The following is a 55,071-nucleotide window of genomic DNA, read 5'->3' on the forward strand; positions in this document are numbered from 1 at the left end:
GTTGGTTAAGATCTCGACTATTTACAGCTTGGCAACGCAAGGTACAATTAAAATCGTACTTGGAGCCGTTCAACTGATCGAGACTTGATCAACTTGTGCAGAGAATGATCATGCGTCGGCCCTGGCCAATCTCGCAGTCTCTGTTTCGAGGCCCTGCGTCAGGCTCGTGCTGGCCAGTTCAGCGAAGCGGATGCCTTGCTGCTCCAGGCCACCGACGCGGGGAAGGCTGCCCATGCCGTACAAACCAAACTGATTGAAGCCGATGAGGGCGAAGGCAAGACCAAGATGACACTGGTCATGGTACATGCCCAGGATCACCTGATGACCTCCATTCTGTGCCGCGAACTGGCCACCGAACTGGTCGAGATCTATCGCCGCCAAGCCAGCTGATTTTAACTCATCGGATCGGGAGTCCGTGCTTTTGCCACCGTTATATACGGTGGCTTTTTTTATTCTGGTTATACCAGCCAGCCGTCATGTCTTTCATACCTTTTTCAGGCAATTTCAAAAGTATGAAACTGTCATGACGCGATACCAGTATAAGTTTCAATATCTGTTTATGGCTATTCTGATGCTGCTTGTAGTCATCAATAAAACACTCATTAATAAACACACAGGAATGTGGATAATATGCGTAAACTTGGACTGATGTCAGTATTGCTGATGGCGGGAGGATTATATTCCACTCAGGCATCGGCATGGTGGTGGAGCAATCAGGATTGGCAGGTCTCTGATGGTTGGCGCAATGGCGGGTCAGAATTCGACTGTACCTGGCGTGCCGCCAACGTCTGGATGGAGTCCGGCACGGCCATCCTCCATGCGAAATCCGACAAAGGAAACAAGAGCTGCGCTGAGCTGCGAACCTACAACTACACCCGTAAGGGTCGTTATGAGGTGCAGATGCAGGCAGGATCGGTGCCCGGCACCATCAGCTCCTTCTTTACCTATACCGGAGATGCAGGCACCAGCTCTCACTATGAAGTCGACATCGAGCTGATGGGCGGCACCAACCTGCTCCATACCAACGTCTGGATCCAGGGGCGTCAGTATCCCCAGGACATCGACCTGGGCAAGTACGGTATCTCCATCTGGAACATGGAGCGCTACGCCTTCAACATCGACGAGGCGGGAGTCACCTGGCAGGTCTTCAGCCGCACCCAGAACAAATGGGTGAGCGTGCGCCGCGAGAGCCGCCCCATCACCAGTTGGATGCAGACGTTTGTGAATAACTGGATCAGCGCCAACCCGAGCTTCCCGCCCAGCTCCTACAACGGCCAGCCCGTCTACGCCAAATACAAGTACGCCAATGTGACGCCCTGGGAGTGATCGCGATGGTCAACTAAATCCGGGCACACGGCGGCATACCCAAAACCGAAGACACAAAAAAGCCCAACTGAATAAATCAGTTGGGCTATATAGATGGCGGAGGAGGTGGGATTTGAACCCACGGATGGTCGCCCATCGCCGGTTTTCAAGACCGGTGCATTCAGCCGCTCTGCCACCCCTCCGCAGCAGTGCGACGCATATTACCCATGCCCCCAGCCCTTGTAAATCCCTACTCCGTTTGTTTGCCCATTTATTGGGCTATCTGGCGCACAAAACCGGCAAAACCGCTGCAAACCGTGCTTTTTCAAGCGGATGGCTTGACTTGAAAACAGACTCACCCACTATAGGGGCCACTACCACATCCCCAGCAAGATGGACTTATGAGAATCAAACATGCCCTGTTCGCCGCCCTGACCGGCGCGACCCTGCTTGCGGCGCCCGTGCAGGCGAGCGAGCTGACCAAGAGCGATGTCGAGCAGATCGTGCGCGACTATCTGGTCAAGAATCCGGAGATCCTGGTCGAGATGTCCAACGCCCTGCGTGCCAAGCAGGAGAGCCAGCAGGCCGAGAACGACAAGACGCTGATAGAAGCCCATGCCAAGCAGCTCTTCGCCAACCAGGATCCCGAGAGCGGCAATCCCAAGGGCAGCCTGACGGTGGTGGAGTTCTTCGACTACAACTGCGGCTACTGCAAGCGCGCTCATCCCCTCATTCAGCAACTGCTCTCTGAGGACAAGGAGATCCGCTACATCTACAAGCAGTTCCCCATCCTGAGCGAAACCTCCTACTACGCCGCCCGCGCTGCGCTGGCGGTGAAGCTCGGCCAGCCCGACAAATACCAGGCCTTCCACGACAAGCTGTACGCCCATCAGGGACCCCTCTCCGATGAAGCCCAGGTGAAAGACGTCGCCAGGGCCGCCGGCGTGGACTGGAGCAAGGTAGAGGCGAAGATCAAGGACGGCAGCATCGATCAGAATCTGGGTACCAACCGGGCGCTGGCCGAAGCCATGGCCATTTCCGGCACCCCGGCCTTCATCATCGGCGATCAGATCCTGCGCGGCGCACCGCGGGATCTGGCCAGCCTCAAGGCCATCATCAAGGATGTCCGCGCCGGCAAGAGCATTCAGTAACCCACGCGTTGTTCATGAAAAAACGCCCCGGCATGCCGGGGCGTTTTGCTATTCAGGCTGCAAACCATCAGGCCTGATGGGTCGTCGCGAGAAGCTGTCAGCAAGGCGAAGAGCAGTGCAGAGACCCGAGTCTATATGAATAAATGAGGTTCCCGAGCAGCCCATGACCAGTGATCACGGCTTCGCAGCAGGGCCATAACCGTTCGGGTTCTGGCTTTGCCAGCGCCAAGTATCGATCATCATCTGCTCCAGACCCCGCTCAGCCTGCCAGCCCAGCTCGTCACGGGCCAGAGCCGGTTCAGCCCAGCACTCGGCGATGTCACCGGGACGACGGGGCTTGATCTGGTAGGGAATGGCACGGCCACTGGCTGCCTCGAACGCCTTGACCATCTCCAGCACGGAATAGCCCTGACCGGTGCCGAGGTTATAGGTGAAGACGCCGGTATCACTCTTGATGCGGGCCAACGCTTTGAGGTGACCGATGGCGAGATCCACCACGTGGATATAGTCTCGCACCCCGGTGCCGTCCGGGGTCGGATAGTCGTTGCCAAAGACCCCCAGCTCCTTGAGCTTGCCCACGCCGACCTGACTGATGTAAGGCAGCAGGTTGTTGGGGATGCCGTTGGGATCTTCACCGATGAGGCCGCTCTCGTGAGCCCCCACCGGGTTGAAGTAGCGCAGCAGCACGATGGCCCAGCGGGGATCGGATTTGGAGAGGTCACGCAGGATCTCTTCGACCATCAGCTTGGAGCGGCCATAGGGGTTGGTGGCGCTGGTGGGAAAATCTTCCCGCAGGGGTACCGAGGCCGGATCCCCATAGACGGTGGCCGAGGAGCTGAACACCAGCCGAAACACGCCGGCCCTGGCCATCTCTTCGCACAGCACCAGGGTGCCGGTCACGTTGTTCTGATAGTAGGTGAGCGGGATCTGGCCGGATTCCCCCACCGCCTTGAGGCCGGCGAAGTGGATCACGGATGCTATCCTGTGCTCGGCAAACAGCCGCTGCAGGCAGGCTCTGTCCAGAATATCCCCTTCCACGAAGGTGACCGGCTTGCCGGTGATCCGCTCGACCCGCTTGAGCGATTCGGGGGAAGCGTTGGAGAGGTTGTCCAGTACTACGACCTGCTGCCCGGTACCAAGCAGCTCGACCAGGGTGTGGGAACCGATGTAACCGGCTCCCCCCGTCACCAGAATTGTCATTTTTTATCCCGTACTTTGCTGAAACTGGGGTTGAGTCTACCCGCACGACCCGCCCGGGAAAAGCTCGGGATACCAATGACGCCCGTCAGTACTCCAGGCTCACATCCCCTCTGGCGGTGCAGGAACAGGCCAGCGCCACCCCGTTCTCGAGGTCCTGCGCGCTCAGGGTCATCACGCTCTGGCGCTCGATTTCGCCTTCCGTGGTGCAGCGACAGGCGCCGCACACCCCGGCGCGGCAAGCGGCCATCATGGTCTCCCCCGCCCCCTCCAGTGCCGCCAGCAGGGTCTGGCCAGGCAGTATCTTCACTTTCTTGCCGCTCTTTTTGAGGGTCAGCCAGAAGTGGTCGCTATCGGCCGCAACTGGCGCCGCACTCGATGTTCCAGCAGGCAGGCCGAACGACTCCTGGTGCAACTGCTCGGGGGGCAGCCCGAGCCCGGCCAGCATCTCGCTCACCACCGCCATATAGGGGGCTGGCCCGCACAGATAGACATGGCGGCTCAAGAGATCCGGCGCCAATTCCTTGAGCATCCCCGGTGTGAGCCGGCCAACCCAGGGATGAGCCGTTGGCGCCTCTTCCCCAACTTTCTCCAGCACTAAAGCATGGCGCACACCGGCATGAGCCTCGGCCAGTGAAGCCAGTTCCCTTGCGAAGATCACATCCCCGGGGGTTCTGGCGCTGTGAATAAAGCGGATATCGGCGTCCGGTCGCTTGGCGAGCTCGTCCCGCAGCATGGCCCACATGGGGGTGATGCCGGAGCCGGCGCTGAGCAGCAGCGGCCGCTCGCAGGGGAGCGCGGTCAGGTGGAAATCGCCGAAGGGGCCGTCTACCCGGATCTCGTCCCCCACTTGCAGGCTCTGGTGCAGATGGTGAGAGACCAGCCCCACATCCTTGATGGTGACCTGCCAGAAAGGATCCTGCGGGCTGGAGGAGAGGGTGTAGGCGCGGCAGTGGGGCTGGCCGTCAATCATCGTGTGCAGGGTGACGCACTGGCCAGCCAGCACGGAGGGCAGGTCGCCAGCCAGGGGTTCAAATTGCCAGCTCGCCACGTCGTGGGTCTCTGCCCGGCGGGCTATACAGCGCAGGCTCAAAGAGGTGGAGGTCATCGCAAGGCTCCTCTTGCTCGGAAATAGCGTTGAAAAAAGGCGAGCCATCAGGCTCGCCAAAGGCTTACAACATGCTGAGCGTGTAAGGCTGTATCTTTGCTCAGGCCGCCAGGATCTCGGCGAGATCCGCGTCTGCCGTGGTGGTTCCTTTCAGGCCGAACTGCTCCTCCAGCACCTTGAGCAGGGCCGGGGTGAGGAAGGCCGGGGCGGTCGGGCCGGTGCGGATGTCCTTCACACCGAGCGCCAGCAGGGTGAGCAAAATGACGATGGCTTTTTGCTCGAACCAGGAGAGCACCAGGGTCAGGGGCAGATCGTTGACGCCGCACTCGAACGCGTCGGCGAGCGCCAGGGCCAGCTGGATGGCGGAGTAGGCATCATTGCACTGACCCACGTCCAGCAGGCGCGGAATACCGCCGATGTCGCCGAAATCGAGCTTGTTGAACTTGTACTTGCCGCAGCCCAGGGTCAGCAGCAGGCTGTCCTGCGGGATCGCCTTGGCAAACTCGGTGTAGTAGGCGCGCTCGGCACGGTCACCGTCACATCCCCCCACCAGGAAGAAGTGGCTGATTTCGCCAGCCTTGACCTTGTCGATCACTGCGGGAGCGGCCTGCATCAGGGCGTTGCGGGCAAAACCGATGGTGATGAAGTGCTCGAGCTCAACGTGCTTGAAGCCTTCCAGCGCTTGTGCCTTGGCGATAACGGCAGAGAAATCTTCCCCTTCCAGATGAGTCACGCCCGGCCAGCCGACGATGGAGCGAGTGAAGATGCGATCCGAGTAGTTGCCCACGTTCGGGTCGATGATGCAGTTGGAGGTCATCACCACGGCGCCCGGGAAGTTGGCAAACTCCTTCTGCTGGTTCTGCCAGGCAGAGCCGTAGTTGCCCACCAGGTGCGGGTACTGCTTGAAGAAGGGGTAGGCCAGCGCCGGCAGCATCTCGCCATGGGTGTAGACATTGATGCCGGTGCCCCTGGTCTGCTCCAGGATGAGCTTGAGATCCACCATGTCGTGACCGGAGACCAGAATGCACTTGCCCGGTACCGGAGTGACGCGTACCTGGGTCGGCTCGGGGTGGCCGAAGGCGGTGGTTTCACCGAGATCCAGCATCTCCATGATCTTGAAGTTCAGCAGGCCAATATCCATGGCGCACTTGAACAGGGGATCCAGATCGCAGGGATCCGTGCCGAGCCAACTCATGATGCGATGGAATTCGGCGGCGACCCCGGCATCCTGCTGATCCAGCACCCGGGCGTGTTCCATGTAGGCGGCGGCCCCCTTGAGGCCGTAGAGGCAGAGCAGGCGCAGCCCCATGATGTCTTCGTTGACGTCGTTCTTGCCCCGGTTGACCGCGGTCTGCGGCGCCTGGGCAAGCTGGGCCAGCAGATCGGCACCCGGCTCGAAGCTGGCCGCGGCGGGCAGTGTGTCGGCCTGCACCGCCAGCGGTGCCAGCTTGGCGGCCAGTTGCTGGCGATAGGCCAGCGCCTGGTTGACGTAGGCGACGATGCGAGCGGAGTCGAAGTTGACGTTGGTGAGGGTGGCAAAGAACGCCTTGGGCACGAAAGCGTCTATTTCGCTGTCGACGATGCCGTGCTCGCGGGCCGCCAGGGCCCAGGCGCTGAGCCCTTGCAGGGTATAGATCAGCACATCCTGCAGATCAGAAGTTTCAGCCGTCTTGCCGCACATGCCTTGTGCATAGGCGCAGCCGTTGCCTGCCGGGGTACGAATAGTCTGTTCACATTGCACACAAAACATCATGTCTCTCCTAATTGGACATTTCAGTTATCTGTTTTGTGGCGATTCTATTCCCCTCCTGGAAAACTTAATAGGCATTCAATTTACCAATTAACATTTCATTGATGCAGATCAAATAGAAAAAAGCCGCCCAAATCGGGCGGCAAGCGGGTGGGAAATCAAGGAGAGACAACTCGGGTTTGCAACAACAGGGGCAATGATACGGGCCGGAGCATGGGCAGCCGGCCCCAGGTTCATCAGGCCAGATAGGCGCGCAGCATCCAGACCAGTTTCTCCTGCTGCTGCACATAGTCGGAGAGGATGGACGCAGTCCCTTCATCACCGGCATCGGCGGCCTGACCCAGGATGCGGCGCTGGGCAACCAGCAGTTCGCGGAAGCTCGCCAGCAGGGATTCCACGCAGGCACGACCGTCATGCAACCCCTTCTGCTCGGGGATGGCGGACACCTGGATGTAGTCGCTGAAGCTGTGCAGGGGCACCCCATCCAGGGTCAGAATGCGTTCGGCCAGGGCATCGACTTTCAGCAGCAGGTCGTTGTAGATCTCTTCGAATTTCAGGTGCAGCTCGAAGAACTGGTTGCCGCGGATGTTCCAGTGGAAGCCACGGACGTTCATGTAGAGGATCTGGTAGCTGGCCAGCAGCTTGTTGAGCTCGGCGGCCAGGGCTTGTGATTGAACGGTATCAAGACCAATGGGGCTCTTCATGATTCACCTCCAGGTGGTAAGCATTATCGGGAACGGAGTCAGCTTATCCAGAAGCAGACTCAAAGGACAATCGTCCGTGCCTTGCCGATCCATAGCCAATGGCTATCGTCGGCAAAAAAATGCACCGGCTTTCATTGCTCAAGCCGTTCGATATAGAGGATCACCTCGCCGAGATGAATGCCGAACTTGCTGATCTTCGCGCGGTTGATCAGGCGGTCGTCGTCCAGCAGATACATCCAGTCATCAAAGCTCACCCTCACCACGCTCTCATCCGGCAGAGCCAGATCGAGTTGATAACGCCAGTTGAGGGCAAAGCCCTCTGTCTTGCCTACCGCCTCCCCCACCACGTCTGAAGCCGTGCCGCGCCAGTGGCCATCCGCCCCCTTGCTCAAAAACCAGGTGCGGGTCTGCCGACGGCCATCATCGAAGTAGAACTGCTCGAACAGCTCCCCCTTGCCCTCTCGCCAGTGCCCCTGCATCTCGACCCGAAAGCGACTGGTCACTTCGCCGCTGCGGTCCGTCACCAGGCCGTGGGCCACCAGCTTGCCATTGAAGAAACGGGCGAGATCCCAACCCGGCCGGGAGCCGCGATAATCGTCAAGACCCGCGCCGCAACCAGAGAGCCACAGCAGGGGCAGCAACCAGGCAAGACGCCACCAGGAAGAGAACTTCATGGAATACTCCATCAGGATTGGCCGCGCAGGCGGCGGGTCAGAGCGGGATCCCGGCTGTCGTCAGTCAGCCAGATGGCAAGAAACGCGGGGGCGAAGGCGGGATCATCAAGAGAGCCAAGGAGGCGATCTCGCAACCAGAAGTGGCCCGTGCCTTGCTCGTCCACATAAAAAACCAGCTTGTCGCCGGGGACGACATCCGGCCAGAGCGTGGCCAGTCGAGCCAGCCAGCGTTGGCGCTCACTCTCGCTGCCAAGGCCGAGTCGATGCCACTCGGCGGCGGTCGCCTCCAGCAGATCCTGGCGCTCGATGGCCCTCGCGTAGGTAATGCTGAGGGCCTGCGGGTAGCGCCCCGGCTGATAGCGACCGCTCTCGCTGTAGAGGGTGGCGTCATAGAGCTTGAACCAGAGCCAGCGCATCTCCCCCTGTCCCACGGTGCGCAGCCCCTGCCAGGGGGCGGCAACACTCTGGGCGGTCGCAAACAGTGGCAGGCTCAAGGCCGCCAGCAGCAGGCTAGTTCCACCCCATGTGCCAACGGGCGGGATCCTCCAGTTCATGCCAGTCCATCTCCTGTTCCTGCAGGGTGTTGATATCCTGCATCACCACGCTCGCCAGATGCCCCTGGGCATCGCGCTGGCAGGCCACCACCAGGTAGAAACGCTCGGCCAGCTCGCACTGGCCATCCCTGGTCCACTTGGAAAACAACAAGGTGTCGGTCGAAAAGGTGTTCATCTCGTCTCACCCTCCAGCTTGACCGTTACCCACAGGAGTACGGGTAACCACCACATCCAGATCACCGCCAGCAGCACTGCGCTTGTCCAGATGCCCCAGGGTAAGTTTACTGCCCCCATGGCGGCCCCCGCCATATAGGAGGAGGCGCCCCCTACCATGCCGAACAGCCCCTGTTGCCAGCGCGGCAAGGGGCGAAGCCAGCGAAGGCCGTGGGAGAGGGTCAGGGCGAAACCGCACCAGAGCAGCAACAGCCAGAGCGGAAAACCGGACGGAAAGTGAAACAGGCCGAGGCGCCAGAGCAGGATGTCGAGCAGGCAGCCTGCCAGGGCGACCGGGATGAGGCGCCAGTCATGCCCACGGCGGGGGGAGAAGATGAAATGGAGCAGCAGCATCCCGAGCAGCGGGCCCGGTTGCTGCCATGTCACCGCCAGCAACCAGTAGAGGTTGAATCCCAGCAGGTGGGCCCACTGCCACATGATCAGCGACCGTGTGCCGGCAAGTCCCCGGACCAGCCATGGGGCCCCGGCTTGGCGGCCTCCAGTTGCACCAGGCTGATGGCCCGCTCCCAGAATCCCCCTTCACAGTAGGCGAAATAGAAGTGCCAGAGCCGGATGAAATCCTGGCTGTAACCGAGCTTGGGCAGCTCCGGGGCCAGCGCCAGGAAGCGTTCGCACCAGTGGGCCAGGGTACGGGCATAGTGGTGGCCGTGATCGTGCAGCCGTACCAGCTGCATGTCGGTCTCCCGCGCCAGCAGACCCGCCATCTGGGAGACGCAGGGCAGGCAGCCTCCCGGGAAAATGTAGCGCTGGATGAAGTCCACCCCGCGCAGATACTGGGCGTGGCGCTGATCGGCGATGGTGATGGCCTGGATCAGCAGGCGTCCGCCGGGCTTGAGCAGGCGCGACAACTGGCGGAAATAGTCGGGCAGGAAGGCGTGCCCCACCGCCTCGATCATCTCGATGGAGACCAGCTTGTCATAGCGTCCCTCCAGCTTGCGGTAATCCTCCAGCAGCAAGGTGATGCGATCCCCCAGCCCCTCCCGCTCGATCCACGCCTTGGCATAGTCGTGCTGGGCCCGGGAGATGGTAGTGGTGGTGACCCGGCAGCCGTAGTGACGGGCCGCATAGACGGCGAGACCGCCCCAGCCGGTGCCTATCTCCAGCAGGTGGTCGTCCGGCCCAAGCTCAAGCCGCTCACAGATGGTGCGCAGCTTGGCCTGCTGCCCCTCCTCCAGGGTGGCATCCGGGTGGGGATAGATGGCGCTCGAATACTGCATGTGATCGTCGAGAAAGCCCTGATAGAGGGTGTTGCCAAGGTCATAGTGGGCGGCGATGTTGGCGCGCGAACCGGTCAGGGTATTGCGATTGAACCAGTGGCGCACCTTGTTGAACGGGAAGCTGAGCCAGCCGAGGCGCCGTTCCAGGGCGTCGAGCAGCGGCAGATTGCGGGCCAGCAGGCGCACCAGTGCCACCGGCTCCGGGCTGGTCCAGAGACCCTCCACCCAGGTCTCTCCTGCGGCGATGCTGCCCCCCAGCAGCAGGCGGCGATAAAACGCCGGATCCTGCACCACCAGCTCGGCATGCAGGTCGCTGCCCGCCTTGCCGAAGCGGTGGCACTCGCTGCCGTCGTGAAGCACCAGTTGACCCTGCTCAAGGCGCGCCAGCAATTTGAGCAGCAGTTGCTTGGCCCCCTTATCGATGAAAGAGGCAGAGAGGGTTGATTGAGCAAGTTCCATTAGCGGCTCTCCGAATGGGTCAAGAGTGGGGTCGTTCGGTTGGGATGAACCCGCACCATGGGCTGCTGACAACACCAGGAAGCGGAATTAAACGGGTGTGTCGGCGTCATGGGCGGCTCTCCGGATGGGTGAAGACGGGGGTGCGTTTGATAAAAAGGCGCAGGGCCTGCCAGTAGATCCCGAGCAGCACCTTCAGGGTCATCCAGGGCCAGCGAACCAGCAGCGCCGCCAGCCCCTTGCGCGACAGCGGCGCGCGGCGCAGGGCCAGGGTGGCGTCAAACAGCTTGCTCTCACCGGATACGGGGTGGCTCTCGATATGGATCAGCGCCTCCTCTTTCGGCGCCCGGATGCGCCAGTGGTAGCGCATCCCCAGTCCCATGAAGGGGGAGACATGAAAATCCTTGTCATGGGGGGAGAGCGCCGCCAGATCCAGCAGGTAGTAGTGGCGCTCGTTCCAGGGGGTATTGGAGACCTCCGCCAGCAGGTAGCGGGTCTCCCCCGCCCGATCGCAGAAGTAGAAATTGACCGGGCTGAAATAAAACCCGAGGCAGCGCACGTTGCCAAGGAGCAGCACCCGCCCGCCGGGCTCCGCATCCCCCCCAAGGGCCGCCACCTTGTCCCAGACCGCCTGCTTGAGGGGCCCTTCGCTGCCCCGCAGATAGTCCTCGCGGCGAAACGAGAGCAGTCCGGCCCGCTCCACGGCAAACCAGCGCCCCTGCTCAAGCCCGGGCAGTTCGTCCAGATCCAGCCCCAGCATGAAGAGGCTGTATGAAAAAGCGTGGGCCCTGGGGGCGAAGCGGCGGTGGCGCACCGAGCCTTGCCAGATGGCGCTGATCCCCTCCCCCATTCCCTCGTCCCCTTGCGTCAAGGCTGCGGCGCCGCTCATAGCTCGGCCCCGAAGCGTCTGGCCACGTCCAGGGCGCTGCGCACCCCGTCCTCGTGAAAACCGTTGTACCAGTAAGCCCCGCAGAAGTGGGTATGCTGATGGCCACAGATCTCGCCCCGTCGCTGCTGGGCGGCGATGGAGCCCTGATTGAATACCGGATGATGATAGACGAAACGGCGCAACACCTTGCTCTCGTCCACCCGTCCACGGGGATTGAGGCTGACGCAGAAGGGCGCGGGGGAGCTCACCCCCTGCAGGATGTTCATGTTGTAGCTCACCAGGGGGCGCGCCCCGTCATCCTCACCGAGCTGGTAGTTCCAGCTCGCCCACGCCTTGCGGCGCATCGGCAGGCAGGAGGCGTCGGTGTGCAGCCAGACGTCGTTGGCCTGATAGGGCATGTTCCCGAGGATGGCCCTCTCTCCATCGCTCGCATCTGCCAGCAGGGCCAGGGCCTGATCGCTGTGGCAGGCGAAGATCACCTCGTCAAAATGGGCCTCCTGCCCCTGGCTGGTGACCACGACGCCATCCGCCACCCGGCGCACCGCCTCCACCGGGGTAGCGAGGCGGATGCGCGACTGCCAGCCCGCCGTGAGCGGCCCTATGTACTCTCGCGAGCCACCCGGGATCACATACCACTGGGGCCGGTTCGCCACCTCCAGCAGCCCGTGGTTGGCGAAAAACCGCAGGAAGAAGCTCAAGGGGAAGGCACGCATGTCCGCCAGGGTGGAGGACCAGATGGCCGCTCCCATGGGCAGGATGTAGTGGCGGGCGAAATAGTCGCTGAATTTCCCCGCCAGCAGGAAGTCCCCCAGGGTCAGCTCGGGGGTCAGCTCCCGCTGGCGATGCGCGGCCAGCCAGGCCCGCGCCTCCCGGTTGAAGCGCAGTATCTCGGCGACGAAGCGATAGAAGCGCGGGCTCAGCAGATTGCGGCGCCGGGCGAACAGGGTATCGAGGTTGTGGCCGTTGTACTCCATCCCCTCGGGACTCTTGACCGAGAAGCTCATCTCGGCGGGTTGGCGCCCCACCCCGATGCGCTCCAGCAATTTGAGGAAGTTGGGATAGGTGCGGTCATTGAAGACGATGAAGCCGGTGTCGATGGCATAGTGGCGCCCAGCCTGCTCCACCTCCACGGTGGCGGTGTGGCCTCCCAGGGTCGGCGCCGCCTCGAACAGGGTGATGTCATGCAGCTTGTGGAGCAGAAAACCGGCGGTGAGACCGGAGATACCGGAGCCGACGATGGCGATCTTTTTCTTCATGAAGGGCGTCCTTTCGAAACGAGTGTGCGGCCAAGGCGCAGCCAGAGCCCCGTCGGCAGGGCGCCGAGCAGGCGCAGCAGCCAGATGAAGCGACGGGGAAAGTGGATCTGGTGGCGACCGGCGGCAAGCCCCGTCATGATGGCGCGGGAAGCCTCTTCCACCGTCACCAGGCAGGGCATGGGAAAATCATTCTTGTCGGTGAGCGGCGTCTGCACGAAGCCCGGGCGGATCAGGGTCACCCCGATGCCCTTGCTGGCCAGATCCAGGCGCAACGTATCCGCCAGATAATCGAGGGCCGCCTTGGAGGCGCCATAGGCCTCCGCCCGTGGCAGGGGCAGCCAGCTCACCGAGGAGCTGACGATGGCAAGCCGTCCACCCGCCCCCAGCCGCGGCAGCAAGGCAGCCAGGGCGTTGCCGGTGGCAATGAGGTTGGTCTCGATGACCCGGGCAAACAGGGCGCCGTCAAAGCCTTCTGCCGGATCCATGTATTCACAGTTGCCCGCATTGAGAATGAGCAGGTCGAGGGCGGGCAGGCTTGCGGCCACCCCGGCCATGGCGGCGCTGTCGCGCGCATCGAATCGCAAAGGGGTGATCCCCAGGTCGGCCAGTGCCTGCAAGCGCACCTCGTCCCGGCCACAACCCCACACCTGCCAGCCGGCGCGCCGATAATCCAGCGCCAGCTGGCGGCCGATGCCCGAGGTGGCCCCGGTGATCAGCACCCGGCCACTCATGTCCCCAGCCTCCCCTTGATGGCCCGTACCACGGGCCCCAGCAGTGGCAACTGCTCGTAGAGCATGGCCCCGAGATCGAAGTAGTCCCGGTGCAGGCACACCTTGCCCCAGGAGTCGAACGTCAGCCGGGTGGCCCCCTCGACCCTGACGGCCCGACCACCGGCAATCCTGGGGTGGGAGAAGGTCATGACCCAAGCGAGCCAGGCTTCGTTGCCCGACTGCTGCTGACTCGTTATCTCGAAACTGCACTGGGCAAGGCGCTCATAAAGGGAGGAAAAGTAGCGGGTGAGCGCGGCTAGCCCCTCTATCCGGTGCGCAGGATCGATGAAGAGCACCTCATCGGCATAGATCTCCGGCAAGCGGTGCAACTGATGCTTGTCCAGTTGCAGGTAGAGGATGACAAAGCGGGCCAGCGCGTCATTCATGCTAGTTTTTCTCCAATTCGCGGAACATCTCGATGGCCCTCACCCGTGCAACGGCATGATCCACCATGGGGGCCGGATAATCCTGCCGCCCCTTGAGCCGCAACCAGTCGTGGGGCTCGTGGAGATAGGCAGCAGGCACATCCGCCAGCTCAGTGACCCAGGTACGAATGAACTCCCCTTGTGGATCAAATCGTTGCCCCTGGGTAGTGGGGTTGAAGACCCGGAAATAGGGCGCCGCATCGGCCCCTGTCCCCGCCGCCCACTGCCAGCCGCCATTGTTGGCCGCCAGATCCCCGTCGATGAGCCGGCTCATGAAGTAGTCCTCCCCGAGCCGCCAGTGGATGTGGAGATCCTTGGTGAGGAAGCTCGCCACTATCATCCGCAGCCGGTTGTGCATCCAGCCGGTGGCGTTGAGGCAACGCATGGCCGCATCGACCACGGGGTAGCCGGTGCGCCCCTCGCACCAGGCGGCGAAGGCATCCGGATCCCAGCTCCACGGCAGGGCCGCCGTCTCCGGCTTGAAGGGGCGGTTCATGGAGAGGCTCGGGATCAGCACCAGCAAGTGGCGGTAGAACTCGCGCCAGATGAGCTCATTGAGCCAGACGAAACCGGGTTGGGCCTTCGACTGGGGCCGGTAGCCGAGACGCTGCTGCAGCGCCCCCACGCACTGGCGGGCACTGATGATGCCCGCCGCCAGATAGGGGGAGAGCACGGAGGTGCCCGCCAGCGCCGGAAAGTCCCGGGTCTCGCCGTAATCGAGCACCGCCTGATCCAGAAAAGCGTGCAACCGGCGGCTCGCCTCGGCCTCCCCCACCGGCCAGCGGGTGTCCGCCGTCAGATCCCCCAGCCCGTCGTCCACCCACTCCCGCTCGGCCAGGGGCAGCCACGGCAACGGCTCGCCGCGTGGTGCGGGGGCACGGTGAATGACGAAGCCATCCTCCTCGAGAGCCTTGAGCCAGGCGCGGCTGAAGGGGGTGAAGACCTTGAACATCTCCCCCGACCCGGTCAGTACCCGACCGGGCGGCAGCACGCAGCAGCCGTTGAACCAGTGGCTGGTCAGGCCCTGCTCCCCCAGCGCGGCGCTGACGGTGTGGTCGCGGCGCAGCTCGTCGATCTCGATGGCCTGGTTGGCGTAGAGCTGGCTCACCCCGAGCTCCCGGCAGAGCGCCGTCAGCGCCGTCGGCACCTCGGCAAAGGTCTCGACCCGCAGCAGATGAAGCGGAATGCCGAGGGCCGCCAGCTCGCGGCCCATGGCATCCACCTGTGCCAGCATGAAGCGCTGGCGGACCGGGGCCAGCTTGTGCGCCTGCCACTGGGTCGGCGAGACGATGAAGAGTGCGGCGACCGGTTCATCTCCGGCGCAGGCGTGGCGCAGGGCCGGGTTGTCGGCCAGACGCAGATCGTTGCGAAACCAGACCAGCCTCATGACGGTGTTCTCCCGCCCTTGCCCTTCGCCTTGGCAGTGCGGGTCGTCGCACTGACCTCTGCCAGGGTGGCGTGCCAGTTGCGGGCACGCCGCCACGGCTCATCGTAGAGGCGTCCCAGCTCGCCAAAGAAGCGGGTGCCCGCTGGCCATTCGGCGGCCAGGTCCTGCTTGCCGAGCCCGGCCCCCAGCAGGATCAGCCAGGGAGGAGTGGCGCGCCCCTCCAGCAGGGTGGCATGGCGGGGCTCCACCGCCCCCAGCAGTTGCACCTCATAACCCTGACCGATGAGCTCATACGCAGCCCAGACCAGATCCAGCGGCCCCACCTGCCCCCAGCTTGCCAGGGTGACGGGGACGCCCTTCTCCTGCTCGATGAGGTGGCGGGCGAAGCGGGTATGCAACCAGCCGAGCCACACCTGTTGCAGCAGCTCGCCATCGGGGCGCTCGCGCCACAGCCCCAGCAGCCGCTCCACCAGGGGCTGCAGCACCCGGCTGCGCACCAGCTCGAAGGGGTAGCTCGCCAGCAGATCGCCAAGCTCGGCCTCCGCCTTGCGCTGGTTGAAGGCGAGCAGCGCCTGGCTGAACTGCTCCAGGGTCTGCTGCCAGTGATCGCTCACTGGCGCACTCTGGGGCTCGCTCAACAGCCCCTTCACCTGACCTATGCTCACCCCACGCTCCAGCCAGCTCAGGATCTCGCCTATCTGGCGGATGTCCTGCTCGCTGTAGAGGCGATGGCCCTTCTCGGTTCGGGCCGGTTGCACCAGCCCGTAGCGGCGCTGCCAGGCGCGCAGGGTGACGGCGTTGACGCCGGTGAGGCGGGAGACCTCGCGAATGGGGTAGACGCCCTCGTCGGGGAGAGGCGCGGCTGCTTGTGATTCATCAGACATGAGAGAGTCCATCAGACGTTGGGAAGAGGCCCCGGTGATCCGCCGGGGCCTGCACAGGGTGTTCAGAGCCCGTAGCGCAGCTTGAGCGTGTCGGGATGAAGGTCGAGGTAGGCCTGATCGGCCAAATCCAGCCACACCTTCACAGCCCGTAACGCAATTTCAGCGTGTCGGGATGGGGATTGAGGTACACCTGCTCGGCGAGATAGGGGTTCGGGTACTCGCGCAGGTAGTGGCGGATCAGGGTAAGGGGCACCAGCAACGGGAAGACGCCGGTGCGGTACTTGTCGATGGTGTCGCACAGCTCCTGCTTCTGGGCCGGGGTCAGCACCCGCTTGAAGTAGCCCTGCAGGTGCATCAGCACATTGGTGTGGCTGCGGCGGTTGGCTCGCAGGGTCAGCGCCGCCATCAACCCCTGGATGTAGCTGTCGGCCACCTCCTGCAGGTTGGCCTTGCCAAGGTTGGCGAGCAGGCGCCCCAGCGCCCGGTAGTGGGTGGTGGCGTGGGAGAGCACCAGGTACTTGTAGCGTGAATGGAAGCGGATCAGGGCTGAGGCGGTGATCCCCCGGGCGCAGAGCTGCTGCCAGTCGTGGTAGGCGAAGACCCGCAGCACGAAGTTCTCCCGCAGGATGGGGTCGCACAGGCGGCCATCTTCCTCCACCGGCAGCAGGGGGTTGGCCTCCATCAGCGCCTTGGCGAAGAGGCCGACCCCCTCCTTGGCGCTCCCCTCGTTGTTGGCGCCATAGATACGCACCCGCTCCATGCCGCAGCTGGGGGACTTGGCGCAGAGGATGTAGCCGGAGAGGAAGTCGAGCTGTCGTGCCTTCTGCTCACTGAAGGCAATCAGCTTGTCGGTGACGTCGAAGCTGCCGTTGCTTGCCTCGGCCCGCACCTCGCCCTGGCGCTTCACCAGCCGGATGGCGGCGCGGGGTGCGCCCAGGCCAATGGCCATCTCGGGGCAGACGGGGTGATAGTCGAAATGGGCACCCAGATCCCGTTCGCAGAAACTGGATCGTTTGTGGCCCCCGTCGAAGCGCACTTCCTGGCCGAGCAGACAGGCACTGATACCGACCTTGATCTTGTACATGATGAAGCCCCTTGTATAAGCCTTGAGTAAGTTATAGCAGTTATACAAAAAATTGGAAGCTGTATAACTATTGCGAACTGATACGGCCAGGGGGCGGCGGGCGGATCAGCCCCCATAAAAAAAACCCATGACCGAAGTCATGGGTAAAGGTGAAGACCCTGCAGGAAGGATGATCAGAAGCTGTATTTCACACCCAGGCTGGAGATCGAGCCTTTTTGCAGATCCCAGTTGCGATAGGTGTAATCGGCGGTGAGGGCTAGGTTCTGGGTCAGCTTGTACGCCGCCCCCGCCTTGAAGTCGTGCATGTCGTCGGTCATGTTGGCGTAGCGATAGCCGGTGGAGAGCTCGACGGCGCCGATGTCGTAGCGCAGGCCCACTTCTCCGTAGAGGCTGCCGCTCTTCTTGCGGGCCAGGGTATCCCAACCGGAGTGGTTCACGTCGGAGGCCAGCTCCCGTTCCAGGCTGTAGCCCATCAGGCCGGTTTCACCGTAGAGGTTCAGGCCGGTGCTGAGGGGGGTGTAGACACCCATCCCCAGGCTGGAGATGGCCATGCTGTCGTTGCCGCTGCTGCGGGAGGTGTATTCGCTGCCGATACGGCCATAGACATTGCTGGTGAAGCTCTTGGAGAGATCCAGGCTCAGGCCGCCGAAGTCGCGGTTCTCCCCATCCTTGCCACCGATGTAGTCAGACTTGGTGTGGGCCCAGGTGGCAGAGCCCTTGGCATAGCTGAAGGCATCTTGCGCCAGGACGGAGGTGGAAGAGAGACCGGCCAGAACCAGAACAGACAGTGCGATCTTTTGCATTTTGTTGACTCCATGGGTTGAGTTAGGCGGACCTAACTGGAATGGAGCCATTGTGACGGGCAAAGGGGGCAACGCCGAGGAGCAAGCTGTTGCCAAACCATGTCAGATGTAAGCGGATATTGCTGGCAGTTACCGGTGCAACACTCTGCGGGGGAGCGAGGGCTCCCCCGCCGTCATCCTAGCGGAACTCCACCTCGTCGATCTGCACCCGCACCAGCGGCTTGCCGGTGAGGCCGGCGGGTCGTGCCAGCTCGATGGCCCGGGAGGCGCGAGCCTCCCCCTTGCGCAGGTAGGAGTCAGGCAGGCGGTTCTCCCCGACCCAGAAGCGCACGGGCTCGCTCGAGAGCTGCACCCCGTCGGCGCTGAACAGGGTCAGGCTGCCGTTGACGCGCACCACGTTGCGACTGCCGGTGTTGCTCACCACGAACTGCAGGCTGAGGGGATCGTCCCCCGCCACCTGGTCCAGCTTCACCGTGATGCCGTCCCGGGTCGCCTGGGAGAGCAAGTCGGGATGGGCCATGGCCTGCTCGGTCAGCACCGGGGCTGCGACACTCGCCGTCACTGCCTGACCGGCTACCGTGGCTGCCGGCTTGACCAGCAGGTATTCCCAGGTGAAATCGTCATTGAGTTGCACCTGGCGACCATCCGGCAAGGTGATCTGGTGCAGGGGAGCCGCCTCGGCCAGCAGAGGGCACAGACAGAGGGCGACCAGCAGTCGGGAGAGGGGTTTCATGGGCAGGCACTCGATAAAGGATGCGAAGGGGGCAGTATAAAGAGTCGCGCCCTCCTTGCCTATGACCCCCCTCACGTTACGCCCCGGCTCAGATGACCAGGGGGTGGGGATCCTCCAGCGTGGCCAGATCCAGGGTCACCAGATCGAACTGGGCACTCCTGAGGGCCTTCTGGATGGTGGGCTGCATGTCGAACACCAGGGCCCGCAGCCGTTCGGGCACCCGGATCCTCGCAAGGGTGGTGACCCTGTCACCCAGGGTATGGAAGAAGACCTGGGCTCCCCCCAACCCCATGTCCACCAGCATCTGCTCGGCCATGTCGACCATCCGCAGGTGCCGCCTGTCCAGGGAGGTCATATCGACAAACCGCCGGCTCAGGCAGGCCTCCCCCACGTCTCCCCAGAGCGCCAGTTGCCGCTGGTGAAAGCCGTAGCGAAAATCCCGGTTGGTCATCCCCTGCTCGGCAAAGATCCAGAGGGTGTTGGCGGGCAGGCTGTGGAATCGGCGCAGGTACTCCCGCTTCTCCTCCACCGAGGCCGACATCAGCAGCGGCGGGCCCTCTTCATGTTCGAGCTGCTGGCAGAGGTAGCGCACCGGGTCGGTCACCTCGGCGAGGTGGCCCAGGTGCGCGCTGAAGATCATCTCGTCGGTCTTGAGCACCTGATGGGGGATGCCGTAGTGCCGGCAGTAGCGCTGTGCCCTGGCCACCGACTGGCGGCTGAGGGTGGGGTTGTCCAGGGTGATGGCGCGAAATCGCACCCCGCTGGCCCGGCACAGATCCATGCTGTAGCAGGATTCCAGTCGGCCGGAGAAGGAGACAAGCAGTTCGCTGTAACCGGCCAGGGTGTTGATGAGCCTCTGTTCCCTGGCTTGAAAGGTCTGATCGTATCCCCGATGCAGCGCAACGACATTGGCATCCATAACAACAACTCCGGATGATGAACTGGATACCATTTTGCCCGCACCAAGCTGAATATACACTTAAAGAGCATGGATAAAGCTGTACGTTATTTGCCCTCAATCAAGGTTTTGCCCACTTTTTTCGCTGCGAAGCGAAACTGGCTCTCCTCAGGCAGGCAACAACCCCTGAGCGATCAGATGCGCCCGGCACCGGGCCGGATCGGTGAAGATCAGCCCCCGCAGACCGAGCGCCTCGGCCGCCGCCACGTTGGCCGGGCTGTCGTCGATAAAGAGGCACTCCCCAGCCTTGAGGTCGAACGACACCAGCAGATAGCGGTAGATATCGGGCTCGGGTTTGAGCATCCGCACCCGGGCCGACACCACCTTGCCGCTGAAGAAGCGCCAGAAGGACTGATGCTGCTCCAGCCAGTCGATGCTGGCGTGCCCCATGTTGGAGAGGGCATAGAGGGTGTGGCCTGCACCGTGCAGTTCTTCGATGAGCGCCACCATGGCGGGATCCGGCACAAGGGAGGACGGCACCGCCTGCAAGATGGCCAGATTCTCCGCCATCGACAGGCCGGTGCGCCCCTGCGCCTGACGGGCCATGGTGTGCAGGGAGAGGGTCCCCCTGTCCACCTCCAGCCAGTCCGGGTGGTTGAACAGCTGCTCCGCGATCGCAGTCGCCCCCTCGGGTCCGCGCACCCCACTCACTATGGCCACCGGATCCCAGCGCACCACCACCCTGCCCAGATCGAAGATCACCGCCATCGTCTCGTCCCCTCTATGTGTTGTTGCCACGGATGTGGTCACGGCGGTTGCCATAAACAGGGACCAGAACGACGCTCACTCTCCCCCGGCAACCCGAGCCACCACCCTGCCCCGTTCAACGCCCCCGGGCAAGTTTTACTTGCATCGCACCGCCAAATCCCTTAATGGTTATGGCGTTACATTCAGGACACGCCCATGAACACACCATTCTTCTTTGTTTTCTCGTTTACCCGGCCCACATGAGGGAAGGCCCGTCGTCACGTGAAGCACTCGCGTAAACAGAAACCAAAGACGAATCGAGCCTCCCCAGCGGAGGCTTTTTTTTGCACCACACACCACAGAATCACTGGATAGGGAACCACCATGGCAACGCTCGACGAGATCAGACACGACATCACCCAGTTGGATCAGGAGCTGCTCGCCCTGCTGGCCAAACGCAAGACCCTCAGCATCGAGGTCGCCCGCGCCAAGCAGGCCAATCCCCGTCCCATCCGTGACCACCAGCGCGAACAGGACTTGCTGGTCGCCCTGATCCAGAAAGGGCGCGCCCTCGGACTGGATGCCCAGTACATCACCCGCATCTACCACACCATCATCGAAGACTCCGTGCTCTCCCAGCAGGCCTACCTGCAGAGCCTGCTCAACCCCCAGCAGCAGGAGCCCATGACCAGCGTTGCCTACCTGGGACCACGCGGCTCCTACTCGAGCCTGGCCGCCCGCAAGTACCTGGCCCGCTACAAGGATCAGGTGATCGAGGTGAACTGCCAGAACTTCCGCGAGGTGCTGGACACAGTGGAGTCGGGCCGCGCCGCCTTCGGGGTGCTGCCCATCGAGAACACCAGCTCGGGCTCCATCAACGAGGTATACGACGTGATGCAGCACACCACCCTCTCCATCGTGGGTGAGCTCACCTATCCCATCGAGCACTGCATCCTCACCGCCGTGCCCACCGAGATCGAACGCATCAAGACCTTCTACGCTCATCCCCAGGTGTTCCAGCAGTGCTCCCATTACCTCAGCAAGCTGGAAGGGGCGCGCCACGAGATCTGCGACTCCTCCTCCAGCGCCATGATGAAGGTGAAGGAGCTGGCAAGCCCGGAAGCGGCGGCCATCGGCAGCGCCGCCGGCGGCGAGCTCTATGGCCTCGACGTGCTGGCCGAGCAGCTCGCCAACCAGAAGGAGAACTACAGCCGCTTCATCGTGGTGGCGCGCAAGCCCATCGACGTGGCGCCCCAGATCCCGGCCAAGACCACCCTCATCATGTCCACCTCCCAGAAGCCGGGCTCCCTGGTGGAGGCGCTGCTGGTGCTGCGCAGCCACGAGATCAACATGACCAAGCTGGAATCCCGTCCGGTGCAGGGCAACCCCTGGGAGGAGATGTTCTACCTGGATGTCTCCGCCAACCTGCAGACCCCGGCCATGCAGGCCGCCCTGCTGGAGTTGACCAAGATCACCCGCTACATCAAGGTGCTGGGCTGCTACCCGAGTGAAGACGTCAAGCCGACCGCCGTGCCGCCCGTCTTGATGGGCAGCTGATGGGGAGCGGATCCCGCCCCTGCCACACAAAGGCGAGCCCCGGCTCGCCTTTGTGCTCTCTGCGCCCTCCCCGTGAGACGCGCCCAGTCCCGCCCTTCCCTTCCGGCGTTAAACCGCACTCCACCCCCTTCCTCGTGGACCCGGGATCCTGGCGCGGCTGTCTTTCCACTCACCATCAGGCCATCTTCCTCCCGTTGCGGCCCCCTTTTGCCGCCTGCCGGGCCTTTCTATCGTTTGGCTTTATTTAACGACATGGCTATATCGTTAGATTTCCCTAAACAAAAAAGCCGCCATTCCGGCGCCCGGGCACCTCTTGTTCGGCCTCAGCCCCGATTTTCCTCGCCACAGGCCGGATCCCGCTCGGCCATCAAGTCCGTTTCTCCTGCAGAAGACCAGCTCTCCCCCCAAGACGCCAATCCCGGTTATCCTCACCGCAGGCCAGTTATCCCCCAAGACGCCAACCCCGGTTATCCTCCCCAGGCCCTATCCCGTCCAAGGCGCCAACCCCGGTTATTCCCCGCAGATCCGAGCCCCTTCCCGACCAAACAAAAAGGCGAGCCTGCGCTCGCCTTTGTCTGTGCCGTGATGATCGCCGTGCTCATGCCGGCGCCCCCCGGACCCGCCCTAGAACTGGCCCGCCGTCAGCTGGTTCAGGTGATAGAGGTTGCGGGTGTCGAGCTCCAGCTCGGTGGCATAGGTGTTGCCACGGGGATAGGTCGCCACCACCCGGGCACCGCGCACCATGCCCGCCACCGACACATCCAGGGAGTTGGAGGTCTGGGTCAGGTCCTTGTAGCTGCTCTGGCCGCGCACCTGCTGGCCGTTGAGCTGCTCCGCCAGCTCCCGGTAGGCGTCCATCTTGGAGGCGCGGATCGCCTGCAACATCTTCTCGGACTGGGAGGGGCCGGGCTGGATGTCGATCACCGCATAACCCACCGCCTTGAGCACCGGGAAGTCATCGGGCTTCTCGCCCACGTCATAGTTCACCACCCGGTTGCCACTGCACGCCGTCAGCAACATGGCCATCAGGCAACCCAACAAGATTTTCATCGCTGTTTCCCCGTTTTCCTGTTCACCACACACCCGATGTGTCACGGCTCAATGTCAGCCAGCCCGCTTCACGCTTCATGACGCGCCACCTCAAGGGGTCAGGTTGACCAGATGGCCGGACGGGCTCTGGCCCCCCCGCATCAGGTAACCGCGATTGATGGAGGCCCGGCCAAAGGAGTTGCTGGCACCGGACAAATATTGTTTCGGGATCAGGCTCTGGGCCGTGGTCTCCACCATCTTGGTGCGCAGATCGATGATGCGGGCGTTGACCAGGATCCCCTGCTGATTGCGGCTGAAGGTGCCGGTCAGGATGCGGGAGATGGGCAGCCGGGACGAGAGATCCTTGTAGTTGCGGCTCATCACGAAGTCCCCCTGCGGGGTCACCTGGATGTTGCCCGTGGTCTTGAAGTCCACCACCACCTCACCGCGCCGGTTCAGCTCGTAGATGAAGCTCTCCTCGATCTGCTGCCCCATCCAGTTGGTGTCCTTCAGGGTGTCGAGATCGACAAAGGAGGCGACCGCAATGGGCTCGGTCAGGGTCGTGAGAGACTTGCGCTCCATCAGCTGATCCGTCATGCGGGCCACCAGCCAGTTGAGCTCCATCCCCTTCGCCGCCTGGCGGGGGTCTCCCAGCTCCCGATTGATGGGGTCGGCCGACCCGCAACCGACCAATGCCAGCGCCACCGCCAGCACCGTGATAACTCTCTTCATGGATACCTTTCCTGTATCTGCACCTGACCTGTTATCGGTCGCAACCGCCAACACTTGAGGCGGGAATGCGCGCAGGATCCTCGATGATCCCCGAGCAGAGGCGCGCACTGTGCCACCGGAGCCCACCGCGCGGGCTCCGGCCAGGGAAGAAGGCATGGTTCTTGCTTTTATTTGGTCACCCGCTCCGGTGCAGACCGGATCTGTGTCCAGGATCCCTGACCCGCCCCACCGGCGGCAGCGGGGTCGCCCACTCAAGGTGTTTGTTATGAAAGTTTCGCTGCTGTTCACCCTGCTGCTGGCCAGCCTGTCGGCCAGGGCCGAACTTATCGAGGCCCAGGGCAGTGCCGCCATTCTGGGGGGCGACGAGGTCTACGCCCGCGAGCAGGCGACCCGGGATGCCCTGCGCCAGGCGCTGCTGGCCAGCGGCGCCTCCGTCTCCAGCATCCAGCGCCTGGAAAACGGCAGCCTGCGCTCCGAGCAGATCCAGATCCGCTCCGGCGGCGACATCCGCCAGTACCGCCTCAAGCGCGAAGAGGTGCGCAACGGCCGCATGTACATCACCCTCGTGGCCGACATCCAGGCGGAGCGGCAGATCTGTCAGACCCAGCACTACGCCAAGGATTTGACGCTGGTGCGCCTGCGCATGCGCTACCCGGACCAGGCGAGCACCGGTGCCCTGGACGACATGCCCGCCGATCTCTCCCGCCGGCTGTTTGAAACCCTGGCGACGACGCCCCAGGTGGTCGCTCGCCAGTGGCTGGACGAGAATCTGCGCATCGACCCTCTCCATCTGCAACAGGGGGATCGCAGCGCCCTCGAGGAGATCAAGGCCCTGAGCCTGCGCACCGACAGCCAGTATCTGGTGCTCGGCAGCATCGACGACCTCTCCCTCGAGCCCCAGGGCAACGCCCTCACCAGCTGGTATGAGGATCCCGTGCGCAACTTCTCCATGCAGCTCTACCTGTTCGACGGCATCAACGGCAGCCTGCTCGGCCGCAAGGAGTACAAGGGCCGCGCCAATTGGACCTTCTCCAAGCGGGAACAGGTGGGCAGCAGCGGCGGCCAGTTCTGGCAGTCGAGCTTTGGCCAGGAGGTGGGCTACCAGTTGAAGGAGGCGGCCCAGGACATCGCCGCCGAACTCGCCTGTGCCCCCGTCACCGCCCGGATCGTGGCCCAGCACGAGCGCGGCCCCCACATCAACCTGGGCCGTCGCAACGGGGTCAAACTCGGGGACCAGTTCCGGGTCCAGCACAGCGCCGACTTCATCGACCCCTATGGCAAGTCCCGTGTGATGCGCAACCCCGCTGACGGTCTGTTCGAGGTGGTGCAGGTGTTCGAGGATGGCGCCATCATCAGCAGTCAGAACAAATATTCGCCGTTCAATGTCCAAATCGGTGACCTGGCCGTATTGGAATAGGAATCAAGGGTTTAAAAGCACAATGCTTCTTGTATAATGCCCGCCACAAGGTTCCCGTAGCTCAGCAGGATAGAGCGGTCCCCTCCTAAGGGACAGGCCACTGGTTCGACTCCAGTCGGGAACACCATACACAGCAGGGGGCTGGCATCGTCATGATGCCAGCCCCCTGTGCCTTTCTGGCCCAGGCGGCCAGCCCCGGCCCTCCCAGAAAAAGCCACCCGGCGCCAAGCGACGCGCCAGATACGGATCCCCGCTCGCCTGCTCCCTTCCTGACCGAAAGAACTGTCATCTACGCTTGAAGTGCGCCGTCCGGGATGACGGCCACTCCTCATCCGTTCGAGAAAAAAGAAGGACATCATGGCTAGCAAGAAAAAATCCAAAGCAGAACAGCCGGTACCGGTCACCGAGCCCAAGCCCCTTGGCAACAAGGCATACGAAAAGGCGCTGCGCCTCTTGCACGTGGAGCTGGTCAGGCTGCAGCAGTGGGTGGTGCACAAGGGGCTCAAGGTCTGCATCGTCTTCGAGGGGCGCGACGGGGCTGGCAAGGGGGGCACCATCAAGGCGATCACCGAGCGGGTCAGCCCCCGGGTCTTTCGGGTCGTCGCACTGCCCGCCCCCACGGAGCGGGAGAAGAGCCAGCTCTACTTCCAGCGCTACATCCCCCATCTGCCGGCGGCGGGGGAGATCGTCATCTTCGATCGCAGCTGGTACAACCGGGCCGGGGTGGAGCGCATCATGGGCTTTTGCAGCGAGGAGGCGAGCGACAAATTCCTGGCTGGCACCCCCATGGTGGAAAAAGCCCTGGTGGACTCTGGCATCATTCTGCTGAAGTACTGGCTGGAGGTGACCCCACAAGAGCAGGAGCGGCGGCTGCGGGATCGCATCGACGATGGCCGCAAGATCTGGAAGCTCTCCCCCATGGACATCAAGTCCTTCGATCGCTGGGATGACTACACCCGGGCGCGGGATGCCATGTTCATCGCCACCGACACCGCCTGGGCCCCCTGGTTCGTGGCCCACTCCGAAGACAAGAAACGGGTGCGCCTCAACATCATCTCCCACCTGCTGGCGCACATCCCCTACGAGGTGCTGCCGGCGGAGCCGGTAAAGCTGCCCAAGCGCAAGATAGGCAAAGTCAAACCATCGGATCACCCGCTTCGCATCGTGCCAGCCCTCTTCTAGCCAGGCGGGGTGAGCCCTGGCTCACCCCCCTTTCCCTTCCTGCCCAAAAGGACAACCGGCGCCGCCGGTATCACCCAATGGCTTGTTGTTGCTCACGTTTTCCCGTTTGCCTCCCCTATACTTCAGCGACATTCAGGTCTGGCCGAGCGAGGAGGCCCCCATGTTGCAACTGTTTGCCCTGCTGCTTGTCTGCCTGGTGCTCCCGGTGCGGGCACTGACCCTGACCCCGGTGGCGGGGGAGCTGCGCCACCCCTGGGGACTGGCCTTGCTGCCGGATGGCGGCTACCTCGTCAGCGAGCGCCCTGGGCGCCTGCTGCGCATCGACGCGGGTGGCAACCGCCATGTGGTCTCCGGCCTGCCGCCCCTCGCCGCCATGGGTCAGGGGGGTCTGCTCGATCTCGCCCTGGACAGCGATGGCTGGCTCTATCTCAGCTACAGCGAGCCGGGGGACGGGGGGGCTGGCACCGCCGTGGCCCGGGCCCGGCTGCAAAAAGAGGCCCTCGTCGACTGGCAACTGCTGTTTCGCCAAGAGCCCAAGGTGGCCGGCGGCGCACACTTCGGCTCCCGCCTGGTGCTGACGGAGGATGGCTATCTCTTCATCACCCTGGGGGATCGCTACAGCGAGCGGGAGCGAGCCCAGACGCTGGACAACCACCTCGGCAAGACGGTGCGTCTGCACAAGGATGGCCGGGTCCCCGCCGACAACCCCTTCGTCAAGACGCCGGGGGCCCTGCCGGAGATCTGGAGCCTGGGCCATCGCAACATGCAGGGGGCGGCCCTGCGCCCGGGCAGCCAGCAGTTCTGGGCTCACGAGCACGGTCCCCAGGGCGGGGACGAGGTCAACCTCATCCTGCCAGGCCACAACTACGGCTGGCCCAGAGTGACCTTTGGCGAGGAGTACGGGGGCGGCAAGATTGGCGTGGGCCAGAGCGCGCCGGGCATGACGGCACCGCGCTGGATCTGGGTGCCCTCCATCGCCCCCTCGGGCATGACCTTTTATCAGGGGGACTTGTTCAGGGAGTGGCAGGGGGATCTGTTCGTCGGCGCCCTGCGCGGCCAGGCCTTGTTGCGCCTGCACCTCGACGGAGACAAGATAGTGTCGGCGGAGCGGCTGCTGACCGATCTGGGGGAGCGGATCCGTACCGTCAAGGAGGGCCCCGACGGCGCCCTCTACCTGTTGACGGATTCAGGCCAGGGCCGCCTGCTCAAACTGACCCCATAGCATGAAAGGAGCAAGGATGAAGACGAATCGCATGCTGCTGGTGCTCTGCACCAGCCTCTGGTTGCTGGGCTGCAACACCATCCACGGGATGGGGCGGGACATCGAGAAGGCGGGGGAGGTGATCCAGGGCTCCGCCAAGCTGACGGACGCACCGGCCGCAGAGGGTCGCTGATCCCGGCCGGGTGGCGCCATGGTTCGCCCCCTGTCGTCCCTTTCCTTACCCCTGTTCGGCGCTGGCCACCAGACTGGCCAGCGGCGCCATGGTCACCCTGACCCCGTGCTGTGCCAATGCCTCGCGGGCGCTCTGGGGCAGTTGCTCGTCGGTGATCACCTGATCGATCGCATCCCAGCTCACCACGTTGAAAGTCCCCACCTTGCCATATTTGGACGAATCGCAGATGAGGATGCGGGTCGCCGCCGACTCCACTACGGCTCGCTTCACCGGCACCTTCTGTTCGCTCGGGGTGGAGATCCCATGACTGTCCCAGGAGGAGGCTGACAGGAAGGCGATGTCCAGATGGAGGTTGCGCAGGAAGTGGGCGGTGGCCTCCCCGGCACAGGACTGGTTCTCGCGAATGACCTGGCCCCCGGTGTGATAGAGGCGGCAGCGGCCGTGCTCGATGAGGTAGGCGCAGACCATGAAGTCGTTGGTCACTATCATCAAGTCTTCCCGAAGCGCCAGCTCCCGGGCCAGCTCCAGGGAGGTGGTACCGGCATCCAGATAGACGGTGCTCCCCTCACTCACCTGGGCGGCGGCGAGCCGGGCAATGGCCAACTTGGCCCCCTGCATCAGGCTGCGCTTGGCGGCGTGGGAGGGCTCGCTCTTGATCCGCTGGGAGAGGCTGACCCCGCCGGAGACAGAGAGTACCCGCCCCTGCTCCTCCAGCTTCTGGATGTCGCGCCTGATGGTCATGTGGGAGACCTGCAGCCAGTCGGTCAGCTCCACTATGCTGACCACGCCGCGCTCTGCCAGCAGTTGCAGGATACGTTGCTGTCGCTCTACGGGAATCATCTTGCCTCGCGCCTCGGGAAAAGGAAGGCGCCATTCTACCCCAGCGACCTGGGAAAAAATGATAAATAAGCTCGAAGGGGCTCACGAATCACATTTATTCACATAGAAAACGCCAAAAATTGACTCGAAAGAATCTCAAGCCTCATAAATAACAAAAATTAACACGCAATAAGTTATTTTTTGTGACACCTGCCTGATATTTCACCGCCACAAGCCTCTACTATCTGCTCATCAGTCGTTATCGAGGAATCACGAGATGAGCACTCCCTATCATGTTGCTGTCATCGGCCTGGGGGCCATGGGCATGGGCGCCGCCCGCTCCTGCCTGCGGGCCGGGCTCACCACCTACGGCATCGATCTCAATGCAGAGGCGCGCAACCAGCTGCAACAGGCCGGTGCCGCCGCCGTCATGGCCGATGCCCGCCCCCTGGCGGAGACGCTCGATGCGGTGTTGCTGCTGGTGGTCAACGCCGCCCAGGTGCGCCGCATCCTGCTCGGCGACGAGGGGCTGGCTCGCCACCTGAAGCCGGGCACCGCCATCATGGTCTCTTCCACCATCGCCGCCGAAGAGGCGAGCGCCCTGGCCGCCGAGCTGGCGCAGATGGGACTGCCGATGCTGGATGCGCCGGTTTCCGGCGGCGCCATCAAGGCCGATGCCGGCGAGATGACGGTGATGGCCGCAGGCTCCGACGCCGCCTTCGACAAGCTGGCCCCGGTGCTGGATGCAGTGGCAGGCAAGGTCTACCGGGTCGGCAGCGAGCCGGGCCAGGGCAGCACGGTCAAGATCATCCACCAGCTGCTGGCCGGGGTGCACATCGCGGTGGCCGCCGAGGCCATGGCCCTGGCCAGCCGGGCCGGCGTATCCCTGGATCTCATGTATGACGTGGTGACCCATGCCGCCGGCAACTCCTGGATGTTTGAAAACCGCATGCCCCGGGTGCTGGCCGGTGACTACCAGGCCCGCTCCGCAGTGGACATCTTCGTCAAGGATCTCACCCTGGTGGCGGACACCGCCAAGGCGCTGCGCTTCCCGCTGCCGCTGGCGAGCACGGCGCTGAACATGTTCCTCGGCGCCAGCAACGCAGGGTACGGCCAGGAAGATGACAGCGCCGTCATCAAGATCTTTTCCGGCATCCAGCTGCCGGGTCAGGAGGAGCAAGCATGAAACTCGGTGTCATCGCAGACGACTTCACCGGCGCCACCGACATCGCCGGTTTCCTGGTGGAGAACGGCCTCTCCACCCTGCAACTCGCCGGCGTGCCGGAGCATGACGGGGATCTGCCCCCGGTCGATGCCGTGGTGATCAGCCTCAAGAGCCGTTCCTGCCCCGCGGGCGAAGCGGTGCGCGACTCTCTGGCGGCCCTCGACTGGCTCAGGGCCCGCGGCTGCCCGCGCATCTACCAGAAGTACTGCTCCACCTTCGACAGCACGGCGGCGGGCAACATCGGCCCCGTCACCGACGCCCTGCTGGCGGCGCTTGGCCAGAACTTCACCCTGATCTGCCCGGCCCTGCCGGTAAACGGTCGCACCGTCTATCAGGGCAACCTCTTCGTCGGCGCCCAGCCGCTCGCCGAGTCCGGCATGCGCCATCACCCCATCACCCCCATGACCGACAGCAACCTGCTGCGGCTGATGGAGGGGCAGGCCCAGGGCCGTGCCGGTCTGGTGCCGTTCAATACCATCGCACAGGGTCCCGGCGCCATTGCCGACGCCTTTGAGCAGCTAACGCAAGCGGGTGTGCGCTACGCCGTGGTCGACACCCTGACCGAGCAGCACCTGCTGGACATCGCCACCGCCGCCCTCGACATGCCCCTGGTGACCGGCGGATCCGGCCTCGCCATCGGCCTGGCCCGTCAGCTTGGGAGCGGCGATCTGCAGGGTGCCCGCGAAGCGGGCTGGCCCAGAGGCACCCGCGCCGCGGTGCTGTCGGGCTCCTGCTCCGAGATGACCAACCGTCAGGTGGCCCGCTATCGCCAGCACGCTCCTGCCCTGGCGCTGGATGTGGTGCGCTGCCTCGAGGATGCCGACTACCCGGCCGAGCTGGCGCGCTGGGTACTGGACCAGCCCCGTACCCCGGCGCCGCTGGTCTACGCCACCACCAGCCCGGCAGAGCTGGCCCGCATTCAGGAAACCCACGGCCAGCAGGCGGCCAGCGATGCGGTGGAACACTGCTTTGCCCGCCTCGCCCAACTGCTGCAAGGCGCCGGCGTGGACCGCTTCATCATCGCCGGTGGCGAGACCTCGAGCCGGGTCACCCAGGCCCTCGGCGTCAAGGCGTTCCACATAGGCCCGCAGATCGCCCCCGGTGTGCCCTGGGTGCGGGCCATCGACGCCCCCCTGTCGCTGGCCCTCAAGTCCGGCAATTTCGGGAGCGACGACTTCTTCGACAAGGCTCAGGAGTACTTCCATGACTGAACAGGCACTGCGCGACACCATGGTGATGCTGGGGGCCTCCCTCTTCCAGCGCGGATATGCCACCGGGGGCGCCGGCAACCTCTCCGCCCTGCTGCCGGACGGCACCCTGATCGCCACCCCGACCGGCTCCTGCCTGGGACGGCTCAGCGCCGACAGGCTCTCTCACGTCAACCTGCAGGGGGAACACCTGGGAGGTGATCGCCCCTCCAAGGAGGTGGCCTTCCACCTCGCCATCTACCACAACAATCCGGACTGCCGGGCCGTGGTGCACCTGCACTGCACCCACCTGACCGCCCTCTCCTGTCTGGAGGGGCTGGATCCGGCCAACGTCATCCGCCCCTTCACCCCCTACTACGTGATGCGGGTCGGCCAGTTGCCGCTCATCCCCTACTACAAGCCGGGGGATGCCCGCATCGCCGAGGAGCTGGGGCGCCGCGCTCCCGAAGGCAACGCCTTCCTGCTTGCCAACCACGGCCCCGTGGTGACGGGCAAGGATCTGGTGGATGCGGTCAACAACATGGAAGAGCTGGAGGAGACGGCGCGCCTGGCACTGATGCTTCATGGCCAGTCCATCCGCTACCTGAGCGAACCCGAAATTGATGAATTGAGGAGGATGAAACCATGAGCAAGTTTGCAGCCAATCTCACCATGCTGTTTACCGAGGTGCCGTTCCTGGAGCGCTTCGCCGCCGCCCGCGACGCAGGCTTCGAGGCGGTGGAGTTCCTCTTCCCCTACGAGTGGCCGGCCGCAGAGCTGGGCCGCCGCTTGCGCGAGCAGGGGCTCTCTCAGGCCCTGTTCAACATGCCGCCGGGCAACTGGGGCGCGGGGGAGCGCGGCATGGCCGCCATCCCGGGGCGGGAAGCGGAGTTTCGCGGCCACCTGCCAAGCGTGCGTGACTATGCCCTGGCGCTCGGCTGCACCAAGGTACACGCCATGAGCGGCATCGTGGACCCTGCTCATAGCCTCTCGGCCCACCGCCAGACCCTGATCGACAACATCCGCTTCGCCGCCGACTTCCTGGCCGAAGACGGCATCAAGGTACTGCTCGAGCCGCTCAACGATCGGGATGTGCCCGGTTACTTCCTGGCCCACCAGCTCGACGCCCTGGCCTTGGTGCAGGAGATAGACAGACCCAACGTGGGGGTGCAGCTCGACCTCTATCACGCCCAGATCATGGACGGGGATCTCACCCGTCTCATCGGCAAGCTGGGCCCGGCCATCGGCCACGTCCAGATCGCCTCGGTGCCGGATCGCCACGAGCCGGACGAGGGGGAGATCGCCTACCCCCACCTGTTCAAGGCGCTGGCGCAGGCGGGCTACCACGACTGGATAGGCTGCGAGTACAACCCCAGAGCCGGCACCCGGGAAGGGCTGGGCTGGCTGACACAACAATAACGACCCTGAACATGAACGAGTCTGAGGATAACAAGATGCAGATCATCATCACCGGCGGCGGTGGCTTCCTGGGCCAGAAACTGGCCCGGGCCCTGCTGCAAGGCCCCCACCCCTTCACCGAGCTGCTGCTGGTGGACATCCAGCAGCCGCAATCCCCCCTGCCGGACCCCAGGGTTCGCTGTCTGCGGGCCGACCTCACCGAAGCCGGTGTCGCCGAGTCCCTCATCAGCGAGCGGACCGCCGTGGTCTACCACCTGGCGGCCATCGTCAGCAGCCACGCGGAGCAGGACTTCGATCTCGGCTGGCAGGTCAACCAGGACACCACCCGCACCCTGCTGGAGGCGTGCCGCCATGCCCGGCCGGGCATCCGCTTCGTCTTCACCAGCTCGCTCGCCGTCTATGGCGGCCCGCTGCCGGAGCTGGTGAATGACGGTACCGCCCTGACCCCCACCTCCTCCTACGGCGCCCAGAAGGCCATGGGGGAACTGCTGGTCAACGACTACAGCCGCAAGGGCTTCGTCGACGGTCTGGTATTGCGCCTGCCCACCATCTGCGTGCGGCCGGGCAAGCCGAACCGCGCCGCCTCCTCCTTTGTCAGCAGCATCATCCGCGAGCCGCTGCAAGGGGAGAGCGCCATCTGCCCGGTGAGCCCGGATCTGCGCCTGTGGCTCTCCAGCCCCGCCACCGTGGTCGCGAACTTCCTGCTGGCGGCCAGACTTCCCGCCACCGGTGACGCCCGCAGCATCAACCTGCCCGGCATCAGCGTGACAGTTGGCGAGATGCTGGAGGCCCTCGCACGGGCCGGTGGCCAGGCGGCCCGGGATCGGGTGCAGTTTGCCGCCGATCCGGCCATCGAGTGCATCGTGGCGAGCTGGCCGGGACGCATCGACAACCAGCGGGCCAGCGCCCTCGGCTTCGCGGCAGACAGGACGTTTGCCGACATCATCGACAGTTTCATCACCCATGACATGCAGGAGGCATCATGAGCGACATCCCAACCCCCATCATCGGTCTCATCATCGCGGTCTTCGTGCTGGTGTTCCTGGTCATCCGCACCCGGGTGCACGCCCTGATCGCCATGCTGGCGGCGGCCTGCATCGCCGGGATCACCGGCGGCATGAGCATCGACAAGACCCTCACGGTGATCACCCAGGGCTTTGGCTCCACCCTCGGCAGCATCGGCATCGTCATTGGCCTCGGGGTCATGATGGGTCGCCTGCTTGAGGTGTCGGGCGCCGCCGAACAGATCGCCTACAGCTTCATCAAGTGGCTCGGCAAGCGCCGCGAGGAGTGGGCCCTGGCCATCACGGGCTACATCGTCAGCATCCCCATCTTCGTGGATTCCGCCTTCGTCATCCTCTATCCGGTGGCCAAGGCGCTGGCGAAAAGCGGCAAGCGCTCCCTGCTCACCCTGGGGGTGGCACTCGCGGGCGGCCTGGTGGTAACCCACCATACCGTGCCGCCGACCCCGGGCCCGCTGGGGGTTGCCGGCCTGTTTGGCGTGGACATCGGCGCCATGCTGCTGACCGGCATGGCCCTGGCCATCCCCTGCGTGCTCGGCATCGTCTTCTACGCCCAGTGGCTCGACAAGAAGTACCCCGAGTTCGGTGCCCAGGCCGCCCAGACCCCGGACGAGCTGCAAGCCACCTATGAGCAGTACCTCAAGGAGAAGGAGGGCAAGACCCTGCCGAGCCTGACCCTGTCGCTGCTGCCGATCCTGGTGCCCATCGTGCTCATCTTCGTCAAGGCCATCTTCACCACTCTGGCCACCCTGGAGGGCATGGACGGCCTGATGGCGAACCCCCTGGTGCAGGGCATCAACTTCATCGGCACCCCCATCATCGCGCTGGCCATCAGCGTGCTGCTGGCGGTCTACACCCTGGTCCCGCACATGGACAGGCACGCCACCGCCGCCCGCCTGGAAGAGGGGCTGCAATCCGCCGGCATCATCCTGCTGGTGACCGGTGCCGGCGGGGCGCTGGGGGCCGTGCTGCGCGACAGTGGCGCGGGTCAGCAACTGGCCGAGCAGATCGCCCAATTGCCCATCTCCCCCATCCTGATCCCCTTCATCGTGGCGACCCTGGTGCGCCTCATCCAGGGATCCGGCACCGTGGCCATGGTGACGGCGGCCTCCATCTCCGCCCCCATCCTGGCGCAGATCCCCGGGGTCAACATGCTGCTGGCCGCCCAGGCCGCCACCATGGGGTCGCTCTTCTTCGGTTACTTCAACGACAGCCTGTTCTGGGTGGTCAACCGCATGATGGGGATCTCCGACGTCAAGCAGCAGATGATCGTCTGGTCCATCCCGACCACCATCGCCTGGGCCATCGGCGGCACCGGCGTCGCCCTGCTGAACCTGCTGTTCGGCTCCGGCGGCACCTGGTTCGACCCCGTGCTGCCGCTGCTGGTGCTGGCCCTCATCGTCTGGTACGTCAAGGGGCAGTCCCTGGCTCCGGCGGCAGGGGCCGTCCCGAGCCGGGAGTCATAACCCGCACCGTCACGGCAACGCTGTGTGACGAGGGCCAGTCTGCTAGACTGGCCCTCTTTTTCGTTCATTCATCTTGCAAAGGAGTGTTGGATGCCTGCGTCTTCCTGGTGGGACAAGTCCACCGGTTTTGCCCTGCTCACCATCTTGCTGTGGGCCTCCCTCGCCGCGCTCACCTCCCGGATCACCAGCGTCTCGCCGCTGGTGCTGGTGGGGCTGGTGCTGCTGTTCTGCGGGGCGGGCACCCTGCCATTCTGGCGCCAGTGGCGCGCCAGCCCCCTCACCTGGCTGGTGACCATCACCGCCCTGCTGCTCTATCACCTGCTGCTGTTCACAAGCTTTCGCCACGCCCCCGTGCTGGAGGCAAACCTCATCAACTACCTCTGGCCGCTGTGCATCATCCTGTTCACCCCCTTGCTGCTGCCGGGTCATCCCCTGAGCCTGCACCATCTGCTGGCCGGGGCCCTGGGTCTCGCGGGATCGGTGCTGGTGATGGTCGATGGTCACCTGCAGTTGCAACAGGCCCATCTGCCCGGCTACCTGCTGGCCCTCGGCGCCGCCATCGTCTGGGGCGCCTATTCCGTGCTCTCACGCCGCCTGCCTCCCGCTCCCGCCGTGGTCACGGCCGCCGCCTGCCTGCCCGCCGGGCTCCTGGCCCTGCTGCTGGCATGGATGCTGGAAGGCCCCTTGCCATTCGCCCGGATCCCCCAGGGGGACTGGCTGCTCATCGCCGGGCTCGCCCTCGGCCCCATGGGGGCGGCCTTCGTCACCTGGTATCTGGCGCTGCGGGACGGGGATCCGCGCCGCATCGGTGCGCTCGCCTACCTCACTCCCTTGCTGAGCACCCTGCTGCTGGTCTGGCTCAACGGCGAGGCGCTCACCCCGCGCCATCTGCTGGCGGGGGGACTCATCATGGGCGGCGCCCTGCTCGGCCTGCTGGTGAAGAGCCCAAGTCAACGGGAGCTGGCACGGCCACTGTCATAAAAACGCCATCAGACCTGATTAAGCTCGCGCCCATTGCGTGATTCAAGCAGGAATCTGATGTGAAAATTGCCCATTTTGCCTCCCTCTCTTCCCTCGTCTTGCTGCTGGTGGCCGGTGTCCAGGCCACCGCGCTCTATCATGGCTGGCAACAATTCAACCACTCGGCCCAGGCCCAGCGTCTGCAGGAGCGCCTGCAACAGCAACTGAGCGGTCCGCTGCAGGGGGCGCTTCGCGACTATCTCGGCAGCGGGGATCCCCTGCTGCTGGCCCAGGCCCAGGGAGTGCGCCAGCAGGCGCTGGCCCTGTTGTCCCGCCTGGAGGATCCCCAGACCCAGCCGCTAAACGCCCGGCTTGAGCAGATGAAAACCCGCATTGACGGCGACTATCTGGCGGCGGGCAAGCTCTCCGGCAACAGCCAGTGGTTGCTGCAAAATGCCGAGAACGAGTTGACCACCCAGGCCAAAGCCTTGCTCCGTTACGGCCAGCAGGGGGCTGCCGCCGGGCGGGATCCGGCCCTTGCCGAGCAGTATCGCCAGGGGGCGGCCGACATCCTGACCGCCCTCCCCTCCCTCGCCCACCAGCGCCAGAACTACATGGAGCAGGCGAGTGCCAAGCGTCTCGAAGGGCTGCAATTCGAGCTGGCTGCCCTGCAAAAGCAGGCGGACGCCCTGGCCGCCCTGCCGAGCATGGAGCTTTTCGAGGAGGCACCGGCCGACGAATTCACCCTGGGAGAGCCGATACGCAAGGAGCTCGGGGATCAGCCCAAAGCCGAGCTGACCTCCCTGCTCAAGCGCTATCCCCAGGAGCTGGAAAACAGCCGCAAGACGCTGCAACAGCAGCAGGCCGCTCGTCAGATGGTGCAGCAGGACATCACCCAGCTGCTGCAAGCGGGGGAGCAATTGGGTGAACAACTCGCCGCCGCCCGTCAGACCATGAACCGGGAGCTGGCCACCGTGCTCGGCGTGCTGGCGCTCTGCCTGGTCGTGGTGGCCCTGCTGTTCGCCCTGGTGCAGCGTCGCTGGCTGGTCAGGCCCCTGCTGCAACTGCGGGCAGCCTTCCTGCAGCTCGACGCCACGGGTCAGGCCCAGCTGCTGACCCCGGGGCGCGAGCGCAACGAGCTGGCGGACATCGTCGCGAGCTACAACCGCCTGATACAGCGCCTGCAACAGGATCAGCAGCAGAAAGAGGGCCAGCTATCGGCGGTGTCGCAAAGTCTGCAAGGGATGGTCAACCAGGTGCAGGAGATCCATCACAGCACCCGCACCACGGAGCAGGCGGTGGACGAGAGTGACACCATGATGCAGGAGCTCAACCAGCTCGCCAGCGAGGTGCACCAGGTCGCCGCCGAAATCGCCCAGCACGCCCAGCACAATGAACACTCCATGAGCCAGAGCGAGCGGCTGGTCGGGGGCATGCTGACGGCTACCGCCCAGACCGGGCTCGCCATCGACGAGAGCAGCGGCGCCCTGGCCCAGCTGACCCGCTCGGTGGAGGACGTGACTGCCATCGTCGACGTCATCGGCCATATCTCCCAGCAGACCAACCTGCTGGCCCTCAACGCCGCCATCGAGGCGGCCAGGGCCGGGGAGCAGGGACGCGGCTTCGCGGTGGTAGCCGACGAGGTGCGCCACCTCTCCGCCGACACCCAGCGCTCCCTCGGCCAGATCACCGAGATCCTTGCCAGCCTCACCCAGGCGGGGGATCAGCTCGCCACCGTGCTGGCCCGCATCACCGCAGAGGCCGCCGAGCAGCGCCAGCAGGCGGAGCAGCTGCGCCAGACCACCCTGACGGTGCGGGAGATGGCGCGCAGCACCGCCGTCATCGCCCTGCAGGGCGCCGACAATGCCAAGAGCCAGGAACACAGGCTGGCGAGCTTCGCCGCCCTCATCGGTCGCATCAGCCAGCACGCCCGCCAGGGCAGTCGTCTCTCGGTACAGGTCTCGGAGCACATACACCACCAGGCCCAGCAGATCCCCCGGATCCTGAGCCAGGCCTGATAACCCCGGGTCTGGCTCGCACCAGACCCGGGGCGCGCTCCCTGTCTACCTGCCCGCGGTACGGCCTTGCCGCAACCCTTCTCTTGATGCTCCCGTCATGTCCTCACGGGCGATGACGGGTTGCCTCATCCATTCAGTCACAGGCTCCCTCACCCCTTTCACATCTCTGGTCCCCCTGTCTGTCGGGGCAACGGCTCACGCTCACGACAGTGGGCATCCCGCCGGACTCATCTTTTTTTGTGATACAAAATTATATGTTGCCACCGGGTTAACAAAGAAAGTTCTGCCTTGACGGCAAGATCTGCGCAGGAGAACGGTGAAATCACCATGAAAGCGCTGTCATTGCCGACATGAGTGGCCTGGGAGTGCCCACACCAAGAATCATGATTATTTGCACTCGGTCATATTTTTGAAACTTGCCGGGAACTTTACATTGATATTTCGCACCGCGAACGTACTCTTGGTGATGTCAGATCGCCAAGGATCGACAGCCAAAAAATAACGACTGTAACGATGCAGATAGCCCCGACCGATGCGCCAAGGCATCAGGCACAAGGGCACGACAGAGAACCATTTTTTTGCCCTTCGGGGTGTTGATTGCAATGCCAATACCGAGCGGCGGGTGCCTACCCGGCTGCCGGATAAAAAAGCTAAGTCCATAAAATCAGGAGCAATAACAAATGGAAAAAGTGATCTTCAAGCGCGCCGCGTTGAGTGCTGCCGTGGTCGCGGCACTGGTCGCACCCGGCATGGCGTTCGCCGCTCAAGACATGATGAGCCCGGAATACGGCAAGTCCTACAGTGCCTTCATCGACGAAGGCAAGCTCACCGGTGGCCTGTTCTACTTCCAGCGTGAGCGTGATCGCGTCCAGGCCGGTCCGGGTCAGGATGGCAAATACCACTCCAACCTGAGCCATGCCACCACCCAGGCAGCCCTGAACTTCAACTCCGGCTATGCATGGGGTGTGGTCGGCGTCGACGTGGGCGGCTTCGGTGCCTACGACCTGGCCGTTGACGAGAGCAATGGCGTCAACGAAGAGAACGAGTTCTCCTTCTGGGGCGACAAGTGGGGTTCAGGTGGTGACGGCGTTCCCGAGAACGGCTTCAGCCTCTCCAACGCCGCCCTGAAATTCAAGTTCGGTGACGCGGTCACCGCCAAGGGTGGTTACACCCAGCTCTATGTACCCGGCATCCTCGGCGTCAACTGGTCCTATCAACCCGGTACCTACCGTGGTGGCCAGATCGAAGGCACCTTCGGCGGCCTCTACCTGACCTATGCCATCGCCGACGAGTACAAGGCTCCCTGGTTCAAGAACACCACAGGCTTCTCCAAGAGCAGCCCCTATGCCAGCGATCCCTTCACCGATGCGAACAAGATCGACTACATCCACGGTCTGGCCGCTCGCTACACCTTCGAGAACGGCACTGCCGTCACCGCCGGCTTCGGTCAGTCCGAAGGCTACATGGACAGCTACCACTTCAAGCTGGCCCACAAGTTCGACGTACTGGGTGGCCTGAACACCAGCTACCAGTTCTACGGTTCCGACACCGAGAACAGCGACTATGACGGCCTGGCCTGGCAACAAGCCCTGACCGCCAGCTGGGCAGCCGGCCCCTATGGCTTCCGTCTGGAAGGCCTGTGGACCAAGGCTGAAGGGGATCTGGGCAACTACCTGCCCCGTCTGACCCGCGGCTACGGCAACTCCCAGGGCGCGAACGAAATCTGGTGGGATTCCCGCTCCGACTGGAACCACAACGACGAGAAGGCCCTGTTCTTCGGCGTGACTCGTTCCCTGGATGATCTGGTGGGTGCACCGGGCTGGGGCGTGGGTGTCTCCGGTGCCTACGGCTGGGATGCCAACAACGGCGACAAGTCCCTGGAAGGTGGCAAAGAGTGGGCAGCCAACTTCGACGTCATGTACACAGTGCAGGACGGCAAGCTGAAGGGCACCCTGTTCAAGCTGCACTACACCGACTACAACAACGAACAGGACGACAAGGGTAGCTGGTACTACCCGAACATGTTCAGCTCCGAGCATGACGTCAAGTTCCACATCATCATGCCGTTCACCATCATGTAATCAGGCATCTGACGTGACCGAAAACCGGGCCTCTGGCCCGGTTTTGTTTTTGGTGGCACCACGCTACCATGCCAACTTCGGGCCACCTGCCGGCCGTCAATCAGGACCATGCTCATGCCCCATCCCTTCGTGCTCGTCACCGGCTGCTCCAGCGGCATCGGCCTCGCCGCCGCAAGAAAGCTCGGCGCCCTGGGCTTCACCGTCATCGCTTCCGCCCGCAAGGCCGAGGATGTGGCCCTGCTGCAGCAGCAGGGTCTGTTGGCGGTGCAACTGGATCTGGCGGACAGCGCCAGCATAGAGCGAGGGGCGGCAGAGGCGCTGGCCCTGGCCGAGGGGCGCCTCTACGGGCTGTTCAACAACGGCGCCTACGGCCAGCCCGGTGCGCTGGAAGATCTGCCCACCGAGGCGCTGCGCGAGCAGTTCGAGACCAACCTCTTTGGCTGGCATCACCTCATTCGCCAGGTATTGCCCCCCATGCTGGCGGTAGGCGAGGGGCGCATCGTGCAGAACAGCTCGGTGCTTGGCCTGGTGGCCATGAAGTATCGTGGCGCCTACAACGCCAGCAAGTTCGCGCTGGAAGGCTATACCGACACCCTGCGCCTGGAACTCGCGGGCAGCGGCGTGCACATCAGCCTGATCGAACCTGGCCCCATCGACACCCGGTTTCGCGCCAATGCCCGGGAGGCCTTCCTGCGCCACATAGACCCCGCCACCAGCCGCCATCAGGACGCCTATGCCCAGACGCTGGCCAGGCTGGAGCGCGAAGGGGGGGCCCGCGGCTTTACCCTGCCAAGCGAGGCCTGCATCCCGCCGTTAGTGCATGCGCTCACGAGCAAGCGTCCCAGGCACCGCTACCCGGTCACCTTCCCGACCAAATTGTTTACCGTGCTGCGCCGCCTGCTGCCAAGCCGCTGGCTGGACAAGCTGCTGATCAAATCCGCCTGATAAAGGTGCCCTCGGCGGGCCTCCTCTTGACATGCACCTGTCTTAGCAACGATGCCCGCTCAATAGTGCTGGCCGTTGCTGTAGTAGTGACTCTTGACGATGGGCAGCACCTGCACCACCACATAGGTCTGCTCCCCCAGCACCCCTTTCAGGTGGCGGGTGATGAGGGCGGCGGCGGCATCCTGCATCTCCTGCGGTCGCTCGAACCAGACCAGCTCCACGAAGGGAAAACCGGCTTCGGGCTGGCCATCTCGTACCCACTGGCTCGGCACGCACTCCAGGGTGACGAACTCCGGCTTGCCACCGGTCAGGGCGCAGAGGTCCGCCATCAGGGGGGCGCTTATCCGCTGCAGGGTGTCGACAGAAACTGCCCGAAAACGAAGGTGGGGCATGGGAAACCTCTTGGCTGTGACAAATGAGGACTTATCATAGAGCACTCATCCCGCTCACATAAGGTGCCTCATGAGATTCCATCCCACGCTGCTCTCCTTCCTGCTCTGCCTGCTGCTGCCGCTCCATGCCATGGCCGATCCGGCCTTCTACCGCATCAGCAAGGGCAACGAACAGCACTGGCTGCTGGGGTCCATCCACGCGGGCAAACCCTCTCTCTATCCCCTGCCGGACCCGGTGGAGCGCGCCTGGCAGCAGAGCCGCGCCCTGGTGATGGAGGTGGACATGACCCACATCAGCCAGGAGCAGTGGCAGGAGATGGGCGCCATCACCCGGCTCGTCGACGGCAAGACCCTCAAGGATCACCTGCCCATCGACCTCTACCGTCGCACTCTCATCGCCGCGGGCCAGAACGGTCTGAACGAGAGCATGCTGGCCCCGCTGCGTCCCTGGTTTGCGGCCATTACCCTGACCCAGGCGGCCCTGGAGCGCACCGGCTATCGCGGTGAATACGGTGTCGACCAGCACTTCGCCAAGCGGGCGAACGACGGCGGCAAGCCCATCGTCGGGCTGGAGACCCTGCTGGAGCAGCTCGGCTATCTCGCGAGCGTCGGCGACAACCAGACCTTGATGCTGGAGAGCACCCTGGACGAGCTGCCCGACATCCAGCAGGGGTTCGACGCCGTGATGACCGCCTGGCAGAACGGGGACGAGGCCACCCTCATCAATCTGCTCAGGGAGGAGATGGCGCCGCCCAAGCTGCAAGCCTGGCTGGAACAGACCCTGCTGGCAGAGCGCAACCGCAACTGGGTCAAGAAGTGGCCCAGCCTGCCGAACGAGAGCTTTATCGTGGTAGGGGCCCTGCATCTTTACGGCGAGCATGGGCTGCTCGCCCTGCTGGAGCAGCAGGGCTGGCGCATCACGCCCCTCACCGAACCGACCCTGGAGAAAGCAAAATAGCGTCCAGTCCGGCGACCTGACGCGCCGGATGCGCGTCGGCTCACAGAATTTGCTGCCGATTAAATAACCAGAGAGGGAGTTGATCGAGATCATCCCCTCCCTCCTGAAGAGGTATCTATCATGCCTGTCACCGCCCAGTGACAGGAGTGAACGAGATGGAATTCTGGATGAACCTGATGTTCGGCAACAGCGTGGGGCTGATGTCCATGCTGGTGATTTTCGGCACCTTCCTGCTCATCAGCGCCTATGCGGTCTATTTCATCTACAAGGTGATGCACGCAGAGCCGCCCAAAGAGGGGCAATAACCAGGCTCGCTCAGACCGCCCTCCCCGGCAGGGCCGGGGCCCGCGAGCGTTGCCATTCTAAGGCCCACCAAGGCCCGCTATACTGGCTCCCTCATTTTCATGCGGGGAGCCTGCCGTGTCTCATAACGACGAACTCTCACTGTTCCTGCAGGAAGTGGCCGACGTGCGGCCCCTTCGCAGCGACCATATCGCCCCCGTTGCGGGCAACAACCAGCCCACCGAGGCGCAACTCGCGCGCCGGGAAGCCGCCACCGCCGAACAACTCACCCTGGATCACCTTGGCACGGAAGCAGTCGAGATGCTGGACCCCCACGCCATCGTCGGCTTCAAGCGTGACGGCGTGCAGGAGGGGGTCTACAAGAAGCTGCGCCTTGGCAAGTACGAGCTGCAAGGCTCCCTCGACCTGCACCACAAGACGCTCAACGAGGCCCGTATCGCCCTGGTGCAGTTCATTGCCGAATGCGAAGTGCGGGATATCCGCTGCCTGCTGATCCTGCACGGCAAGGGGGAGCGCAGCACCCCGCGTGCCCTGCTCAAGAGCCATGTCAGCGCCTGGCTGCCACAGTTGCCTTCGGTGATGGCCATGCACAGCGCCGAGCGCCGCCACGGCGGCAGCGGTGCGCTCTACGTATTGCTGCGCAAGAGCGAGCGCAAGAAGGCGGAAAACCGCGAACGGCACCAGAAGCGCCTCGGCTGACTGCCTGAGGGTGGCACCAGGGTGGATGGCAGTGCTAGCATCGGGCGGCCCCGATCATGCCAGGTACGGGGTGCATACCATCAGGGACGATAACAAGGACAATCCCATGTCATACCAGAAACTCGAACAACATCAGCAACAACAGCACCGCCTCTCCCACCTCTCCGCCATCTGCGGCTGGGATCAGGCCGCCATGATGCCGGAGGGGGGCAACGAGGCCCGCGCCGAGGCGATGGCGGAGCTCGGCGTGCTGATCCACGGCAAGCGCACCGCCCCCGAGCTTGGGGAGTGGATTGCCAAGGCAGAGAGTGAACCGCTGGACGAGCACCAGCGTGCGAACCTGCGGGAGATCAAGCGCCAGTGGCAGGATGCAAGCCTGCTGCCGGGGGCGCTGGTGGAGGCGCTGTCGCTCGCCGGCAGCAAATGCGAGCACGCCTGGCGTCGCCAGCGCAAGGAGAACGACTGGGCAGGTTTTGCCCCGAACCTCGAGGAGGTGGTGCGCCTGTCGCGGGAGGTGGCGACCTTGCGCGCCGACGCGCTCGGGGTGCGCCCCTATGACGCCATGCTGGCGCTGTACGAGCCCGGCATGACGAGCGCGAGGCTGGATCAGATCTTCGGCGATCTGACGAGCTGGCTGCCCGGCCTCATCCAGACCGTGAGCGAGCGGCAGAAGAGCGACACCCTCCTCACCCCGCAAGGCCCGTTCCCGGTTGCGACGCAGCAGGCGCTCGGCCAGGAGGTGATGGGACTGCTCGGCTTTGATTTTGCTCACGGCCGGCTCGACGTGAGCAGCCACCCGTTCTGCGGCGGCGTGCCGACGGACGTGCGCATCACCACGCGCTACAACGAGCAGGAGTTCGTCTCCAGCCTGATGGGCATCGTCCACGAGACGGGTCACGCGCGTTACGAGCAGGGCCTGCCGCGCGCACGGCTCGGCCAGCCGGTGGCCGAGGCGCGTTCCATGGGCATTCACGAGAGCCAGAGCCTGTTCTGCGAGATGCAACTCGGCCATCACCCCGCGTTCCTTGCACAGATTGCACCGCGCATCCGCGCACACTTCGGCGAACAGGCCGCGCTCGCCCCCGCGAACCTCGAGAAGCTGTACAACAGGGTCGAGCCCGGCTTTATCCGCGTCGATGCGGACGAGGTCACCTACCCGGCCCACGTCATCCTGCGCTACGAGCTGGAGCGGGACCTGATGGAAGGGCGCATCGAGGTCGCGGACATCCCCGAGCTGTGGGACGCGAAGATGCAACAGTGGCTCGGCTTGTCCACGAAGGGCAATTACCAGAATGGCTGCATGCAGGACATCCACTGGACGGACGGCTCGTTTGGCTACTTCCCGAGCTACACGCTCGGCGCCATGTACGCGGCGCAACTGCGCTTTGCACTCGAGCGTGAGCTCGGCGACATGGGCACGCTCGTAGAGTCCGGCCGCCTGCCGGAGATCTTTGGCTGGCTCGGTCGCCATATCTGGTCCCAGGGCAGCCTGCACGGCACGGACGAGCTCATTCGCCGCGCGACCGGTGAGGCGCTCAATCCCCAGTGGCTGCGCAAACACCTCGAACAGCGCTATCTGAAATAAGCGAGGTTGAACCCCCTCCCAGCCTCCCCCTTCACAAGGGGGAGGAGCTAACCCCGCCCCGTTCACAGAGGGGAGCTGTTTGTCCCCTCCCCTTACGAAGGGGAGGGTTAGGGTGGGGTCCTGCCCCCCTTACCTTACAAAGGGAGGACTGGGATTCCTCGGATCGCACTATTTTTGCTATTCCTGTCCGTTTTTGGCTAGTCACCCCTCTCGCCCCCGCTTAGTCTCTGGGACATGCCCACAGCAACCCGAGCCATGCCATGACCACAGAGCCCCCGCATTCATCCCAACGGGACGAGATCATCCCGGGTCTCACCCGGGAGCAGTGCCACGCCGCACGCCTCGCGCGAGACGCGCGTTTCGATGGTCGCTTCTTCACCGGGGTGCTCTCCACCGGCATCTATTGCCGCCCCGTGTGTCCGGCGCGGGCACCGCACGAGCACAATGTGCGCTATTTTCGCTTCGCGGCGGCGGCGGAGCAGCACGGGCTGCGCCCCTGCCTGCGCTGTCGCCCCGAGCTCGCACCGGCCCAGAGCGGCGATCTGCCACCGCTCGTCGCCCAGGTGCTGGCGCGCATCGAGCGCGGCGAGCTGGCGGAGCACAGCCTGGGCTACCTTGCAACGCAGGCCGGGATCACGGAGCGCACCCTGAGGCGCCAGTTCGAGCAACACCTCGGTGCCTCGCCGAAACAGGTGGAGCAGACGCGCCGCCTGCTGCTTGCGAAACGGCTGCTGACGGAAACGCGCCTGCCCATCACGGACGTGGCGTTTGCCGCAGGCTTTGCGAGCATTCGTCGCTTCAACGACGCCTGGCTGCAGGCGTATGGGATGACACCGGGCGCCCTGCGCAAGCAGGAAGGGGGGACTGGCGAGGCGGCGCCGCAATCGAGCCTGCAACTGCACCTGCTGTATCGCCCGCCGTTCGACGTCCAGGCCATGCTCGCGTTCTACCGGTTGCGCGCCATTCCGGGGCTGGAGCGGGTGGATGAGCACGGTTACGAACGCCGTCACCGGGTCGGCGAGCAGGAGGGGCTCATCCGCATCGAGCCCGTCGAGGGGGAGAGGCTCAGACTCACGGTGCGGGATCTGCCGCCGGGTGCGCTGCCGGACATCCTGTACCGCGTGCGCCGCATGTGGGATCTCGACGCCGACATGAGCCGCATCGGCGAACACCTGGGGCAGGATCCGCTGCTCGCCGGCATCCAGGGACGCTGGCCCGGGGTGCGGCTGCCGGGGGGGTGGGATGAATACGAGGTGATGCTGCGCGCCATCGTCGGCCAGCAGGTGTCGGTCAAGGGTGCCATCACCATCATGGGGCGCCTGGTGGCGCGCACCCTGGCGCAGTTCGGCACCGCGCAGCTGCCCACCCCGACCCAGCTGTGCGAGCTGGATCTCGACGGTATCGGCATGCCGGGCAGCCGCATCCGCACCCTGCAAGGGCTGGCCTCGGCGCTCGCAAGCGGCGCACTCACCCTCGCCACGGCAAGCGACGAGCAACTGCTCGCGCTGCCGGGCATAGGTCCCTGGACGGTCGCTTACTGGCGGCTGCGCTGCGGGCTGGACACGGATGCCTTCCCCGCCTCGGATCTCGTGCTGCAAAAGGCGCTGGGGGGCGGTGACAAGCTGCCGGTGAAAGAGGTGACAGCGCGCAGCGCCCCCTGGCAACCGTGGCGCGCCTATGCCGCAAGCTGGCTGTGGCACGCCATGAGTGAACAACCGGCGCTGCTCACCCGGCCAACACAGGCACAAGACGAGGAGAAGAGCCCATGATCCGCTATGACATGATGCCCACCGACCAGGGCGAACTGCTGGTCGCCATCGACGAACGCGGCCTGGTCCATGTGGACTTCCTGGCCGGACTGCGGCCGCTGCCCGACATGCAGGACTGGCAGCAGGACGGCGAGGCGCTCGCCCCCTTCCTCGCCGAGTTTCGGGACTACTTCGCGGGCCGGTTGCAGCGCTTCACCCTGCCGCTCGCCCCCAGGGGCACGGCGTTTCAGCAAGCGGTGTGGCAGGCGCTGTGCGACATCCCCTACGGGGAGACCCGCAGCTACGGCGACATCGCCCGCGCCATCGGCAAGCCAAACGCGGTGCGGGCGGTGGGTGCCGCGAACGGTCGCAATCCGCTCTCCATCATCATCCCCTGCCACCGGGTGATCGGCCAGAATGGCAGCCTCACCGGCTATGCGGGAGGCCTGCCCATCAAGCAGGCACTGCTGACGCTGGAGAGGGCCTCTCGTTGATCCGGCGCAGCCCGGCCAGGGCTCACTGCCGCTGCGCCAGCCAACCGTGAAACCCCAGCGCCTGAAAGAAGCGGTGCGCCGCCGCGAAACCGGCCCCTTGCAAGAGGCGCCGGGTCTGTCCCTCGTCCAGGGAGGTGAAATCCTCCCCGAGGCGGCGCACCATCTGCTCGCAGGCAGGAAGCGGCAGACCGGCGAGGGCGGCTTGCAACCCCATCGCCTTGCGCTCAAGCGGGTCCGTGGGCGCCATCAGATCCGCCAGCAGCAGGGGGGCGCCAGGATTGAGCTGGCGATAAATATCACCCAATAGCGCGGCTTTGGCATCTTGCGCCAGAAAATGCAGCACCAGCAGACAGAGTGCACCATCGCAAGGCTTATCCAGCACAGGCAATGCGCCCAGGTGCCAACACACCCTCTCCCCCATGCCCGCCTGCTCGGCCCGCATCCTGGCATGGGCCAGCATGTCCGCCGAGATATCCTGGGCCACAAAGGTCCAGCGGGGGCAGAGACGGCCAAGCAGCAGCAGCTCGCTGCCCGTGCCCACCCCCACCAGCAGCACCCGGGCCTGCTGGCCCAGCGCGGCCATCAGCCGGGAGGCACAAAGCTGATGCAGCAGCTCGTAGCCTGGCACCAGCAGGGGGATGCGGCTGTCATAGGCCTTCGCCCCTTCTCCTTCGAATCGCTCCGTCATCTTTTGCTCCTTTGGTGTGAGCCCCCTTGATAGGGGCTGCCGCCGGGAGAAGGTCAAGAGCCACAGGGACGAGCCAGTTGCCAGCCCAGCCCTTCCCATGAAGGGAGGGCCCTAGCCCCCCTTGCCCAGCACCGCTTTCAGAGCCGGATTGAAGACGCGCTGGAGGGAGGCGGGGTTGTTCACCAGCTTGGCCGCCGGGCGGCGCGGGCGCCTGACCAGCTCGCCGCCACAGTTGGGGCAGGTCAGGTGCAGATACTGATCGTTGCACTCGGCGCAGAAGGTGCACTCGAAGGAGCAGATGTAGGCCGTCGCCGTGTCGGCGGGCAGATCCCGGTCACAGCACTCGCAGTTGGGTCTGAGTTCAAGCATGGCAAGTTCCTGAAGCGCAAAGGGAAGCGGGAAAGAGGGCGGCTCAGTCGACGATAAAGAGGCGAGCGCCCAGTTCGGTATAGGAGCGATGGGGTTCGGCGTTGTCCGCCACCTGGTAGCTCATGCCCGGCGTCAGGCTCTGTGGGTCAATCTCATAAAGCTTGCGCTGGGCGGGCACAACGGAGCCATCCACAATGGGGCGAACATTAGCAATACGCCAAGCCCAGTAGCCGGGCACCCAGCCACTCGAGCAGGCGGCGGCGACTTCATCGGGTTGCCATTCATGCACCTCTTCAATGTCGACGATCGCAACGACTTTGCCATCAGGATCAACTGGCATATCGAGAGATAAAAATACTGAATTTTCAACGATCAATAAATCACGAACAGGCAGAGATGGAGGGCACCAGGAACGGACTTCCAATGTCTTTTTACCTGACGCGATATTTGTCCCGTGTGGACTGACTATCGAGAGTGCGAGCATAGATCCGTCTAAACCTCATTCCTTGTGGTGATAACACAGACATAGAGGCTCGAATAAGGCATCAAGCCTCTCACGAAGAGAGATGACAGCCCCTCTTCGCAGTCCCCCCATGATAAGAGCACACTCCTTCCCCCAAGTCATGGCCCACTCTGGTGATGGATACCTGACACCGGGCATCCCCCAGGAAAGGGGACAGGACTAGGCCATCACCCCTTGAGGCTGCCCATCACCTGCATCTCGCAGCGGTGGCAGTCAAAGCGCAGGCGGAAACTCTCCTTGCCCATCTTGAGCTCCAGGGGCTCGGCCTTGAGACCGGGCATCTCCTTGGGGCAGAGCTGCTGGCTGTAGCGAATGCAGTGCTTCGTTGTCATCAGCACCACTTCCCGCTCCTCCTTGTTCGCCTCATACGCGGGGGCGATGCTCCCCACCCCGTGTTCGCGAAAGAACTGCTCCGCCGCGCTGTTCAGCACGTTGCCGAGGTAGGAGAGCCGATGCTGGGGATAAACGGCGCCTCGCAGGGGAATGCGCCGCTCGGGTCGCCGGTAGGCAGCCAGACGGGCCGCCTCCAGGGCGGCGATCCCCTCCCGGCGCAAGCCGTTAAGCTGTGAAGCCGCAATAAACAGCGGGTGAGTGAATGCCAACTCAATCTGGCGAGCCACAAACAGGGTGTTGCCGAGTTTGCCGAGCTGATCCCTGGCCTGTTGCAGCGCCCGTTCCGGGTTGTCGGCCGGCTGCTGGTCGCAGGGGAGCGTGACGGCGGCACCAATGCCCTGCTCGTCCACAAGTTCGAGCCGCAGTCCCTCGTCGCACTCCGATAGCCGCATATCGACCCGGATGCGGCGATCCGCGCTCCCCTTTTCGAGCTGCTTGCTGAAGGCCTGATCGTGGTTGCGAAAGATCTCGGTGCCTACCTTGAGACCGGGCATGGGTTCCGACAGGAGTAACCGCTTGCTCTGTGCCTTCTCTTCCACCTTATTGAGGCGCATCCCCACCAGCTCGCCCCCCGGCTTGAAGAAGCCGAGGCCATCGCCGTTGTTGAGGGCAACGGCCTGGCCGTCGATCTCGATGCCATCGCGGGTCACGCTGGTGACGCGCCCGAGCGGCTCCCCGACGTATTTCGGGCTGCGCGGCGAGTCGATGCCTGGCTGTCGGCCATGGAGGAAGTAGTCGGTGCTGCCCCGGTTGAAACTCTTCTTGGGATCCGGCGTAAAGGTGTAGCTGCAACGACCGGCGGAAGCGGCCACCAGATCGGGGCGGCTCGCCAGGATGGTGTCCAGCTTCTGGCGATACCAGGCGGTGACGTTCTTGACGTAGTCGAGCCCCTTGAGGCGCCCTTCAATCTTGAAGGAGCGGATCCCTGCGGCGATCAGCGCCTCCAGGTTGTCGGTCTGATCCATGTCTTTCAAGAAGAGCAGGTGGCTGTTTTCCACCAGCACCTCCCCCCCTGGCGTTTGCAGGGAACAGGGCAGCCGACAGAGCTGGGCGCACTCGCCGCGATTCGCGCTGCGCCCGGTGCGGGCGTGGCTGATGTTGCACTGGCCGCTGTAGGAGACGCACAGGGCGCCGTGGATGAAGAACTCCAGCTGCACGCTCGTGGCGGCGCTTATCTCGCGGATCTGCGCAAGGGAGAGCTCGCGGGCCAGCACCACCTGGGAGAAGCCCACGTCCTGCAGAAACTTTACCTTTTCCGGGGTGCGGTTGTCGGTCTGGGTGCTGGCGTGCAGCGCGATGGGGGGCAAATCGAGCGCCAGCAGTCCCATGTCCTGCACGATCAGCGCATCGGCCCCTGCCTCGTAGATCTGATGGGTCAGGCGCCGGGCCTGCTCCAGCTCGTGGTCGTGCAGCAGGGTATTGAAGGCGACGAAGACCTGGGCGCCGAAGCGGTGGGCATGGCGCGCCAGCGCCTCGATGTCCTCGAGGCTGTTGCCTGCTGCGCTGCGGGCACCGAAGGCGGGGCCCCCCATGTAGACGGCGTCGGCGCCGTGGTTGATGGCCTCGATGCCATAGGCAAGGTTCTTGGCCGGGGCCAGCAACTCCAGGCGGTTGTGATGGTTCTGATCGCGCATAACGTCCGGTTCGAAGGGCTGCAAATGGCCGCCACTCTAACCAGACTCCCCGCCCCCCGCCTTGATCCCGCTTAAGATCACCGCAGAATGCAGGATTGGCCCCCGTACAAGGACATCTGGCGGGCCCTCATCCCCCGGCCCTGACAGAATGCCGACTACGCTGGCACCCGACGCGGAGCTAGATCACGACCTTGAGGGCCAGCCCCAGCAGCACCAGGCCGCTCACCTTGTCTATCACGGTGGATTTGGCCTTGAGCCAGGCGAGTACGGGCCCGCGAGAGAGCACCAGGGCCACCAGCACATACCAGAGCGCATCGATGCCGCCTGCGGTCAGCATCATGATGCCCCCCTCACGCCAGCCGGTGTCGGCATGCACGAACTGGCTGAACAGGGCGATAAAGAAGATGGCGAGCTGGGGGTTCAAGAAGGCCACCATAAAGCCCTCGAACGCCCCTTGACGTCCCCGTGGCGGGTGCCCCTCCTCCTTGCCTGCCTCACCCCCTGCGGGCCTGGCCAGCAGCGCCTTGATCCCGAGCCAGGCGAGAAAAGCCGCGCCGCCGTAGCGGATGAGATCGAACAGCAGCGGGGTCTGGGTGATCAGGATGGCGAGGCCGAGGGCCGTGATCAGCGCATAGATGCCGACTCCCAGGCCATGTCCCAGCGCCGTGGCAACCCCGTGGCCCTGCCCTCCCTGCACCGTATTGCGGATGATCAGTGCCAGGCTCGGCCCCGGGCTGATGGCCCCCATCACGCAAATGGCGGCCAGCGCCAGCCAACTCGTCAGCTCCATACCTTCTCTTCCTTCGTGTCGATTGTTGTCACCCTGGATCAGGGTAGGGGGTGGCTCGCTATGCCAAAAGTGAAAGTTATGAATAGAGTCCATAGCCAGTGGCTATAGAGTGGCACAACCCGCTGCCATCAGCGGCTCACCTGCGGCCCTCGGGCCAACTGCTTGCGACTCTCCCCCAGGGTGAATTGCAGGTGATCCCGCAGGAAGGGATAGGCCAGCTCGCGAAACCAGCGATGAGCCGGATCCAGGTGGTGGCGCTGGTGCCACAGCAGATGATACTGCTGGACCCGGGTGGCGAAGGGGAGATCGCAAAAACTCAGGGCATGTTCCCGGGAGAGCTGCCAAGCGATATGGGCCGGGGTGGTCATCAGACAGTCTGTGCGCAGCAGCACCTCCACCGCGGCCTGGAAGAAGGGCACCCGGGCAAACCAGCGGCGGGAGAGCCCGCGGGGGGCCAGCACCTGCTCCACCGGGCTGTCCTTGTCCCCGCCCCCGCTCACCTGCAGGTGGGGCCAGGCGAGGTAATCCTCCAGACTGGGCGCCATGCCAGAGAGCGGGTGATGGCGCCCCATCAGCACCACCAGCCTGTCCTCCCCCTGATGCAGGCCGCGGATCTGGTCCGGCACCAGCTCCGTGATGGTGGAGACCATGTCCAGCTCCGATTGCCAGAGCTGGGGCAACTGGCGCTTGTCCCACAGGCTGTACTCCAGCGCCGCCCGGGGGGCGGCCCTCGCCAGGGCCGCACAGATGTCCGGCAAGATGTGCTGGGCCACGTAGTCGGAGGAGGCGAGCCGAAACACCCGCTCGCAGCGCTCGGGGGCAAATTCCGGCGCCTCGTAGAGCCGCTCCAGGGCCCCGAGGGAATCGGCAAGCTGGGCCGCCAGGGCCTCGGCCCGCGGGGTCAGCAGCCAGCGCTGCCCTTCCCGCACCAGCAGCTCGTCGCCAAACTCGCTGCGAAGCTGGCCGAGCTGCTTGCTGATGGAGGGCTGGCTCAGGTTCAGCAGCTCCGCCGCCCGGCTGATGTTGCGGGTCTCCAGCAGCACCTTGAGGGTGGGCAAGAGATTGAGATTCGCTTTGTGCACAGGAGTCACCTCGGGAAGGGGTCGCCGGGATCGGGCCTTCATCTTACGGCAAGGAGAAGCGGAAATTTAAGCAAAATCACGGTCTTGCTCCCGCCACTCCCCTTACACTGGGGGGACCGCAGGATGACAGTGAACGCCCCGTGCGGCATAATTTCGCCACTTTCCGCCCCAGGGCGGCCATCACGACAAGCGACGACAAGATGACATACGCCACTATCACCGGGTGGGGAAAATGCCTGCCCCCCGCCTCGCTGACCAACGATGACCTCGGCACCATCATGGATACCTCGGACGAGTGGATCTACCCGCGCACCGGCATCAAGGCCCGCCGTGTCTCCCATGTCAGCACCCAGGCGCTCGCCACCCTGGCCGCCCGTCGCGCCCTGGCGTGCGCAGGTCTGGACGCCGCCACCCTCGATGGCATCATCCTGGCGACCGCCACACCGGGCACGCTGGTCCCGAATGGCGCCTCCGCCGTGCAGCAGGCCCTCGGCGCCCACAAGGCGGCGGTGTTCGACCTCAACGCCGCCTGCACCGGCTTCGTCTATGCCCTCTCGGTCGCCACCTCCCTGGTGCAGACCGGTATGATGCAAAGGGTGCTGGTGATCGGTGCCGAGCGGCTGACCCAGTTGTTGGACTGGGCCAAGCGCGACACCGCCGTGCTGTTCGGGGATGGCGCAGGCGCCGTCATCATCGAGGCGAGCGAGCAGGAGAGCGGCCTGATTGCCAGCAAGCTCGGTTGTGACAGCGAAGCGCGGGAGATACTGCACGTGCCGAACTTCGGTACGGATCGGGTGCGTTTCGCCGACATTGACGGCCTCTTCACCTTCAACTTCGAGGGGCAGGAGATCTTCAAGCGCGCCGTGCGCGGCATGGGCGAAGCCACCGGCACCGTACTGGCCCAGGCCGGCATCGCCCCCGAGCAGATCGACCTCATCGTGCCGCACCAGGCCAACGTGCGCATCATCGAGACCCTGGCCAAGCGGATGAACGCCCCCATGGAGAAGGTGATGGTCAACATAGAGCAGTACGGCAACACCTCCGCCGCCACCGTGCCCATCGCCCTGTGCGAGGCGCTGGAGCAGGGTCGGGTCAAGCCGAACAGCTACCTGCTGACCGCCGCCTTCGGGGCCGGGCTGACCTGGGGCGCCGCCCTCATCAAGTGGGGAAATCGCGTCACCCCGATCGCGAGTTGCGACGAGGTGCTGCCCCCCTGCGAGCAGAGCGCCCTCGAACTCATCGCCCATGCGGTGCAGGGTTGCCAGCAGGCCCGCCCCGCCGACGCCTGAGCGAGCGCCAGCGCCCCATGATCCGCCAGGAGCCTCGTGGCTCCTGGCTGCCAGCCCCCCTACGCCCCCTCGCCGTTTCGGCAGCGACATAAAAGTCATTGAAAAGTGTGAATTTTGAGCGAAACATATCAAAAAATGACCACTTGACACTTTTTTGTCGTCAGAATGCGGCCAAGGGGTTCACAACCTTGCCGGATCTGGTAGTATGCGGCCTCGCACTTGGGGAGGGGTTCCCGAGCGGCCAAAGGGATCAGACTGTAAATCTGACGGCTCTGCCTTCGAAGGTTCGAATCCTTCTCCCTCCACCATTCAAGTGCGTCAAGTAAGTAAAAATCAGGAAAATACCCCGTGGAGGGGTTCCCGAGCGGCCAAAGGGATCAGACTGTAAATCTGACGGCTCTGCCTTCGAAGGTTCGAATCCTTCTCCCTCCACCATCTTCCTGAACACAATATGCAATGCCCCTGTGGAGGGGTTCCCGAGCGGCCAAAGGGATCAGACTGTAAATCTGACGGCTCTGCCTTCGAAGGTTCGAATCCTTCTCCCTCCACCATCCTTCAGACAACCCGGCCTCGCGCCGGGTTTTCGCTTTTCTGGATAGAATCCACATGGCGCTGTCAGATCTGACAATTGCCCTCCCCGCACTTTTTAGAAACAGTGGAGCCTCATGTCGCAAGGAGTGCACACAGATGTTTGAAATCTGGGATGAAACGGGTCGCGAGCACGGGCTGACACTGCCCGAGCTGCAACTGCGGCTGCGGGATTACCAGGGAGACGTGATGGTGCGCTACCTCAACCGCCTCGGCCTGCCGAGCACCCTCTTCCTGACCATCCGTCAGGGATGCGCCTATCAGCGCTTCAAGGCGGGTTCCCCCATGCTCGACTGGTCCTGGCTTGCCCAGGCCATGCACGCAGCCCCCCTGGCTGGCGCCGCACCTGCACAGGGCCATGCCCTTCCCTGACCCCCTCCTTCCTGCCCACGCCCAAGCAGGGCCCATTATCAGACTCTTCCTACAGCCTCCCTTTAGACCCTCCCTGTATGATGCGCAGCCATGTTCCCGTCAGGTGAGAACCATGTTTGCGTTCAAAGAAGAGTCTCCCGTAAGGGCCATGGCCAACATGGCGGATATCGTCGTCCCCTTTTATCAGCCCATCATCGGCCAGGATCGTCAGGTCAAGGGGTATGAGGTGCTGGCCAGACGCTGGGATGCCGGCAGCCAGGGTTATCAGGGCATCGATTTTGCCGCCCTCGGCGAAAATGACGCTCTGCACCTGGATATCGTCATGCTCAGGGCCATCATGCGCGATCTGCCCGTGCTCGCCCAAAAAGGCCCCTATGCGCTCTCCATCAACCTCAATCCGGCGCTCTCCAGCCCCACCTACCGCAATCTGCTGTTGCTGGTGCTGCTCCAGGCCCGCAAGCTGGGGATCGCCATCTGGTTCGAGG

At 64.1% G+C, this 55,071-nt stretch carries 57 protein-coding genes, 5 tRNA genes and 1 other annotated feature (1 of these 63 only partly in view); of the genes, 31 read left to right on the forward strand and 31 right to left on the reverse strand.

The features are described from left to right. The first annotated feature begins 153 nt into the window (after positions 1-153). Both HKD46_RS12190 and HKD46_RS12195 read left to right on the forward strand, forming a co-directional pair. Positions 154-390, forward strand: coding sequence for a PTS lactose/cellobiose transporter subunit IIA (locus HKD46_RS12190; RefSeq protein ID WP_171865483.1), 237 nt, complete (start codon positions 154-156; stop codon positions 388-390). A gap of 240 nt (positions 391-630) precedes the next feature. Next, a complete protein-coding gene (locus HKD46_RS12195; RefSeq protein WP_109421954.1) occupies positions 631-1,326 on the forward strand; it encodes a family 16 glycosylhydrolase in 696 nt (231 codons plus the stop codon). A 94-nt stretch (positions 1,327-1,420) separates the two neighbouring features. Here the strand turns inward: HKD46_RS12195 and HKD46_RS12200 are convergent. Further along, positions 1,421-1,508, reverse strand: a tRNA-Ser gene (locus HKD46_RS12200). Positions 1,509-1,706: 198 nt separating this feature from the next. On the opposite strand from HKD46_RS12200, the gene HKD46_RS12205 reads away from it, so the two are divergent. Further along, positions 1,707-2,456 carry a DsbA family protein gene (locus HKD46_RS12205; RefSeq protein WP_039041345.1) on the forward strand — a complete coding sequence of 250 codons (750 nt, stop codon included), beginning with the start codon at positions 1,707-1,709 and terminating at the stop codon, positions 2,454-2,456. A gap of 174 nt (positions 2,457-2,630) precedes the next feature. Here HKD46_RS12205 and galE read toward each other — a convergent pair whose 3' ends face one another. From galE to HKD46_RS12305, 20 genes are all read right to left on the reverse strand, one after another. Continuing rightward, positions 2,631-3,656: a UDP-glucose 4-epimerase GalE gene (galE, locus tag HKD46_RS12210; RefSeq protein WP_039041346.1), complete on the reverse strand. Its 1,026-nt coding sequence runs from the start codon at positions 3,654-3,656 to the stop codon at positions 2,631-2,633. Positions 3,657-3,741: 85 nt separating this feature from the next. Beyond that, entirely contained in the window at positions 3,742-4,761 is a 1,020-nt protein-coding gene (locus tag HKD46_RS12215) for a hybrid-cluster NAD(P)-dependent oxidoreductase (protein WP_109421953.1), read from the reverse strand. Positions 4,762-4,861: 100 nt separating this feature from the next. Further along, positions 4,862-6,511 carry a hydroxylamine reductase gene (hcp, locus tag HKD46_RS12220; RefSeq protein WP_049637030.1) on the reverse strand — a complete coding sequence of 550 codons (1,650 nt, stop codon included), beginning with the start codon at positions 6,509-6,511 and terminating at the stop codon, positions 4,862-4,864. Positions 6,512-6,747: 236 nt separating this feature from the next. Further along, positions 6,748-7,215 (reverse strand): Dps family protein, encoded by a 468-nt coding sequence (locus HKD46_RS12225; protein WP_010673329.1) that lies wholly within the window; start codon positions 7,213-7,215, stop codon positions 6,748-6,750. Positions 7,216-7,346: 131 nt separating this feature from the next. Further along, positions 7,347-7,889, reverse strand: a complete 543-nt coding sequence (locus HKD46_RS12230; protein ID WP_080768134.1) for a DUF3833 domain-containing protein — start codon at positions 7,887-7,889, stop codon at positions 7,347-7,349. A gap of 11 nt (positions 7,890-7,900) precedes the next feature. Then, positions 7,901-8,443: a chalcone isomerase family protein gene (locus tag HKD46_RS12235; RefSeq protein WP_167292763.1), complete on the reverse strand. Its 543-nt coding sequence runs from the start codon at positions 8,441-8,443 to the stop codon at positions 7,901-7,903. After that, positions 8,400-8,618, reverse strand: coding sequence for a TIGR02450 family Trp-rich protein (locus HKD46_RS12240; RefSeq protein WP_010673326.1), 219 nt, complete (start codon positions 8,616-8,618; stop codon positions 8,400-8,402). The genes HKD46_RS12235 and HKD46_RS12240 overlap by 44 nt, the downstream gene beginning before the upstream one ends. Then, positions 8,615-9,094, reverse strand: a complete 480-nt coding sequence (locus HKD46_RS12245) for a DUF2878 domain-containing protein (RefSeq protein WP_109421950.1) — start codon at positions 9,092-9,094, stop codon at positions 8,615-8,617. The genes HKD46_RS12240 and HKD46_RS12245 overlap by 4 nt, the downstream gene beginning before the upstream one ends. Before the next feature lie 2 nt (positions 9,095-9,096). Continuing rightward, entirely contained in the window at positions 9,097-10,353 is a 1,257-nt protein-coding gene (locus tag HKD46_RS12250; protein WP_039041352.1) for a cyclopropane-fatty-acyl-phospholipid synthase family protein, read from the reverse strand. A 106-nt stretch (positions 10,354-10,459) separates the two neighbouring features. Continuing rightward, positions 10,460-11,239 carry a DUF1365 domain-containing protein gene (locus tag HKD46_RS12255; RefSeq protein ID WP_039041353.1) on the reverse strand — a complete coding sequence of 260 codons (780 nt, stop codon included), beginning with the start codon at positions 11,237-11,239 and terminating at the stop codon, positions 10,460-10,462. Further along, positions 11,236-12,495: an NAD(P)/FAD-dependent oxidoreductase gene (locus HKD46_RS12260; RefSeq protein WP_109421948.1), complete on the reverse strand. Its 1,260-nt coding sequence runs from the start codon at positions 12,493-12,495 to the stop codon at positions 11,236-11,238. Before HKD46_RS12260 ends, HKD46_RS12255 begins: the two co-directional genes overlap by 4 nt. Further along, entirely contained in the window at positions 12,492-13,226 is a 735-nt protein-coding gene (locus HKD46_RS12265) for an SDR family NAD(P)-dependent oxidoreductase (protein ID WP_010673321.1), read from the reverse strand. The genes HKD46_RS12260 and HKD46_RS12265 overlap by 4 nt, the downstream gene beginning before the upstream one ends. After that, positions 13,223-13,651: a nuclear transport factor 2 family protein gene (locus tag HKD46_RS12270; RefSeq protein WP_171865467.1), complete on the reverse strand. Its 429-nt coding sequence runs from the start codon at positions 13,649-13,651 to the stop codon at positions 13,223-13,225. Before HKD46_RS12270 ends, HKD46_RS12265 begins: the two co-directional genes overlap by 4 nt. A gap of 1 nt (position 13,652) precedes the next feature. After that, entirely contained in the window at positions 13,653-15,077 is a 1,425-nt protein-coding gene (phrB, locus tag HKD46_RS12275) for a deoxyribodipyrimidine photo-lyase (RefSeq protein WP_171865468.1), read from the reverse strand. Further along, positions 15,074-15,961 (reverse strand): MerR family transcriptional regulator, encoded by an 888-nt coding sequence (locus tag HKD46_RS12280; protein WP_109421945.1) that lies wholly within the window; start codon positions 15,959-15,961, stop codon positions 15,074-15,076. The genes phrB and HKD46_RS12280 overlap by 4 nt, the downstream gene beginning before the upstream one ends. Before the next feature lie 139 nt (positions 15,962-16,100). Next, complete coding sequence (locus HKD46_RS12285) at positions 16,101-17,045, reverse strand: DUF523 and DUF1722 domain-containing protein (RefSeq protein WP_010673317.1); 945 nt, start codon at positions 17,043-17,045, stop codon at positions 16,101-16,103. Positions 17,046-17,218: 173 nt separating this feature from the next. After that, positions 17,219-17,848, reverse strand: coding sequence for an outer membrane beta-barrel protein (locus tag HKD46_RS12290; RefSeq protein WP_039041374.1), 630 nt, complete (start codon positions 17,846-17,848; stop codon positions 17,219-17,221). A 178-nt stretch (positions 17,849-18,026) separates the two neighbouring features. Next, positions 18,027-18,581 carry a DUF3157 family protein gene (locus HKD46_RS12295; RefSeq protein ID WP_039041373.1) on the reverse strand — a complete coding sequence of 185 codons (555 nt, stop codon included), beginning with the start codon at positions 18,579-18,581 and terminating at the stop codon, positions 18,027-18,029. 88 nt (positions 18,582-18,669) lie between these two features. Continuing rightward, positions 18,670-19,500 (reverse strand): hypothetical protein, encoded by an 831-nt coding sequence (locus HKD46_RS12300; RefSeq protein ID WP_041211243.1) that lies wholly within the window; start codon positions 19,498-19,500, stop codon positions 18,670-18,672. Between the two features lie 147 nt (positions 19,501-19,647). Beyond that, positions 19,648-20,247 (reverse strand): HAD family phosphatase, encoded by a 600-nt coding sequence (locus tag HKD46_RS12305; protein ID WP_109421944.1) that lies wholly within the window; start codon positions 20,245-20,247, stop codon positions 19,648-19,650. A gap of 191 nt (positions 20,248-20,438) precedes the next feature. After that, positions 20,439-20,572, forward strand: a sequence feature (Phe leader region). 38 nt (positions 20,573-20,610) lie between these two features. Here HKD46_RS12305 and pheA point away from each other — a divergent pair. Next, entirely contained in the window at positions 20,611-21,783 is a 1,173-nt protein-coding gene (gene pheA, locus HKD46_RS12310) for a prephenate dehydratase (protein WP_010673312.1), read from the forward strand. A gap of 624 nt (positions 21,784-22,407) precedes the next feature. Here the strand turns inward: pheA and HKD46_RS12315 are convergent. Both HKD46_RS12315 and HKD46_RS12320 read right to left on the reverse strand, forming a co-directional pair. Beyond that, complete coding sequence (locus HKD46_RS12315; protein ID WP_171865469.1) at positions 22,408-22,833, reverse strand: LPP20 family lipoprotein; 426 nt, start codon at positions 22,831-22,833, stop codon at positions 22,408-22,410. Between the two features lie 90 nt (positions 22,834-22,923). Further along, the gene (locus HKD46_RS12320) at positions 22,924-23,544 is read right to left on the reverse strand and encodes a FlgO family outer membrane protein (RefSeq protein ID WP_010673310.1); all 621 of its coding nucleotides are present in this window, start codon (positions 23,542-23,544) and stop codon (positions 22,924-22,926) included. Positions 23,545-23,809: 265 nt separating this feature from the next. On the opposite strand from HKD46_RS12320, the gene HKD46_RS12325 reads away from it, so the two are divergent. The 5 genes from HKD46_RS12325 to HKD46_RS12345 all read left to right on the forward strand — a co-directional run bounded on the left by HKD46_RS12325 (position 23,810) and on the right by HKD46_RS12345 (position 27,537). Beyond that, entirely contained in the window at positions 23,810-24,961 is a 1,152-nt protein-coding gene (locus HKD46_RS12325) for a flagellar assembly protein FlgT (RefSeq protein ID WP_161469944.1), read from the forward strand. A 50-nt stretch (positions 24,962-25,011) separates the two neighbouring features. Continuing rightward, positions 25,012-25,088: transfer RNA gene (locus tag HKD46_RS12330), tRNA-Arg, on the forward strand. A gap of 230 nt (positions 25,089-25,318) precedes the next feature. Then, entirely contained in the window at positions 25,319-26,143 is an 825-nt protein-coding gene (gene ppk2 / locus HKD46_RS12335; RefSeq protein WP_171865470.1) for a polyphosphate kinase 2, read from the forward strand. Between the two features lie 160 nt (positions 26,144-26,303). After that, the gene (locus HKD46_RS12340; RefSeq protein WP_171865471.1) at positions 26,304-27,365 is read left to right on the forward strand and encodes a PQQ-dependent sugar dehydrogenase; all 1,062 of its coding nucleotides are present in this window, start codon (positions 26,304-26,306) and stop codon (positions 27,363-27,365) included. 16 nt (positions 27,366-27,381) lie between these two features. Continuing rightward, positions 27,382-27,537: an entericidin A/B family lipoprotein gene (locus HKD46_RS12345; protein WP_010673301.1), complete on the forward strand. Its 156-nt coding sequence runs from the start codon at positions 27,382-27,384 to the stop codon at positions 27,535-27,537. A gap of 45 nt (positions 27,538-27,582) precedes the next feature. Here the strand turns inward: HKD46_RS12345 and HKD46_RS12350 are convergent, their stop codons facing one another. Then, positions 27,583-28,377, reverse strand: a complete 795-nt coding sequence (locus HKD46_RS12350; RefSeq protein WP_139736638.1) for a DeoR/GlpR family DNA-binding transcription regulator — start codon at positions 28,375-28,377, stop codon at positions 27,583-27,585. A 256-nt stretch (positions 28,378-28,633) separates the two neighbouring features. Between HKD46_RS12350 and ltnD the strand changes: the two genes are divergently transcribed. The 10 genes from ltnD (at position 28,634) to HKD46_RS12400 (ending at position 40,679) form a co-directional block, all read left to right on the forward strand. Further along, positions 28,634-29,542, forward strand: coding sequence for an L-threonate dehydrogenase (ltnD, locus tag HKD46_RS12355; RefSeq protein ID WP_171865472.1), 909 nt, complete (start codon positions 28,634-28,636; stop codon positions 29,540-29,542). Next, on the forward strand, positions 29,539-30,792 hold the full coding sequence (gene otnK / locus HKD46_RS12360) for a 3-oxo-tetronate kinase (protein WP_171865473.1): 1,254 nt from the start codon (positions 29,539-29,541) through the stop codon (positions 30,790-30,792). The genes ltnD and otnK overlap by 4 nt, the downstream gene beginning before the upstream one ends. After that, a complete protein-coding gene (locus tag HKD46_RS12365; protein WP_043758491.1) occupies positions 30,785-31,417 on the forward strand; it encodes an aldolase in 633 nt (210 codons plus the stop codon). The genes otnK and HKD46_RS12365 overlap by 8 nt, the downstream gene beginning before the upstream one ends. Beyond that, on the forward strand, positions 31,414-32,187 hold the full coding sequence (gene otnI, locus HKD46_RS12370) for a 2-oxo-tetronate isomerase (protein ID WP_010673296.1): 774 nt from the start codon (positions 31,414-31,416) through the stop codon (positions 32,185-32,187). The genes HKD46_RS12365 and otnI overlap by 4 nt, the downstream gene beginning before the upstream one ends. Positions 32,188-32,198: 11 nt before the next feature. After that, a complete protein-coding gene (gene denD / locus HKD46_RS12375; protein ID WP_235673826.1) occupies positions 32,199-33,173 on the forward strand; it encodes a D-erythronate dehydrogenase in 975 nt (324 codons plus the stop codon). Next, entirely contained in the window at positions 33,170-34,675 is a 1,506-nt protein-coding gene (locus tag HKD46_RS12380; protein ID WP_010673294.1) for a GntP family permease, read from the forward strand. Before denD ends, HKD46_RS12380 begins: the two co-directional genes overlap by 4 nt. A 90-nt stretch (positions 34,676-34,765) precedes the next feature. Continuing rightward, a complete protein-coding gene (locus HKD46_RS12385) occupies positions 34,766-35,656 on the forward strand; it encodes a DMT family transporter (protein ID WP_039041063.1) in 891 nt (296 codons plus the stop codon). Positions 35,657-35,715: 59 nt separating this feature from the next. Further along, positions 35,716-37,653, forward strand: coding sequence for a methyl-accepting chemotaxis protein (locus tag HKD46_RS12390; RefSeq protein ID WP_128344920.1), 1,938 nt, complete (start codon positions 35,716-35,718; stop codon positions 37,651-37,653). A gap of 680 nt (positions 37,654-38,333) precedes the next feature. Continuing rightward, on the forward strand, positions 38,334-39,734 hold the full coding sequence (locus HKD46_RS12395; protein WP_010673291.1) for an OprD family outer membrane porin: 1,401 nt from the start codon (positions 38,334-38,336) through the stop codon (positions 39,732-39,734). 114 nt (positions 39,735-39,848) lie between these two features. Next, positions 39,849-40,679: an SDR family oxidoreductase gene (locus tag HKD46_RS12400; RefSeq protein ID WP_171865474.1), complete on the forward strand. Its 831-nt coding sequence runs from the start codon at positions 39,849-39,851 to the stop codon at positions 40,677-40,679. 59 nt (positions 40,680-40,738) lie between these two features. Here HKD46_RS12400 and HKD46_RS12405 read toward each other — a convergent pair whose 3' ends face one another. Next, entirely contained in the window at positions 40,739-41,071 is a 333-nt protein-coding gene (locus tag HKD46_RS12405; protein WP_041214640.1) for a DUF1904 family protein, read from the reverse strand. A gap of 70 nt (positions 41,072-41,141) precedes the next feature. On the opposite strand from HKD46_RS12405, the gene HKD46_RS12410 reads away from it, so the two are divergent. The 6 genes from HKD46_RS12410 to HKD46_RS12435 all read left to right on the forward strand — a co-directional run bounded on the left by HKD46_RS12410 (position 41,142) and on the right by HKD46_RS12435 (position 46,858). Continuing rightward, positions 41,142-42,029, forward strand: a complete 888-nt coding sequence (locus HKD46_RS12410) for a TraB/GumN family protein (protein ID WP_161470730.1) — start codon at positions 41,142-41,144, stop codon at positions 42,027-42,029. A gap of 155 nt (positions 42,030-42,184) precedes the next feature. After that, a complete protein-coding gene (locus tag HKD46_RS12415) occupies positions 42,185-42,334 on the forward strand; it encodes a DUF3149 domain-containing protein (protein ID WP_010673287.1) in 150 nt (49 codons plus the stop codon). 115 nt (positions 42,335-42,449) lie between these two features. Then, entirely contained in the window at positions 42,450-43,031 is a 582-nt protein-coding gene (smrA, locus tag HKD46_RS12420; RefSeq protein ID WP_042074873.1) for a DNA endonuclease SmrA, read from the forward strand. A 106-nt stretch (positions 43,032-43,137) separates the two neighbouring features. Next, complete coding sequence (locus tag HKD46_RS12425) at positions 43,138-44,616, forward strand: carboxypeptidase M32 (RefSeq protein ID WP_171865475.1); 1,479 nt, start codon at positions 43,138-43,140, stop codon at positions 44,614-44,616. A gap of 260 nt (positions 44,617-44,876) precedes the next feature. Next, positions 44,877-46,385: a DNA-3-methyladenine glycosylase 2 gene (locus tag HKD46_RS12430; protein ID WP_171865476.1), complete on the forward strand. Its 1,509-nt coding sequence runs from the start codon at positions 44,877-44,879 to the stop codon at positions 46,383-46,385. Continuing rightward, complete coding sequence (locus tag HKD46_RS12435; RefSeq protein ID WP_041211223.1) at positions 46,382-46,858, forward strand: methylated-DNA--[protein]-cysteine S-methyltransferase; 477 nt, start codon at positions 46,382-46,384, stop codon at positions 46,856-46,858. Before HKD46_RS12430 ends, HKD46_RS12435 begins: the two co-directional genes overlap by 4 nt. Positions 46,859-46,880: 22 nt before the next feature. Here HKD46_RS12435 and HKD46_RS12440 read toward each other — a convergent pair whose 3' ends face one another. The 6 genes from HKD46_RS12440 to HKD46_RS12465 form a co-directional block, all read right to left on the reverse strand. Continuing rightward, a complete protein-coding gene (locus HKD46_RS12440; RefSeq protein ID WP_010673282.1) occupies positions 46,881-47,546 on the reverse strand; it encodes a class I SAM-dependent methyltransferase in 666 nt (221 codons plus the stop codon). Positions 47,547-47,657: 111 nt separating this feature from the next. After that, entirely contained in the window at positions 47,658-47,915 is a 258-nt protein-coding gene (locus HKD46_RS12445) for a DUF1272 domain-containing protein (RefSeq protein WP_069651793.1), read from the reverse strand. A gap of 43 nt (positions 47,916-47,958) precedes the next feature. Then, entirely contained in the window at positions 47,959-48,399 is a 441-nt protein-coding gene (locus HKD46_RS12450; RefSeq protein WP_081331948.1) for an ASCH domain-containing protein, read from the reverse strand. Between the two features lie 206 nt (positions 48,400-48,605). Beyond that, complete coding sequence (locus HKD46_RS12455) at positions 48,606-50,465, reverse strand: U32 family peptidase (protein ID WP_171865477.1); 1,860 nt, start codon at positions 50,463-50,465, stop codon at positions 48,606-48,608. Positions 50,466-50,643: 178 nt separating this feature from the next. Beyond that, the gene (locus tag HKD46_RS12460; protein ID WP_039041052.1) at positions 50,644-51,255 is read right to left on the reverse strand and encodes a LysE family translocator; all 612 of its coding nucleotides are present in this window, start codon (positions 51,253-51,255) and stop codon (positions 50,644-50,646) included. Positions 51,256-51,383: 128 nt separating this feature from the next. Further along, on the reverse strand, positions 51,384-52,337 hold the full coding sequence (locus tag HKD46_RS12465; protein ID WP_109112806.1) for a LysR family transcriptional regulator: 954 nt from the start codon (positions 52,335-52,337) through the stop codon (positions 51,384-51,386). A gap of 200 nt (positions 52,338-52,537) precedes the next feature. On the opposite strand from HKD46_RS12465, the gene HKD46_RS12470 reads away from it, so the two are divergent. From HKD46_RS12470 to HKD46_RS12495, 6 genes are all read left to right on the forward strand, one after another. Next, positions 52,538-53,626, forward strand: coding sequence for a ketoacyl-ACP synthase III (locus HKD46_RS12470; protein WP_045523689.1), 1,089 nt, complete (start codon positions 52,538-52,540; stop codon positions 53,624-53,626). 223 nt (positions 53,627-53,849) lie between these two features. Next, positions 53,850-53,934, forward strand: a tRNA-Tyr gene (locus HKD46_RS12475). A 42-nt stretch (positions 53,935-53,976) separates the two neighbouring features. Continuing rightward, positions 53,977-54,061 (forward strand) — tRNA-Tyr (locus tag HKD46_RS12480). Positions 54,062-54,092: 31 nt separating this feature from the next. Further along, positions 54,093-54,177: transfer RNA gene (locus tag HKD46_RS12485), tRNA-Tyr, on the forward strand. 136 nt (positions 54,178-54,313) lie between these two features. Next, the gene (locus tag HKD46_RS12490) at positions 54,314-54,586 is read left to right on the forward strand and encodes a hypothetical protein (protein WP_010673275.1); all 273 of its coding nucleotides are present in this window, start codon (positions 54,314-54,316) and stop codon (positions 54,584-54,586) included. Positions 54,587-54,698: 112 nt separating this feature from the next. Continuing rightward, positions 54,699-55,071 carry the 5' portion of an EAL domain-containing protein gene (locus HKD46_RS12495; RefSeq protein ID WP_171865478.1) on the forward strand. Its footprint extends 359 nt past the window's final position, so only the first 373 of its 732 coding nucleotides appear in the window; it begins with the start codon at positions 54,699-54,701; its stop codon lies off the right edge, out of view.

Origin of the sequence: Aeromonas sp. TW 6 (assembly GCF_013168745.1) — a bacterium.
Classification (GTDB): Bacteria; Pseudomonadota; Gammaproteobacteria; order Enterobacterales; family Aeromonadaceae; genus Aeromonas; species Aeromonas caviae.

Bases quoted from the DNA above. Each gene is read 5' to 3' on its own strand.
- HKD46_RS12230 (WP_080768134.1), bottom strand. From the start codon at position 7,889: ATGAAGTTCTCTTCCTGGTGGCGTCTTGCCTGGTTGCTGCCCCTGCTG.
- HKD46_RS12345 (WP_010673301.1), top strand. From the start codon at position 27,382: ATGAAGACGAATCGCATGCTGCTGGTGCTCTGCACCAGCCTCTGGTTG.
- HKD46_RS12325 (WP_161469944.1), top strand. From the start codon at position 23,810: ATGAAAGTTTCGCTGCTGTTCACCCTGCTGCTGGCCAGCCTGTCGGCC.
- HKD46_RS12450 (WP_081331948.1), bottom strand. From the start codon at position 48,399: ATGCTCGCACTCTCGATAGTCAGTCCACACGGGACAAATATCGCGTCA.
- phrB (WP_171865468.1), bottom strand. From the start codon at position 15,077: ATGAGGCTGGTCTGGTTTCGCAACGATCTGCGTCTGGCCGACAACCCG.
- HKD46_RS12425 (WP_171865475.1), top strand. From the start codon at position 43,138: ATGTCATACCAGAAACTCGAACAACATCAGCAACAACAGCACCGCCTC.
- HKD46_RS12435 (WP_041211223.1), top strand. From the start codon at position 46,382: ATGATCCGCTATGACATGATGCCCACCGACCAGGGCGAACTGCTGGTC.
- HKD46_RS12265 (WP_010673321.1), bottom strand. From the start codon at position 13,226: ATGAGTGGCCGGGTGCTGATCACCGGGGCCACCTCGGGCATCGGCCGC.
- HKD46_RS12430 (WP_171865476.1), top strand. From the start codon at position 44,877: ATGACCACAGAGCCCCCGCATTCATCCCAACGGGACGAGATCATCCCG.
- HKD46_RS12415 (WP_010673287.1), top strand. From the start codon at position 42,185: ATGGAATTCTGGATGAACCTGATGTTCGGCAACAGCGTGGGGCTGATG.
- HKD46_RS12340 (WP_171865471.1), top strand. From the start codon at position 26,304: ATGTTGCAACTGTTTGCCCTGCTGCTTGTCTGCCTGGTGCTCCCGGTG.
- HKD46_RS12250 (WP_039041352.1), bottom strand. From the start codon at position 10,353: ATGGAACTTGCTCAATCAACCCTCTCTGCCTCTTTCATCGATAAGGGG.
- HKD46_RS12380 (WP_010673294.1), top strand. From the start codon at position 33,170: ATGAGCGACATCCCAACCCCCATCATCGGTCTCATCATCGCGGTCTTC.
- HKD46_RS12290 (WP_039041374.1), bottom strand. From the start codon at position 17,848: ATGCAAAAGATCGCACTGTCTGTTCTGGTTCTGGCCGGTCTCTCTTCC.
- hcp (WP_049637030.1), bottom strand. From the start codon at position 6,511: ATGTTTTGTGTGCAATGTGAACAGACTATTCGTACCCCGGCAGGCAAC.
- pheA (WP_010673312.1), top strand. From the start codon at position 20,611: ATGGCAACGCTCGACGAGATCAGACACGACATCACCCAGTTGGATCAG.
- galE (WP_039041346.1), bottom strand. From the start codon at position 3,656: ATGACAATTCTGGTGACGGGGGGAGCCGGTTACATCGGTTCCCACACC.
- HKD46_RS12460 (WP_039041052.1), bottom strand. From the start codon at position 51,255: ATGGAGCTGACGAGTTGGCTGGCGCTGGCCGCCATTTGCGTGATGGGG.
- HKD46_RS12280 (WP_109421945.1), bottom strand. From the start codon at position 15,961: ATGTCTGATGAATCACAAGCAGCCGCGCCTCTCCCCGACGAGGGCGTC.
- denD (WP_235673826.1), top strand. From the start codon at position 32,199: ATGAACGAGTCTGAGGATAACAAGATGCAGATCATCATCACCGGCGGC.
- otnI (WP_010673296.1), top strand. From the start codon at position 31,414: ATGAGCAAGTTTGCAGCCAATCTCACCATGCTGTTTACCGAGGTGCCG.
- HKD46_RS12235 (WP_167292763.1), bottom strand. From the start codon at position 8,443: ATGAACTGGAGGATCCCGCCCGTTGGCACATGGGGTGGAACTAGCCTG.
- HKD46_RS12440 (WP_010673282.1), bottom strand. From the start codon at position 47,546: ATGACGGAGCGATTCGAAGGAGAAGGGGCGAAGGCCTATGACAGCCGC.
- HKD46_RS12470 (WP_045523689.1), top strand. From the start codon at position 52,538: ATGACATACGCCACTATCACCGGGTGGGGAAAATGCCTGCCCCCCGCC.
- HKD46_RS12240 (WP_010673326.1), bottom strand. From the start codon at position 8,618: ATGAACACCTTTTCGACCGACACCTTGTTGTTTTCCAAGTGGACCAGG.
- ppk2 (WP_171865470.1), top strand. From the start codon at position 25,319: ATGGCTAGCAAGAAAAAATCCAAAGCAGAACAGCCGGTACCGGTCACC.
- HKD46_RS12215 (WP_109421953.1), bottom strand. From the start codon at position 4,761: ATGACCTCCACCTCTTTGAGCCTGCGCTGTATAGCCCGCCGGGCAGAG.
- HKD46_RS12255 (WP_039041353.1), bottom strand. From the start codon at position 11,239: ATGAGCGGCGCCGCAGCCTTGACGCAAGGGGACGAGGGAATGGGGGAG.
- HKD46_RS12365 (WP_043758491.1), top strand. From the start codon at position 30,785: ATGACTGAACAGGCACTGCGCGACACCATGGTGATGCTGGGGGCCTCC.
- HKD46_RS12455 (WP_171865477.1), bottom strand. From the start codon at position 50,465: ATGCGCGATCAGAACCATCACAACCGCCTGGAGTTGCTGGCCCCGGCC.
- HKD46_RS12295 (WP_039041373.1), bottom strand. From the start codon at position 18,581: ATGAAACCCCTCTCCCGACTGCTGGTCGCCCTCTGTCTGTGCCCTCTG.
- HKD46_RS12245 (WP_109421950.1), bottom strand. From the start codon at position 9,094: ATGTGGCAGTGGGCCCACCTGCTGGGATTCAACCTCTACTGGTTGCTG.
- HKD46_RS12315 (WP_171865469.1), bottom strand. From the start codon at position 22,833: ATGAAAATCTTGTTGGGTTGCCTGATGGCCATGTTGCTGACGGCGTGC.
- HKD46_RS12350 (WP_139736638.1), bottom strand. From the start codon at position 28,377: ATGATTCCCGTAGAGCGACAGCAACGTATCCTGCAACTGCTGGCAGAG.
- HKD46_RS12305 (WP_109421944.1), bottom strand. From the start codon at position 20,247: ATGGCGGTGATCTTCGATCTGGGCAGGGTGGTGGTGCGCTGGGATCCG.
- HKD46_RS12270 (WP_171865467.1), bottom strand. From the start codon at position 13,651: ATGAATGACGCGCTGGCCCGCTTTGTCATCCTCTACCTGCAACTGGAC.
- otnK (WP_171865473.1), top strand. From the start codon at position 29,539: ATGAAACTCGGTGTCATCGCAGACGACTTCACCGGCGCCACCGACATC.
- ltnD (WP_171865472.1), top strand. From the start codon at position 28,634: ATGAGCACTCCCTATCATGTTGCTGTCATCGGCCTGGGGGCCATGGGC.
- HKD46_RS12490 (WP_010673275.1), top strand. From the start codon at position 54,314: ATGTTTGAAATCTGGGATGAAACGGGTCGCGAGCACGGGCTGACACTG.
- HKD46_RS12225 (WP_010673329.1), bottom strand. From the start codon at position 7,215: ATGAAGAGCCCCATTGGTCTTGATACCGTTCAATCACAAGCCCTGGCC.
- HKD46_RS12445 (WP_069651793.1), bottom strand. From the start codon at position 47,915: ATGCTTGAACTCAGACCCAACTGCGAGTGCTGTGACCGGGATCTGCCC.
- HKD46_RS12205 (WP_039041345.1), top strand. From the start codon at position 1,707: ATGAGAATCAAACATGCCCTGTTCGCCGCCCTGACCGGCGCGACCCTG.
- HKD46_RS12300 (WP_041211243.1), bottom strand. From the start codon at position 19,500: ATGGATGCCAATGTCGTTGCGCTGCATCGGGGATACGATCAGACCTTT.
- HKD46_RS12195 (WP_109421954.1), top strand. From the start codon at position 631: ATGCGTAAACTTGGACTGATGTCAGTATTGCTGATGGCGGGAGGATTA.
- HKD46_RS12385 (WP_039041063.1), top strand. From the start codon at position 34,766: ATGCCTGCGTCTTCCTGGTGGGACAAGTCCACCGGTTTTGCCCTGCTC.
- HKD46_RS12395 (WP_010673291.1), top strand. From the start codon at position 38,334: ATGGAAAAAGTGATCTTCAAGCGCGCCGCGTTGAGTGCTGCCGTGGTC.
- HKD46_RS12405 (WP_041214640.1), bottom strand. From the start codon at position 41,071: ATGCCCCACCTTCGTTTTCGGGCAGTTTCTGTCGACACCCTGCAGCGG.
- HKD46_RS12410 (WP_161470730.1), top strand. From the start codon at position 41,142: ATGAGATTCCATCCCACGCTGCTCTCCTTCCTGCTCTGCCTGCTGCTG.
- HKD46_RS12400 (WP_171865474.1), top strand. From the start codon at position 39,849: ATGCCCCATCCCTTCGTGCTCGTCACCGGCTGCTCCAGCGGCATCGGC.
- HKD46_RS12260 (WP_109421948.1), bottom strand. From the start codon at position 12,495: ATGAAGAAAAAGATCGCCATCGTCGGCTCCGGTATCTCCGGTCTCACC.
- HKD46_RS12285 (WP_010673317.1), bottom strand. From the start codon at position 17,045: ATGTACAAGATCAAGGTCGGTATCAGTGCCTGTCTGCTCGGCCAGGAA.
- HKD46_RS12320 (WP_010673310.1), bottom strand. From the start codon at position 23,544: ATGAAGAGAGTTATCACGGTGCTGGCGGTGGCGCTGGCATTGGTCGGT.